Below are 57,109 nucleotides of genomic sequence, written 5' to 3' on the forward strand. Positions count from 1 at the left end.
GCTTACCGTCGTCTCGCTCGCACCGCGAGTGCCACCGTCCGCAGCGCCTAATCCTGCCGGCGGCCGGTGGGCAGTCGTCGCGTCAGCGCCGAGGGCAGGAGCGGGGGAACCAGGTAGGCGCCGCCCCGGACCGCACGGTCCGGAGCGGCTTGGGGTGAAGTCGCCCGGGGCCCCGTGCCCCGGACGGCCGGGCTTGCTCACTGCCCGAACCCGACAGCTCACCTCGCAGGCGTCGGTGAGATAAGGGACGTCCATGCTGTTCACCGGCAAGGGGTACGACAGTCGCACCGCCAGGGCCGTCCGCGCGGCCGCGCTGACGGGCGCCGCGGGCGCCGCCATCGCCGTTCCGGTGGCGGGCGCGCCGGGCGCCTCGGCCGCGTCCGTCGACACCTGGGAGCGGGTCGCCCGGTGCGAGTCCGGCGGCGACTGGTCCATCAACACCGGCAACGGCTACTACGGCGGTCTGCAGTTCTCCCAGTCGAGCTGGGAGGCAGCCGGCGGCACCCGGTACGCGCCGCGCGCCGACCTTGCCACCAGGGAGCAGCAGATCGCCGTGGCCGAGCGGCTGCTGGCCATGCAGGGCCCGCGCGCCTGGGCCTGCGCCGAGAAGGGCGGCCTCACCGCCGGCGGGCCCGCGGCCGAGGTGGACCCGGGCGGCGGCCGCCCCGCCGGCCCCGACGCCGAGTCGCAGTCGCAGTCCCGGAAGCAGTCGCAGTCGCAGTCGCAGAAGCAGTCGCAGTCGCAGCGGCAGTCCCAGGAGCAGTCCCGGTCGCAGAGCGCCTTCGAGCGGGCGGACGGCCACCGGGGCGGTGCCGAGGCCGGCTACACGGTCAAGTCCGGCGACACGCTGCGCGCCATCGCCGCTGCCCACGGCACCACCTGGCAGCAGATCCACCAGGACAACGCCGACGTCATCGGCGACGACCCCAATCTGATCTTCCCCGGCCAGCAGCTCCGGGTCTGATCCCCTGCTGTGCCCGCCCCGGCGCCACTCCCGTCACCCGGCGGCGCCACCCCGGTGCGGTGTGTCACCTCCCTTGGCGGAGGGCGCACCGCACCGGGTTTATTCAATTTGGAAACAAAATGCCCCCACCTCTTCTGAGCTGCGATTTCACCATCCGTTCCGCCGTATGGCACGGGCTGTCGACGAGGTGGCGGGCGCGGGCCGGATAGGCTCGGGGCACTGAGACCCGACACACACGCCCGACACACACGAAGGAGACCCTCGTGCCGTCCATCGACGTCGTAGTGGCCCGCGAGATCCTCGACTCGCGAGGCAACCCCACGGTCGAGGTCGAGGTCGGCCTCGACGACGGCAGCACCGGCCGTGCAGCCGTTCCGTCCGGCGCCTCCACGGGCGCCTTCGAGGCCCTGGAGCTGCGTGACGGCGACAAGGGCCGCTACGGCGGCAAGGGCGTCGAGAAGGCCGTCCTCGCCGTCATCGAGCAGATCGGCCCGGAGCTGGTCGGGTACGACGCCACCGAGCAGCGCCTGATCGACCAGGCGATGTTCGACCTGGACGCCACCCCGGACAAGTCCTCCCTCGGCGCCAACGCCATCCTCGGCGTCTCGCTGGCCGTCGCCCACGCCGCCTCCGAGGCGTCCGACCTGCCGCTGTTCCGCTACCTCGGCGGGCCGAACGCGCACCTGCTGCCGGTGCCGATGATGAACATCCTCAACGGCGGATCGCACGCCGACTCCAACGTGGACATCCAGGAGTTCATGATCGCGCCGATCGGCGCCGAGTCCTTCTCCGAGGCGCTGCGCTGGGGCACCGAGGTCTACCACACCCTCAAGAAGGTGCTGAAGGAGCGCGGCCTGTCCACCGGCCTGGGCGACGAGGGCGGCTTCGCCCCGAACCTCGGCTCCAACCGCGAGGCGCTCGACCTCATCCTGGAGGCGATCGAGCAGGCCGGATACACCCCCGGCCAGGACGTCGCCCTCGCCCTGGACGTGGCCGCCTCCGAGTTCCACAAGGACGGTCGTTACGTCTTCGAGGGCCAGGAGCGCACCGCCGCCCAGATGACCGACTACTACGCCGAGCTGGTCGAGGCGTACCCGCTGGTCTCCATCGAGGACCCGCTGTTCGAGGACGACTGGGACGGCTGGAAGACCATCACCGAGCGCCTGGGCGACAAGGTCCAGCTCGTCGGTGACGACCTGTTCGTCACCAACCCCGAGCGCCTGGCCCGCGGTATCGAGGAGGGTGCCGCCAACGCCCTGCTGGTCAAGGTCAACCAGATCGGCTCCCTGACCGAGACGCTGGACGCCGTCGAGCTGGCCCAGCGCAACGGCTTCAAGTGCATGATGTCCCACCGCTCCGGCGAGACCGAGGACGTCACCATCGCCGACCTGGCCGTCGCCACCAACTGCGGCCAGATCAAGACCGGCGCCCCGGCCCGCTCCGAGCGCGTCGCCAAGTACAACCAGCTCCTGCGCATCGAGGAGATCCTCGACGACGCCGCGGTGTACGCCGGGCGCTCGGCGTTTCCGCGCTTCCGCTCCGCGGACCGGTAAGCGCGGTCGCTCCGCGAAGCGTTGAGCACGGCCGCCGCGGCGGCCGTGCCGTCACCGCGTCCCCGCCGCCGTCCCGTACGGTGGCGGGGACGCGGCGGCATACGGCGACGACACCGCGACGGCACGGCGACGACAGGGCAGCAGGGGAGGCGAGGTGGCCGCGGAACGGGACAGGTTCTCCACCGCGACCAGGCTCAGGGCACTGGGCGCACAGGCGGCGGAGCGCGTCTACCGAGCCCAGAACCGCCGGATGCGCGCTCCCCGGCGCAGCCGGCTGACCGGCCGCGCCGCACTGCTCGTCATGGTCCTGTGCTCGCTCGTCGTCGCCCTGGCCTACCCCATGCGGCAGTACGTCTCGCAGCGTGCGGAGATCGAGGAGCAGCGGCGCCTGGTCGAGGAACTGCGCGGCCGGGTCGAGGAGAAGCGCGATCTGAAGGCCCGCTGGAAGGACCCGGCCTACGTCGAGCGGATGATCCGCGAGCACCTGCTCTACGTGCGCCCCGGCGAGACCGGCTACATCCTCCCGCGCGGCACGGCCGACCGGGCCGGCGAGGGCGCCTCCCGTTCCCGCCGCACCGCCGAGTCCGGCCCCACCGAACAGGCCTGGTACCGGCACCTGTGGGACGGCGTGGACGCGGCGGACGCCTCCGGCGCCGCCGGACAGCGTCCCTGAACGCCCCGGACGCGATCCTTCCGCTCCGCCGGGCCCTCGCGCCCGGCCCCGACACCCCTGAGGCATCCTGGCCCTATGGAAACGCCCCCGCCCCGTACCGAGCACACCGCGCCGGCCGAAGCCGACGTCGAGGCATTCCAGCAGCAGCTCGGCCGCCCGCCGCGCGGTCTGCGCGCCATCGCGCACCGCTGCCCCTGCGGGCAGCCCGACGTGGTGGAGACCGCACCGCGGCTGGAGGACGGCACGCCCTTCCCGACCACGTACTACCTCACCTGCCCGCGCGCGGCCTCCGCGATCGGCACGCTGGAGGCCGAGGGCGTGATGAAGGAGATGACCGAGCGGCTGCGCACCGACCCGGAGCTGGCCGCCGCGTACCGCCGGGCGCACGAGGACTACATCGCGCGCCGCGACGCCATCGAGGTGCTGGAGGGCTTCCCCAGCGCGGGCGGGATGCCCGACCGCGTCAAGTGCCTGCACGTCCTGGTCGCCCACTCGCTGGTCGCGGGCCCGGGCGTCAACCCGCTGGGCGACGAGGCGATCGCCATGCTCCCGGAGTGGTGGCGCAAGGGACCGTGCGTGGGCACGGCCGGGGGCGGCGGAGAGGACGCGCGGTGACAGGGACGACGAACGGCACGACGGTCAGGGTCGCCGCCATCGACTGCGGTACCAACTCCATCCGCCTGCTCGTCGCCGACATCGACCGGGACACCGGCGAGCTGACCGACCTCGACCGCCGGATGACCATCGTCCGCCTCGGTCAGGACGTGGACCGCACCGGGCGGCTGGCCCCCGAGGCGCTGGAGCGCACCTTCGCCGCCTGCCGCGAGTACGCCGAGGTGATCCGCGCTCACGGCGTCACCCCCGGGCGCACCCGCTTCGTCGCCACCTCCGCCTCGCGCGACGCCGAGAACCGGGACGACTTCGTGCGCGGTGTCGTGGACATCCTGGGCGTCGAGCCCGAGGTGATCACCGGCGACCAGGAGGCCGGGTTCTCCTTCACCGGCGCCACCGGGGAGCTGGCGGGCGCGGAGCACCTGGAGGGGCCGTATCTGGTGGTGGACATCGGCGGCGGCTCCACGGAGTTCGTGGTGGGCGACGAGGGGGTGCGGGCCGCCCGCAGCGTGGACGTCGGGTGCGTCCGGCTGACCGAGCGCCATCTGCTGTGCGACGGCACGATCACCGACCCTCCCTCGAAGGCGCAGATCGCCGCCATGAGGGCGGACGCCGAGGCCGCGCTGGACCTGGTGGAGAAGACCGTCCCGCTGGCCGAGGCGCGGACGCTGGTGGGGCTGGCCGGTTCGGTCACCACCGTCGCAGCCGTCGCGCTGGAGCTGTCCGAGTACGACCCGTCCGCCATCCACCACTCCCGGATCGGCGCGGAGAAGGTCGCGGAGGTCACCGCACGCCTGCTGGCCGCCACCCACGACGAGCGCGCCGCCATCCCCGTGATGCACCCGGGACGGGTGGACGTGATCGGTGCGGGTGCCCTGGTCCTTCAGACGATCATGGAGCGCACCGGGGCCCGGGAGGTCGTGGTCAGCGAACACGACATCCTCGACGGCATCGCCCACTCCCGCGCCGCGCGCTGACCCGGCGCCCGGCCCACGGCGTCGCGGCCGGGGCCCTTCGGGCCCACGAAGGTCCCGGGGAGCCCCGGCCCTCGCGGATTCCGGCGGACGTCGCGCCGGCCGCCCACCGTCACGACAGGAACGACGAGTTCACCGTCGTCGGCCTGACAGGCGATCCGGTGGCTGCCGACCCGGAGCCGGTGGAGCCCGGACGGGCCGGTGAGTTCCCCGGCACCGGCGTCCTCGCGGCACGGGTCGTCGCCGAGCGCGGTCAGCGCGGACGGTGGCGCCGCCCCCGGCCGCGTCCGCGGCGAGGCCGGAAGTCCGCCGGGATCCCGGATTCGGCGCCGATGGGGGTGCATGCCCTCCCCGGCGGCGTGCGTGCGGCGCACCCTGCGGCCGGCAGGAGCGGCAGCAGTGCGGGACGGCGCATCAGACCCCCTCCCCGCCGGGGAAACACGATGTCAGGCGTGCGGGGGGCGGCGGTACCGCCGCCCCCCGCACGCCTGGAAGGCGCGATCGGGGCGTCGCGGGAGACCCCGCCGGGAAAGTTCGTGAAGTTCTTCACAAGGAAAAGCGCATCGACCCGCTATGTTACCTGCCGGTAGTGGCGATTCCGGGTCTCCGTGACCCGGAAGGGGTGGTTCCGGGGGCGTCGGAGTGCCGGACCCCTCCGGGGCGGCGGTCGCGCCGCTCGGCTCTTCCGGGGAGCGATTACGCAGCTCACGGCGGGTGTTGAACGTGCTGTGAGCTGCGCCGGTTCCCGTTTGCGGGTGTGGTTCCGGTCACGGGTCGGCGGAGTGTAACAGAAGAGGGTGAGATGCTTGTGAAGACCCTCACGAGGGGTGCCCCGGATGGCAGGGGATACTCGAAGGCATGAGCACCACGGAGCGTCCGCGAATCCTCGTAGTGGGTGGCGGGTACGTCGGTCTGTACGCAGCGCGCCGCATCCTGAAGAAGATGCGGTACGGCGAGGCGACCGTAACCGTCGTCGACCCGCGCTCGTACATGACGTACCAGCCCTTCCTGCCGGAGGCAGCCGCCGGGTCCATCTCCCCGCGCCACGTCGTCGTCCCGCTGCGGCGCGTGCTCCCCAAGGCGGAGGTCCTCACCGGCCGCGTCACCACCATCGACCAGGACCGCAAGGTCGCCGTGGTCTCGCCGCTGGTCGGTGAGTCCTACGAGCTGCCCTTCGACTACCTGGTCGTCGCGCTCGGCGCGGTCTCCCGCACCTTCCCGATCCCCGGCCTGGCCGAGAACGGCATCGGCATGAAGGGCGTCGAGGAGGCCATCGGCCTGCGCAACCACGTCCTGGAGCAGCTCGACAAGGCCGACTCCACGAACGACGAGGCCGTCCGCCGCCGGGCGCTGACCTTCGTCTTCGTCGGCGGCGGCTTCGCAGGGGCCGAGACCATCGGCGAGGTCGAGGACATGGCGCGCGACGCGGCCAAGTACTACAACAACGTCCGCCGCGAGGACATGCGCTTCGTCCTCGTCGACGCCGCGGACAAGATCCTCCCCGAGGTCGGTCCCGAACTCGGCAGGTGGGGTCTGGAACACCTCCAGAAGCGCGGCGTGGAGGTCTACCTGTCCACGTCCATGGAGTCCTGCGTCGACGGCCACGTGGTGCTCAAGAACGGCCTCGAGGTGGACTCCGACACCATCGTGTGGACCGCCGGCGTCAAGCCGAACCCGGCGCTGGCCCGCTACGGCCTGCCGCTGGGCCCGCGCGGCCACGTGGACACCGGGGCGACGCTCCAGGTCAAGGGCTCCGACTACATCTGGGCCGCGGGCGACAACGCCCAGGTCCCGGACCTCGTCGGCCGCGAGGCCGGCAACGAGAACGCCTGGTGCCCGCCGAACGCCCAGCACGCGCTGCGCCAGGCCAAGGTGCTCGGCGACAACGTGATGTCGGCCCTGCGGGGCTTCCCGCAGGCCGAGTACCGCCACGCCAACAAGGGCGCGGTGGCCGGCCTCGGCCTCCACAAGGGCGTCGCGATGATCGCCCTGGGCAAGCGGGTCAAGCTGAAGCTCAAGGGCCGGCTCGCCTGGTACATGCACCGCGGCTACCACGGCCTGGCGGTACCGACCTGGAACCGCAAGATCCGGGTCTTCGCGGACTGGACGCTCGCGATGTTCCTCAAGCGCGAGGTCGTCTCCCTCGGTGCCGTGGAGAACCCGCGCGAGGAGTTCTACGAGGCCGCGGCCCCGGTCTCGGCCGCCGTGCGGGAGTCCCGGCCCAAGGCCAAGGCCTCCTGACCGGGCGCCGGACACCGGCGCCCACAGCGCAGCACACCCCAGGGGCGCCCGCCCCCGGGGTGTGCTGCGCTGTGGGCGGGACGCGGGGCACCCCGGCGCCCGGGCCTGTGGAGCCGCCGCGCCCGCAAGGGCCCGCGCACGCGGCGGGGTCCGGACCGCCGAGTGGTCCGGACCCCGAGGGCACCGTGCCGTGCGCCGCCGCGCGGCGGCGCACCCGTCACTGCGTCTTGACGGCCTCCAGCATGTTCAGCCGTGCGGCCCGCCGCGCCGGCCACAGCGCGGCCAGCACGCCCACCAGCGCGGCCAGCGCCAGGAAGACGCCCATCCGCTCCCAGGGCAGCACCAGTTCGTAGGTGGGCATCGACGAGGAGATCAGCTCCCCGGCCGCCCAGCCGAAGAAGACGCCCAGTCCGACGCCGAGCACCCCGCCGAACAGCGAGATCACCAGCGACTCCAGCCGGACCATCCGCTTGGTGCCGCGCCGGTCCAGGCCGATCGCCCGCAGCATCCCGATCTCCTGCGACCGCTCGAAGACCGACATGGCCAGGGTGTTGACCACCCCGAGCACCGCGACGACCACGGCCATGGCCAGCAGCCCGTAGAGCATGTTCAGCATCAGCGTGATCATCTGGGCGACGGACTCCGAGACGTCCTTCTCGTCCTGGACGAGAACGGCCGGATTGTTGCCGAGGGCGTCCTCCAGGGCGGACTTGGCCGACTCGCTCGCGCCGCCCTCGGTGGCCACCAGCACCTGCATGCTGGTGACCTTCTCCAGGTGCGGGTCCAAGGCGGCGGTGTCGAGCATGATGCCGGTCATCATCTCGTTGTCCCTGTACACGCCTCCGACGGTCAGCTCGCCGCGCTCGCCGTCCTCGTAGGTCACCTCGAAGGTCGAGCCGGTCTTCCAGCCGCGACCCTCCGCGGTGCCGGTGTCCACGATGACGCTCTCGCCGCCCAGGCCCGCGAACGAGCCCTCGACGAAGTCGAGTCCGGCCAGTTCTCCGAAGCCCTCACCGCTGACGCCGGTGAGGAACTCGTACTCGTCGCCGATGCGGGAGAGGGAGTTGCGCATCGGGCTGAGGGCCGTGACCTCGTCCTGCTCGGCCAGCGTCCGCTCGATCTCCGGGGACAGCGGCCTGTAGTTGGCCATCGAGACCACGTAGTCGGCCTTGAGAGCCTCCGTGGCCATCCTGTCGACGCCCTTCTGGACGCTGCTCGCTATCACGGTCAGACCGGTGATCAGTGTGAGGCCGATCATCAGCGCCGCGGCGGTGGTGGCGGTGCGGCGCGGGTTGCGCACGGCGTTGAGACGCGCCAGCTTCCCCGACACGCCGGCGGTGCGCATCGCGGGCGAGGTCAGCGCGATCACCGGGCGCGACAGCAGCGGCGTCAGCACGAACACGCCGATCACCAGCAGCCCGGCGCCCGTGCTCATCGGGATCTTGCCGTCGTCCATGCCGGTGGCGGTCAGCACCAGCGCGGCCCCGGCGCCGGCCAGTACCGCGCCGATGGTGTTGCGCACGACCAGACCGCGGACGGTGGCGGGTGCGTGCACGCTGTTCATCGCGGCGACCGGCGGCACCTTCGCGGCACGGCGGGCGGGCAGCCAGGCCGCGGCCACGGTGACCTTGATGCCGACGACCAGCGAGGCGATGACCGCGTCCGGGGTGACCATCAGCGGGCCGTCCGGCACGGTGAGGCCGAGGGAACCCATCAGCGAGCGCAGCCCGGCGCCGATCCCGATGCCCGCCAGCAGGCCGATCCCCGCGGCGACCGCGCCGACGACCACGGCCTCCACCAGCACCGAGCGGGTCACCTGCCGGCGGCTCGCGCCGACCGCGCGCAGCAGCGCCAGCTCCTTCGTGCGCTGGGCGACCAGCATGGTGAAGGTGTTGGCGATGATGAAGATGCCGACGAAGAGCGAGATCCCGGCGAACACCAGCAGCCCGGTGCGCATGCCCTCCATCTCCGCCTCGATCATCCTCGCCTGGTCGTCGGCGAGCGTCTGCCCGGTGACCGCCTCGGCCTGCCCGGGCAGGACCTTCTCGACGCTCTTCCTCAACTCCCGCTGGCCCACGCCGTCGGAGGCCGTCAGGACGATCTCGCTGTACATGCCGGGCTGTGAGAACAGCTCCTGGGCGGTGGCGGTGTCGAACAGCACCAGGGTGCCGCCGGCGGCGACGTTGCCGTCGTCGGTGTCGAAGACGCCGGTGACCTCCTCCTCGCGGACCGGGCCGCTGACGGACAGCCTTACGGTGTCGCCGACTCCGTAGCCGGTGCGCCCGGCGGTCGCGGAGTCCAGCGCGATCTCGCCGGCGCGCCGCGGGGCGCGGCCCTCGCGCAGGTCGTAGCGCGGGTCCTCACCCGATCCGTCCGGGCCGGTGTCGTAGTTGCCGCCCTGGGTCGACCAGCCCTCGCCGACCAGCCCGCCGTCCTTGCCAGCGAGGGCGGCGAAGCCGGAGACGGCTCCGGTGGCGTGCTCGACACCCGGCAGCTCCCGCGTCCGCTCCAGCAGTTCGCGGGGGAGGTCGGAGGGGCCGCCGGGGTCGGCCTCGTCGCTGGAGAAGTCGGGGCGGACGACCACGTCGACGGCCTCGAAGCCCTTGGCGGAGCTCCTCGCGAAGGCCTCGGAGAGGGTGGCGGTGAAGACCAGGGTGCCGGCGACGAACGCCACGCCGAGCATGACGGCGAGCGTGGTCATCAGCAGTCTGGCCTTGTGCGCGAGCACGTTGCGCAGGGCGGTACGGAACATGGGGTCTCGTGATCCTGGGATAGGTGTGGCGGCGCGGCGCGGCGGGTCGGGGGGGCGGGGGCCGGCCGGTCAGCTGGTGCGGCCCCGGGCGTCGAAGGCCTTCATGCGGTCGAGGACGCTCTCGGCGGTGGGACCGGCCATGTCGTCGACGATCCGGCCGTCGGCGAGGAAGACGACCCGGTCCGCGTACGAGGCGGCCACCGGGTCGTGGGTCACCATGACCACGGTCCGGCCCAGCTCCCGCACCGAGTTGCGCAGGAAGCCCAGCACCTCGGCACCCGCACGCGAGTCGAGGTTGCCGGTCGGCTCGTCACCGAAGATGATCTCGGGCCGGGCGGCCAGGGCGCGGGCGACCGCCACGCGCTGCTGCTGGCCGCCGGAGAGCTGGTTGGGGCGGTGCCTCAGGCGGCCCGACAGGCCGACCGTCTCCACGACCCGGTCCAGCCACTCCCGGTCGGGCTTGCGGCCGGCGATGTCCATCGGCAGCGTGATGTTCTCCAGCGCCGTCAGCGTCGGCAGCAGGTTGAACGCCTGGAAGATGAAACCGATCTTGTCCCGGCGCAGTTGGGTGAGCTTCTTCTCCTTCAGGGAGGACAGCTCGGTCTCCCCGATCCAGGCCGATCCGGAGGAGAACGAGTCCAGGCCGGCCATGCAGTGCATCAGCGTCGACTTGCCCGAACCCGACGGGCCCATGATCGCGGTGAACCGGCCCTGCCGGAAGTCCACGGTGACGGAGTCCAGGGCCACCACCTTCGTCTCGCCCTGGCCGTAGACCTTGGTCAGGTCCACGGCGCGGGCGGCCGCGGCGCCGGCGGCGGCGGAGGGCGCGGAGAGGGCGTCGGACGGGGTACTGGTGGTCACGGGAAGGGGCTCCTGTCACAGCGGCTTGACGGGGACCCCTCCATCGTCCGTGCGAAACCGGTCACCGGCGTCCACCCCCGAACCGGTCTCGGAGGAAGCCTCCGGGGGGACCGGGACGGCCCGTGTCATCCCTGAGGAGGAGAGGACACCCTGGTGCCTTCCTGTGGCTGGGCAGCGACTTTCCGTCATTCCTGAAGACAGCGCGGGGACACGTGATCCTCTTTGAAGAGGGGCGCGCGCCGCTGATGCCGCATCAGTTGCCAATAAAATCAGACAACCTGAGGTCGGAAGCCCGTTGTCCGAACGAGCGCCGCGGATAGGCTCGTTGAGCGTCCAGGGGATGGCCGTAGCCAGTCGTGCGGTCCATGAGCCGGTGCCCGGATGGTGGAATGCAGACACGACGAGCTTAAACCTCGTTGGCCTACAGGCCGTGCCGGTTCGAATCCGGCTCCGGGCACACCGGACCCCCCCTACGGCCCCCTGATGGGGGCATCACCGGCACCGTTCGCAGCCCCGGCCCGAGGGACGATCCGCTGCCGAAGCCGCCGACCGGCGACATCGCCGCCGAAACGGCGGTCGGAGACGGCAGGGCCGTGCCCCGGCACGGTCGGGCAGCCGTACGCCGACACGCGGCGAGCAGAGCGGTCCGACGCGCCACGGGCGGCGACTGGCGGCTCCGGACCTGCTGCGCGGCTACGCGCACGACTGCCTGCACCGTGCCAGCCACCGGCTGTACCGCCTCCGGGACGGCGCGGCCCGTCTCGTGTGCTGGGAGCGTGCCACCTCGGACGCCCCGTGGCTCGGGCGGGCGGGGCGTCGTGGGCGCCCCGTATGCGGGAGGCGGCAGCCGTGTGGGCGGCCTTCCTCCGCGCCGGTCCCGCGCGGCCGGGTGCGGCCGGGCCCGCCTGGGGGAGGTGACCGCGTCGCGACAGCGGAAGGCGATGCCCGACGTGCTGTGTCAGGTACGCGATAGGGCCGCCGTGGACGGCGAAGAGGAGGGGCGGCACCCATTCCTGATGCGGGACGTGGTCCGGCCGGGACCGCGGCAGGTACTCGGGCCGCCCCCACGCCACATCACCTCGTAGCCGCTTTTCAGGGCCCCGGGCGGCCGTGGGCGGCCCGGGGCGGCGGGGTGGCGCGGATCAGCGGCAGCAGGAGTCCGGGCAGCAGGCGTGGACCCTGACGTCGTCGATGACGGGCCCGTAGGAGCCGCCGACGGTGCTGGCGAACGCGAGGGTCGTGGTGCCGTTGTTGGCGACGAAGGTGAACTGCCGTGTCACGTAGCCCATGTCGGCCCGTGTCCTGCCGGTGACGTCGAAGGAGAAGTCCTGGAAGTTCTGCCCGTCGACGAGGGCCCGGCCCGTCCTCGGCAGTGAGGCGCTGCCCTCCGGGTTGCCGGCGAGGGAGTACGTCACCGTGTACGTCCTCCCCGGGGTGGTGGTGAAGGTCTGGGCCACGGTTCCCGCGGTGGTGGCGTTGAGGTCGACGGACTGGTCGCCCTCGGCGGCCTGCCAGAACCCGGCGCCGATCAGGTCCACGGCTCCGGAGGTGACCCTCCACGGGCCGATGGGCTGACCGCTCCCGATGGTCCGGAACGTGTTCGTCCCGACCGTCGGGTACTCGAAGCTGCCGTCGTCGAACCTGCTGACGGCGGTGGTCGGCCCGGACCGCTGCCCCGTCTTGCCGGCGACGTGGGACGGGGCGGCCACCGCGGTACCGGCGCCGGCGAGAAGGCAGGCCGCTACGGCCGCGGCGATGTGGGTGCGTACGGACAGCATGAACTCCTCCGAAGGGGAAGGGGGGTGGGAGCCTGCACTGCCTTGCACGGTCCAATCTCCCCCCGCGGCGGGCGGGTGCCAAGACCCGGGCCCCGGCGCACGGGGGTGTGGGAGCGGACCCGCCGACCTGCGCGCTCCGGCCGCTCGGGGCACGGGCCCCCGAGCGCTGCCGGCCCACCGGCCGGGCGGCTCTCGCGCGGGGAGGCCGGCGGCGGCCGCGCCCGCCGGGTGCGCCGTGCGCCTGTGCTTGTGCCTGTGCCGCGGCGTCCGGCCGAGGCTGCCGGCGGCGGTCGGGATCTCGTTCGGCCGGTCGGGTGCGCGGCGGTCCCTGGCGGGGTATCACCGTCGCGACGCCGGGTACCGGAACAATCACGACTCCTTCCGTCGTTCTTGCCGGTGCACTACCGTGCGGTCTTTGCTAAAGCATTACTCTTGAGGAAGGGCCGCGCGGTGCGGCCATGGAGGAGTGAGATGAGGAGCAGTAACCCGGTCTTCTCGCGACGGGGATTCAGCCGAGACAACGGCTACGCCGGTTTCAACGCCACGCAGCAGCCGCAGGCCGGGAACCCGTACGCCGCCAGCCCGTACGCGACCGGCCCCCAGCCCACCAACCCCTACGCCCAGCAGCCCCGGACGGCCGGACAGCCGGGCTCCCCGCCCGCCGCCCCGCCGCAGGCCGGCCGGATGACGATGGACGACGTCGTCGCCCGTACGTCGATGACGGTGGGCCTGGTCGTCGCCATGGCGGCTGTGGCGTGGATCACGGACCTGTCGCTCGGCCTGGCCCTGGGCGCGATGCTGATCGCGCTGGTACTGGGCCTGGTGCAGTCCTTCAAGCGCAAGGCGTCGCCCCCGCTGATCCTGGCCTACGCCGCCTTCGAGGGCCTGTTCCTCGGAGCCGTCAGCAACTACGTCGACAGCTACATCGCCAACGGCGCGGCGATGCAGGCGGTGCTGGGCACCATGGCGGTCTTCGCCGCGGTGCTGTTCATGTACAAGGCCCGCATCATCCGCGTCACGCGGCGCTTCTACCGCTTCGTGATGGCCGCGGCCATCGGCTTCGTCCTGCTGATGGGCGTCAACCTGCTGTTCGCCGTCTTCGGTGGCGGTGACGGTCTCGGCTTCCGCAGCGGTGGCCTGGGCATCCTGTTCGGCGTCATCGGCATCGTGCTCGGCGCCGCCTTCCTGGCCCTGGACTTCAAGCAGGTCGAGGACGGCATCGCCTACGGTGCCCCCCGCGAGGAGTCCTGGCTGGCCGCCTTCGGCCTGACCCTGACCCTGGTCTGGATCTACCTGGAGTTCCTGCGGCTGATCGCCATCCTGCAGAGCAGCGACTGATCCGGCTGCCCGGACACCGGCCTCCCGGCCGGACCGGACGGGACCTGTGAGGGGCCCCGGGGCATCACGCCCCGGGGCCCCTCAACGCGTTCCGCCCGCGTGTCCTGCCCGTTGGCGGTGGTGTGCGCGGGGCGCATAGGGTTGCGCCGTGCCCGACGTGACCACCCTGCTGACCGCCGTGGACCGCTTCGCCGACCGGCTGCGGGCCATGCCGCAGAGCGCCCTGGCCCGGGGTGCGGCGGCCGAGGGGCTTGGACTGGCCAGGGAGTTGACCGACCGCGCCCAGCGCCTGGAGTTCCCCGGCCGCCCCCCGCGCTCCCTGCCCGACGCGGGCCTCTTCGCCGTCGGGGACCAACTCGCGGTGGCCGGGCACGACCTGGCGGAGGCGCTGCGGGCGGCCGGTGAGCCGGCCGGGGCCGGGCCCCGGGAACTGGCCGGGGCCGTGGCGCTGGTGGAGGCCGCCGAGTCCGCGGCGCTCGAAGCGGCCCTCAGAGCGAGGCGATGACCCGGTCGGCCAGGACGTAGACGCTCTCCTCGCCGCACGCGAAGGTGAGGGCGTACGCGCCGAGGACGCCCGAGCCGCCCAGCAGCACCGGCCCGGCGCCCTCGCGCACCGCGGCGGCGAGCCGCTCGGCGGTCTCGCGGTGGCCGGGCGTCATGCAGACGGTGGTGCCGTCGGCGAAGACGTAGATGTCCAGCGTGCCCAGCGGGCCGGGCCGTACGTCGGTCAGCGGCGTGCGGCGCTCGGCCAGTTCCGCCAGCCGCAGGCGGGTGGACTCGTGGTCGGTGGCGCCGTCGGAGTCGGCGGCGTCGGAGTCCTCGAAGTCGTCGGGCCCGGCCGCGGGGCCGGGGACGACGGGCGCGCCGTTCAGGTCGTAGCCGGGGTGGGAGGGGTGGCGGCGGCGTGCCGCGGCCAGTTCCGCGGAGTCGGCCCCGGCCGTGTTCCCGGATGCCCCGGACCCTCCGGGATCCCCGAGGTCCTCGGAGCCGGGTGCGGCGGGACGCCGGACACCCGGCCCGGAACCGGCCTCCTCCCGGTCCGTCTGGTGCGGTACGAACGCCTCGTCCTCGTGCGTACCGCCGCCCAGGGCGCGCTCCAGCAGTGCGTCGAGCAGCGCCGGGTCGGGGCCGGCGCCCTCGTACTCCGCGCCGCGCCCCTCCGGCAGGAGGCTCTCGGCGCGGTCGTCGCGGGCCTCCTGGGCGGCCCAGAAGGCGCGGGCCTCGGCCAGCTCGCGCTCGCGCTCCTCCGCGAGGGCGTCGGCGACGGCGGACCGGATCTCCCCGGCGTCCGGGGACGTACGCGCCGGAGGGACGGGGGCGTGCGCCAGGGCCCCGCGCGCCTCGGCCGCGGCGAGCCGCGCCCGCAGCTCGGCGAGCCGGCGACGCAGGCCCAGGGCGGTGTGCAGGGCGGCGCCGCCCAGAGCCGCGGCGACGGCGGCGGCCAGCAGCAGGATGAGGGATATGGCGCTCACTGACGTACTCCCGGTTGGAACTCCGATCCCTGAATTCCTATCGCAGCCGGAGGGGAATCTCCTGTCGAGCGGTGTGCCGGGCACCGCCAAAAGGGCGTGCGCGGGCCCCCGTGCGGACCAACGGGAACCCTGTGAGCAGGGAAGACGACGAGCCCCCAGGACATAGGTCACATCCTGGGGGCTCTTCGGTCTCACCGGTGCATCGACGGCGCGCCGACGGTGGGTCAGATCACATCGCGCGCCGGGCCGGTGTGACGCGGGCCATGCCGGCGGCGACGGCGCCGCCGGCATGGCCCGCGTCCGTGGCCGGTTCAGCTCAGGCGCTCGATGACCATGGCCATGCCCTGGCCGCCGCCGACGCACATCGTCTCCAGGCCGAACTGCTTGTCGTGCCACTGGAGGGAGTTGATCAGCGTGGTGGTGATACGGGCGCCGGTCATGCCGAAGGGATGGCCGACGGCGATGGCGCCGCCGTTGACGTTGAGCCTGTCCACGTCGATGCCCAGGTCCCGGTAGGAGGGGATCACCTGGGCGGCGAACGCCTCGTTGATCTCCACAAGGTCGATGTCGCCGATGCTCATGCCGGCCAGCTTCAGCGCCCTCTTCGACGCCTCGACCGGGCCCAGGCCCATGATCTCGGGGGACAGGCCGGAGACGCCGGTGGAGACGATCCGGGCCAGCGGGGTGATACCCAGCTCGCGCGCCTTGGTGTCGGACATGATCACCAGCGCGGCGGCGCCGTCGTTGAGCGGGCAGCAGTTGCCCGCGGTGACCAGGCCGTCGGGGCGGAAGACGGGCTTGAGACCCTGCACGCCCTCCAGTGTCACGCCCGCGCGCGGGCCGTCGTCCTTGGAGACGACCGTGCCGTCGGGCAGGGTGACCGGGGTGATCTCGCGCTCCCAGAAGCCGGAGGCGATGGCCTTCTCGGCGAGGTTCTGCGACCGCACGCCGAACTCGTCCATGTCCTGCCGAGTGACGCCCTTGAGGCGGGCGAGGTTCTCGGCGGTCTGGCCCATGGCGATGTAGACGTCCGGCAGCCCGCCGTCCTCGCGCGGGTCGTGCCAGCCCTCGCCGCCGGACTCGGCGCGGGCGGCGGTGCGCGCCTCGGCGTCGGCGAAGACCGGGTTGTGGGTGCCGGGCATGCCGTCGGAGGTGCCGTTGACCGAGCGGGAGACCGCCTCGACGCCGGCCGAGACGAACACGTCGCCCTCGCCCGCCTTGATGGCGTGCATGGCCATGCGGGTGGTCTGCAGCGAGGACGAGCAGTAGCGGGTGACGGTGCAGCCCGGCAGGTGGTCCATCCCCATCTGGACGGCGACGACCCGGCCGAGGTTGTGGCCCTGCTCGCCGCCGGGCAGACCGCAGCCCAGCATCAGGTCGTCGATCTCGGTCGGGTCCAGCTGCGGCACCTTGTCCAGCGCGGCCTTGACGATGCCGGCGGTCAGGTCGTCCGGGCGGACGTCTTTGAGCGAGCCCTTGAAGGCGCGTCCGATCGGCGAACGGGCTGCTGAGACGATCACGGCTTCGGGCATCACGGCTCCAGGGAACGAGGGCGGAGGGCTGTGGATGCTTGGAAACTACCGTTCCGTAAGGCGGCGGTCACGACTCGCCACGTGTGATCCGGGCCTCTTTTCTAAGCGCTTGCTCAGTTCTACCCGTTCGCCGGACCGTTCCAGACCCTCCCGGACCGCGGCGGGCCGTGGGGAAGCCCGCCGCGGGTCGGCGTCCGGGCGTACGGTCACCCGGCGCCCGCCGGCTCGGGCGCCCCGGCCACGGGCAGCCGCCTGCGGCGGCGCCTCAGCAGCGCCAGGGGGCCGCGCGCCCCCGAGACCTCCGTACCGCCCTCGCCGGCCGCGGCGGCCGCGGCGGCCTCGACGGGGAGGGCTTCCTCGGTGGTAAGGACGCCTTCGGCGGGGAGGGGGCCTTCGGTGGTAAGGACGCCTTCGGCGGGGAGGGGGCCTTCGGCGGGGAGGGTGCCCCCGCGGCGTGCGGCGCCGGGGCCGCCGGGGCTCCCGTCGTCCTCCGGCCACAGGTCCAGCGCGGCGCAGAGTGTGGGCAGGAAGGCCATGGCGGCGGTCGCGTAGCCCTCCGCCGAGGGGTGGTAGTTGTCGGGGCCGAACAGCTCCCGCGGGTTCGCCTCGAACTCCGGGCCCAGCAGGTCGCCCAGTGAGACCGTCCGGCCGCCCTGCTCCACCACGGCGACCGTCTGGGCCGCCGCGAGCCGGCGGCTCATCCGGCGGGCCAGCCAGCGCAGCGGCTGGGCGACCGGCTCGACCGTGCCCAGGTCCGGGCAGGTGCCCACCACGACCTCGCACCCGGCCGCCCGCAGCCGCGCCACCGCGTCCCGCAGCAGCCGCACCGAGGCGGCGGGCGGTACGCGGTGGGTGACGTCGTTCGCGCCGATCATGACGACGCACACGTCGGGAGGGCCGTCGCCGTCGGTGCCGCCGTTCTCCAGCAGCCGTGAGACCTGGCGGTCCAGGTCGTCCGAGCACGCCCCCGACAGCGCCACGTTGCGCAGTCGCACCGGCCGCTCCGCCACCGCGGCCAGTCCCGCCGCCAGCAGTGCGCCCGGGGTCTGCCTCGGCCGGTGCACGCCCTGCCCGGCGGCGGTGGAGTCGCCGAGCACCGCCAGCCGCAGCGGTGTGGCCTGCGCGCCCGGACCGGCGGAGGCGACGGCCGTGCCGTACACCCCGTCCGCCACCGGCGGCACATCGTCCGACCCGCCCACCCGGCGCCGCGCCAGCCGTACCTCGGCCATCAGCAGGCCGACGGCCGCTCCGCCGAGCAGTCCGGCTCCTCCGCCGCCGTACGCCGCGGCGGTCGCGATCCTGCGCGCCACTCCCGCCCCGGACACCGGTCCGGCCACAGCCCTCGCCATCGGGCCCTCCGTTCCGCCGCGCCCCCGCAGCCTTCTCGCACCCCGTACTCGCGCCCTGTGCGCCCGGCGCGCGATCGGTGCGGTACCCACACGTCACCATGAGTGTCATGCCCAGTACAGGTTGCTGCGCAACGCGCGTCAACACCGCTCCGGCGTCCCCCTAGGCTGGCTGTACGGGCAGGCGACGGCGACTGCCCCCGAACGCGGAGAACCAGGTGCAGTATCACGATTCGATGATCGAGCTTGTCGGCAACACCCCGCTGCTCAAGCTGAACAACGTGGCCGCGGGGATCCGGGCCACCGTTCTGGCCAAGGTCGAGTACTTCAACCCGGGCGGTTCGGTGAAGGACCGGATCGCGGTCCGGATGATCGAGGCCGCCGAACGCTCCGGCGAGCTGAAACCGGGCGGCGTCATCGTCGAGCCCACCTCCGGCAACACCGGGGTGGGGCTGGCGATCGTGGCCCAGCAGAAGGGCTACCGCTGCGTCTTCGTCTGCCCGGACAAGGTGTCCACGGACAAGATCAACACACTGCGCGCATACGGCGCCGAGGTCGTGGTCTGCCCCACCGCGGTCGACCCCGGGCACCCCGACTCCTACTACAACGTCTCCGACCGGCTGGTGCGCGAGACGCCGGGTGCCTGGAAGCCGGACCAGTACAGCAACGCGAACAACCCGCGCTCCCACTACGAGACCACCGGTCCCGAGCTGTGGGAGCAGACGGACGGGAGGATCACCCACTTCGTGGCCGGCATCGGCACCGGCGGCACCATCAGCGGCACCGGCCGCTACCTAAAGGAGGTCTCCGGCGGGAAGGTGCGGATCGTCGGCGCCGACCCGGAGGGCTCGGTGTACTCCGGCGGCTCGGGGCGCCCCTACCTGGTGGAGGGCGTCGGCGAGGACTTCTGGCCCAGCGCCTACGACCGCGAGGTGACGGACGAGATCGTCGCCGTCTCCGACAAGGACTCCTTCCGGATGACGCGGCGGCTGGCCCGCGAGGAGGGCCTGCTGGTCGGCGGCTCCTGCGGCATGGCCGTGGTCGCGGCGCTGCGCGTGGCCGAGGGCCTCGGGGAGGACGACACGGTCGTCGTCCTGCTGCCGGACGGCGGGCGCGGCTACCTCTCGAAGATCTTCAACGACGAGTGGATGGCGGACTACGGCTTCCTGGAGGAGGGCGGGCCCGCCCAGGCCCGCGTCGGCGACGTGCTGCGCCGCAAGGACGGCGGGCTGCCCTCACTGGTCCACATGCATCCCGAGGAGACGGTCGGCGAGGCCGTCGAGGTGCTGCGCGAGTACGGCGTCTCGCAGATGCCCGTGGTCAAGCCCGGCGCCGGGCACCCGGATGTGATGGCGGCCGAGGTCGTCGGCTCGATCGTCGAACGCGACCTGCTGGACGCGCTGTTCACCGGGCGCGCCAAGCTGGAGGACCCGCTGGAGGCCCATATGAGCGCACCGCTGCCGCAGGTCGGCTCGGGTGAGCCGGTCGCCGACCTGATGGCGGTGCTGGAGGGGGCCGACGCGGCGATCGTGCTGGTGGAGGGCAAACCGACCGGGGTGGTCAGCCGCCAGGACCTGCTGGCCTTCCTCGCCCGGGGCACCGGGGCCGGAAGCGGCGGGGCGGAGTAGGTACCGGGCCGTCACGGCCTCGAAAAACGCGGTTAACACCCGTCGGGCACTGTGGTGTCCAACGGCGCGGAGGACTTCCGGAGCGGCTCCCGGACCCCTCCCGGCGCCCGGGACGCGGGCCAGGCCCGGCCGCGCGTCTTCGCGGGGACCGCCGCCGTCCCGCCCCGGTGCCCGCACCGGGGTGCGGCGGTTCCCGCGCGCCCGCCCCGTGGGCCGGCCCGCGCCACCCCACGGCCCCGGCACCCCACCGCGGCCCGGGCCCCCGTGCGTATGTGCCCCGGCCGCCCCGGTGCCCGGTGACCGCCGGGCACCGGGGCGGGGACCGGGACGATACTGAATAGGCTTATGCGGAGCAGGAGGGTCCTGAAGAGGGGCGGAGGGGCAGGTGGGCACGGTGAGCGGTGCGGGCGCGCGGCTGCTGAGGATGTTCGAGGGGCACCGCCTGACCCCCACCCAGCGGCGGATCGCCCACTGCATGGTGCGGCGCGCGGACGACGCCCCGTTCCTGTCCAGCGTGGAACTGGCGGAGCTGGCCGGGGTCAGCCAGCCGTCTGTGACCCGCTTCGCCGTGGCCCTGGGCTTCGACGGCTATCCGGCGCTGCGCAGGCATCTGCGCGAGGCTCTCCCCGCGCCCTCGGCGGACGGCGCTCCCGGTGCCGGGGCGGACGGCGGCGCGGCGGGCAACGCGTACCAGCAGGCCGTGCACGCCGAGATCGGGCACCTGCGGCAGCTCGCGGCCCTGCTGGCCGACCCCGCCCCCGTCGCCGAGGCCGGGCGACTGCTGGCCGCCTCCCGGCCGCTGCCCGTCCTGGGGCTGCGGGCCGCCGCCGCACAGGCCCGCGGCTTCGCGTACTTCGCCGCCAAGGTGCACCCGGACGTACGGCTGCTGGACGAGGGCGGCTCGATGCTGGACGACCGCCTCGACGCCGCGGTGCGGGCCGGTGCGAGCACGCTGCTGTGCTTCGCGCTGCCCCGCCACCCGCGCGAGACGGTGGCGGCGCTGGAGCACGCCCGGGAGGCCGGACTGCGGATCGTCACCGTCGCCGACAGCGTCTTCGCGCCCGTCGCCCGCCCCGGCGACCTGCTGCTGCCGGCCGCCGTCGGGACCACGCTGTCCTTCGACACCGCCTGCTCGCCCATGATGCTGGGACGGGTGCTGCTGGAGGCGATGTGCGACGAACTGCCCGACGCGCAGGCCCGGCTGGAGGATTTCGACGCGCGCGCCGCCGAACGGGGCCTGTTCGCCGACTGACCGGATCCCGGCCGGGATCCGCCGTTCTCTCAGGCGAATCTCATCATTCCTCAGTACGCTTTCGCACCGAGCGAGCCGCCACGCGGTGACGCGGTGGCGGCACACAGCCGAACGGAGAACGTCACCGGAAGGAAAGAGGAGGGCTGCCGTGGGACGGGGAGCGTACGCGCTGGCGAGGGTGGCGGTGTACACGCGGACCGCGGGCACCGCGCTGTGGTGGACCGGCCTTGCGGCCGCGGGCGTCGGCCTGGCCGTACCGGGGCTGACCGGACGGCGCACCGGGATCCTGGGCGGGACCGCGCTCCTCCTCGCGGCGGCCGCCGCGGCCTTCCTGGTACGCCGCCGCCGCTGCACCGGGCTGATCAAGGCGTCGACCGCGGCGGGCAAGTGGGTGGTGCTCCACGACCGGGCGGTGACCGTGCGCGGCTGGCTGCGCAGGCGACGCTGGTGGCTGGCCGCCGCCTTCCTGGCCGCCGCGGCCTCGTCCCTGGCCGCCCCGGCCGCCGGCGGCATGCTGCTGGCCGGGGCGGGCGCGGGACTGCGGGCCAAGGCGGTGTGGCTGGGCCGCTGGGAGCGGCGCAACGAGAAGCTGCTGTGGGTGCGCCCGGAGCGGGCTGACGGGCGCAGCCCCTCCCGCGGGGACGTCAGCGGCTGGGTGACCACCGGTCCGCTGGCCGGGGACGCCGCGCCGGGCGGTGCCCGCCGCCGGACCCCGGCGCCGGGCGCGGCCCGGGAGCGCCGCCCCCGGGCGCGGGTCACGGCCGCGGCGCGGTGAGCGCGTCGCGCTGAGCCCCGCCGGACGCGGCGACGAGGTCGTCGAGGGTCTGGGGCGGGCGTACGGTCGCGAAGCGCACGCCGCCGTCCGCCCCGTCCGTCGCGTCGTCCGCCGCGGTGCTCGCGGGGTCCCCGGTGGTGAAGCCGTACACGCCCGGCCTGGGCAGGCTGTTGTAGTCGAACGGGGTGGAGAAGTAGTACGCCCCCGTGTCCAGCAGAGCCACCAGATCGGCGGAGGCCAGCTCCGGCAGTTCCCGGCCTCGCGCCACGAGGTCGCCGGCGAAGCAGCAGGGCCCTGCGATGTCCTGCACCACGGGCGCGCCCCGCTTGGGCCGGCCCAGCCCGTCGTAGGCGGCGACCCGCAGCGGCCACGCCTCGGGTGCGAAGACCGTCCGCACGGCGACCTGGGCGCCCGCGTGGGTGACCGCTATCGGGCGGCCCCCGGAGCTCTTGGCGTACTCCACCCGGGCCAGCACCAGCCCGCACTTGGCCAGCACCGACCGCCCGAACTCGGTGACCAGCCCGTAGCGTCCGTCGAACAGGCCGGGGACGGTGTCGCGCAGCAGCCGGGCGTACTCGGCGAAGGTGGGGGAGACCTCCTCGGAGCCGAAGTTGACCGGGAGGCCGCCGCCGATGTCGAGGGTGTCGATCCGCCGTTCCCCGGCGGCTCGGTTGATCTCCTCGGCCAGCTCGTAGGTGGCGGCCACGCCCGAGGCCATCTTCTCCAGCGGCATGCCCTGGGAGCCGACGTGGCAGTGCAGCCGGGTGATCCAGGGGCGCTCCACGCAGGCGCGTACGACGAACTCGCGCGCCCCCTCGTCCTGGAGGGCGAAACCGAACTTCGAGGTGGCCGTCGCGGTGCTCATCGCACCGATGCTGCCGCCGCCGAGCTGCGGGTTGACGCGCAGGCCGACCGGCGAGGCGGACCGGCCCCCGGAAAGGGAGGGCAGGGCGCCGGGGGCCGTCAGGGCGTCCAGGCGCTCCAGCTCCTGGCGGTTGTCCGCGTTGAGCGCGATGCCCAGCTCCAGGGCCTCGCGCAGCTCGCCGGAGGTCTTGGCGGGCGAGTCCAGGACGATGCGGTCCGGCCCGACCCCGGCGGCCCGGGCCAGGGCCAGCTCGCCGGGGCTGGCGACCTCGCAGCCCAGCCCGCAGTCGGCGAGCAGCCGCAGCACGGGGACCAGGGAGGAGGCCTTCACCGCGAAGGAGTGCAGCACGCGCTGGCCGGGCGCTGTCACCTCCTCGAAGGCGGCGTGCAGGGCGGCGGCCGTCTCCCGTACGGACGCCACGTCCAGCAGGGCCGCGACCGGGTGCTCGTCGGAGAGCAGCCCGCGGGCGACGGCGGCCCGTACGGCGGCGTCGCGGCGGGCGACGGCCGCGGCGGCCCGCGGGCTCCCGCGGGACCCGGAGGCGTCGGAGGCCCCGGGGGTCTCGGGGGAGTCCGAGGCCATGGGGGGCTCCGGCGGAACGGCGGCGTGGTGCGTGTAAGCCATGCGCACAAGACAAACACGGCCGGAGCAGACGGACGACACCACCCGTTGACTAGTTCTATTCAGTGAATAGAGTTGATGTAGTAACCAATTCAAATCCGGAGGCAGGGGACCATGGCAGATCTCTCAGGGCCCTCGGGGCCGCGAACCGTACGGGCCCCGCGCGGCTCCGGGCTGACCGCCCGGGGCTGGCAGCAGGAGGCCGCCCTGCGCATGCTGCGGAACAACCTCGACCCCGAGGTCGCCGAGCACCCCGAGAAGCTCGTCGTCTACGGCGGCACCGGCAAGGCCGCCCGCGACTGGCGCTCCTTCGACGCCATGGTCCGCACCCTCACCACCCTGGGGCCGGACGAGACGATGCTCGTCCAGTCGGGCCGCCCGGTCGGCGTGCTGACCACCCATGAGTGGGCGCCGCGCGTGCTGATCGCCAACTCCAACCTGGTGGGCGACTGGGCCAACTGGGAGGAGTTCCGCCGTCTGGAGGCGCTCGGGCTCACCATGTACGGCCAGATGACGGCCGGCTCGTGGATCTACATCGGCACCCAGGGCATCCTCCAGGGCACCTACGAGACCTTCGCCGCCGTCGCGGCCAAGCGCTTCGGCGGCTCGCTGGCCGGGACGATCACCCTCACCGCCGGACTCGGCGGCATGGGCGGCGCCCAGCCGCTGGCGGTCACCATGAACGGCGGAGTGGTCATCTGCGTCGACTGCGACCCGCGCGCCGTCGAGCGCCGCATCGGGCACCGCTACCTCGACGTGCGCGCCGACTCCCTCGACCACGCCCTGCGGCTGGCCACCGAGGCGCGCGACGCCCGGCGCCCGCTGTCGATCGGAGTCCTGGGCAACGCCGCCGACGCGGTGCCGCGCCTGCTGGCCATGGGCGCGCCGGTCGACATCGTCACCGACCAGACCTCCGCCCACGACCCGCTGGCCTACCTGCCGCTGGGCGTCGACTTCGCGGACATGGCCTCCTACGCCGCCGAGAAGCCCGCCGACTTCACCGTGCGGGCACGGGAGTCGATGGCCCGCCACGTGGAGGCGATGGTCGGCTTCCAGGACGCCGGCGCCGAGGTCTTCGACTACGGCAACTCCATCCGCGGCGAGGCGAAACTGGCCGGCTACGACAGGGCGTTCGCCTTCCCCGGCTTCGTGCCCGCCTACATCCGGCCGCTGTTCTGCGAGGGCAGGGGGCCCTTCCGATGGGCCGCGCTCTCGGGTGACCCGAAGGACATCGCCGCCACCGACCGCGCCGTGCTCGACCTCTTCCCCGGGAACGAGTCCCTGGCCCGCTGGATCCGGATGGCCGGGGAGCGGGTGCACTTCCAGGGCCTGCCCGCCCGCATCTGCTGGCTCGGCTACGGGGAGCGTGACCGGGCCGGGGAGCGCTTCAACGACATGGTGGCCTCCGGCGAGATCTCCGCACCGCTGGCCATCGGCCGCGACCACCTGGACTGCGGCTCGGTGGCCTCGCCGTACCGCGAGACCGAGGCCATGCTCGACGGCTCCGACGCCATCGCCGACTGGCCGCTGCTCAACGCCATGGTCAACGTGGCCTCCGGAGCCTCGTGGGTCTCCGTCCACCACGGCGGCGGCGTCGGCATGGGCCGCTCGATCCACGCCGGGCAGGTCACCGTCGCCGACGGCACACCGCTGGCCGGGGAGAAGATCCGCCGGGTGCTCACCAACGACCCGGGCACGGGCGTCATCCGCCATGTGGACGCCGGGTACGAGCGTGCCGAGGAGGTCGCCGCCGAGCGCGGGGTGCGCGTCCCGATGCGCGAGGACGGCGCGGTCGGCGGATCCGGGAGCGCCTCGTGAGGCCGGGCGCCCCCTTCCAGGAGATGTGGCGGGAACTGCTGCCCGTCGGGCGGTCGGCGGCCACCGGCGGTTACCGGCGCCACGCCTGGACCGGCGCGGACGCCGAGTGCCGGGCGTGGTTCCGAGAGCAGGCCGAGGCGCGCGCACTGGCGTACGAGACGGACCGCAACGGCAACCAGTGGGCCTGGCTGGGCGGCTCCGGCGGGGACGCCGGGGACGCCGTGGTGACCGGCTCGCACCTGGACTCCGTGCCCGACGGCGGTGCCTTCGACGGGCCGCTGGGCGTGGTGTCGGCCTTCGCAGCCCTCGACGAGCTGCACGGCAGGGGCGCACGCCCGGCCCGGCCGCTGGCCGTGGTCAACTTCGCCGACGAGGAGGGTGCCCGCTTCGGCCTCGCCTGCGTCGGCTCCCGGCTGGCCGCCGGGCAGCTCACCGCCGAGCAGGCCCGGGAACTGCGCGACGACGACGGCGTCTCGCTGCCGCGCGCCATGGAGCGCGCCGGGCACGACCCCGACGCCATCGGGCCCGACCCCGAACGGCTCGCCCGTATCGGCGCGTTCGTGGAACTCCACATCGAGCAGGGCCGCAACCTCGCAGCGGACGGGGCACCCGCCGACGGGCGCGCGGTGGGTGTCGCCTCCGCGATCTGGCCGCACGGCCGCTGGCGGTTCGACTTCCACGGCGAGGCCAACCACGCCGGGACCACCCGCCTGGAGGACCGCCGCGACCCGATGCTCACCTATGCCAACACCGTCCTGGCCGCCCGGAAGAAGGCCCGGCTGGCCGGGGCGCTGGCCACCTTCGGCAAGGTCGCCGTCGAGCCGAACGGCGTCAACGCCATCGCATCCCTGGTACGCGGCTGGCTCGACTCCCGCGCCCCCGACGAGGAGACCCTGGCCGCCGTCGTCGCCGAGATCGAACGCTCGGCCGCCGAGCGCGGCGCGCGCGACGGCGTGCGGGTGGCCGTCACCCGGGAGTCCGCCACGCCCGTGGTGGAGTTCACCCACGGGCTGCGCGACCGCATCGCGGCCCGGCTCGGCGGCGCGCCCGTGCTGCCCACCGGCGCGGGGCACGACGCGGGCATCCTCTCCGCCGAGATCCCCACCGCCATGCTCTTCGTGCGCAACCCCACCGGCGTCTCGCACTCGCCCGCCGAATCGGCCGACGAGGACGACTGCGCCGCCGGGGTGCGTGCACTGGCCGACGTGCTGGAGGACCTGGCGTGCCCCTGACCCCCGACTCTCCGGCCCCCGACCCCCCGGCTCCCGGTTCACCGCCCCCCGAGGCCGTGTACTGGGCCGAGTACGCCTGGATCGGCGGCACCGTCGAGCCCGGCACGGTGATCGAGACGGCCGGCGGCCGGATCACCGCCGTACGCACCGGTGCGCCCACCCCGCCGCCCGGCGCCGAGCCACTGCGCGGCCTGACCGTCCCCGGCCTGGCCAACGCGCACTCCCACGCCTTCCACCGTGCCCTGCGCGGCACCGCGCAGATCGGCTCCGGCACGTTCTGGACATGGCGGCGGGTGATGTACTCCGTCGCCGACCGCCTCACCCCCGAGAGCTACTTCGACCTGGCCCGGGCCGTGTACGCCGAGATGGCGCTGGCCGGCATCACGGCCGTCGGCGAGTTCCACTACCTGCACCACGACCCCGGCGGCACCCCCTACGAGGATCCCAACGCGATGGGGCACGCCCTGATGGCGGCGGCCGCCGAGGCCGGCATCCGCATCACCCTCCTCGACACCTGCTACCTGGCCTCCGGTCTCCTCTCCACCCACCGCGGCGGCGCCCTGGACCGCCACCAGCTCCGCTTCGGTGACGGCAGCGCCGCCGCCTGGGCCGAGCGGGCCGCCGCCCTGCGGCCGCCGGGCGCCCACGCCCGCGTGGGCGCCGCGATCCACTCGGTGCGCGCCGTGCCCGCCGCCGAACTGGCCGCAGTGGCCGACTGGGCCCGGGAGCGGGACGCGCCCCTGCACGTCCACCTCTCCGAGCAGCCCGCCGAGAACGACGCCTGCCTGACCGTCCACGGCCGCACCCCCACCCGGCTGCTGGCCGACCACGGCGTGCTCGGCCCCCGCACCACCGCCGTCCACGCCACCCACCTCACCGACGCCGACATCGCCCTCCTGGGAGACTCCGGCACCCGGGTGTGCGTGTGCCCCACCACCGAACGCGACCTCGCCGACGGCATCGGCCCGGCCGCCGCGCTGATGCGGGCGGGCTCGCCGCTGTGCCTGGGCAGCGACAGCCATGCCGTGATCGACCTGCTGGAGGAGGCCCGCGCGATGGAACTGGACGAGCGGCTGCGCACCCGCGCCCGCGGCCACTGGACGGCCTCGCAACTGCTGCGCGCCACCACCGAGTTCGGCCAGGCGGCCATCGGCTGGCCGGAGGCGGGACGGCTGGAGGCGGGCCGGCTCGCCGACTTCGCCACCGTCGCCCTGGACACCGTGCGCACCGCCGGGCCGCCGCCCCGGCTGGGGGCGGAGACGGCCGTGTTCGCCGCCACCGCGGCCGACGTACGCCACACGGTCGTCGGTGGCCGCCATGTGGTGCGCGACGGGGTACACCAGAGCGTGCCGGACGTCCCCGCGGCCCTGGCGGAAGCCATCCAGCAAGGAGCAGCCCGCTGATGAGCACCCCGACCACTCCCCTCGACACCACCGCCAGCACCCTCGTCACCCGCATCGCCACCCTGGTCACCAACGACCACCACTCCTCCGGGGCCGCGGAGGACACCCCCCTCGGCCTGATCCGGGACGCGGCCGTCGTCATCGAGGGCGACCGCATCGCCTGGGTCGGTACGGAAAGTGAAGCACCCGCGACCGACAGTCGCGTCGACGCGGGCGGGCGGGCGATGATCCCCGGCTTCGTCGACTCCCACTCCCACCTGCTCTTCGGCGGTGACCGCACCGAGGAGTTCGGTGCGCGCATGTCCGGCCGCCCCTACTCCGCGGGCGGCATCCGCACCACCGTCGAGGCCACCCGGGGGACCACCGACGAGCAGCTCGCCGCGAACCTGGCCCGCCACGTCCGCGAGGCGCTGCGGCAGGGCACCACCACCCTGGAGACCAAGTCCGGCTACGGCCTCACCACCGAGGACGAGACGCGCGCCCTGCGCATCGCCGACGACCACGTGGACGAGGTCACCTACCTCGGCGCCCATGTGGTGCCCCCGGAGTACGCCGGCGACCCGGACGGCTACGTGGACCTCGTCACCGGCCCCATGCTGGCCGCCTGCGCCCGCTACGCCCGCTGGGTGGACGTCTTCTGCGAGCGGGGCGCCTTCGACGGCGACCAGGCCCGCGCCGTCCTCACCGCCGGAATCGCCCGCGGCCTGGTCCCGCGCGTGCACGCGGGCCAGCTCGGGCCCGGGCCCGGTGTGCGGCTCGCCGTGGAGCTGGACGCGGCCTCCGCCGACCACTGCACCCACCTCACCGACGCCGACGTGGACGCCCTCGCCGGCAGCCGCACCGTCGCCACGCTGCTGCCCGGCTGCGAGTTCTCCACCCGCTCGCCCTACCCCGACGCCCGCCGCCTGCTGGACGCCGGCGTCACCGTCGCGCTGTCCACCGACTGCAATCCGGGCTCCTCGTACACCAGCTCCATGCCCTTCTGCGTCGCGGTCGCCGTCCGCGAGATGGGCATGACGCCCGACGAGGCGGTCTGGTCCGCCACCGCGGGCGGCGCCGCGGCCCTGCGCCGCATCGACATCGGCCGGATCACCCCCGGCGCCCGTGCCGATCTGGTGCTCCTGGACGCGCCCTCGCACGTCCACCTGGCCTACCGGCCCGGCGTACCGCTGGCCGCGGCGGTCTGGCAGCGCGGTACGCGCGTGCTGTGAGCGGGCGGCCCGCGCAGCCGTACGGGCCCGTCACGCCGACGGGCCCGTACGGGGTGCGATTCCCGTACGGGCCCGAAGGTCAAGGGCGGGTCAAAAAATCGAAAGAGTGATTCCCGTAGGCCATAGGGGTGATGGAACGGGGCACCCGTCCGCTCGGACGGGAGTGGGTCACTCCTCGACCAGCAGCCCCTTGCGGAGCCTGCCCAGCGTCCGCGAGAGGAGACGGGAGACGTGCATCTGGGAGATGCCCAGCTCCTCGCCGATCTCGGACTGGGTCATGTTCGCCACGAAGCGGAGGGAGAGGATTCTGCGATCACGCGGCGAGAGTTCGGCGATCAGCGGCTTGAGGGACTCCACGTACTCGATTCCCTCCAGCCCGTGGTCCTCGTAGCCGATGCGGTCGGCGAGCGCGCCCTCGGTCTCGTCCTCGTCGGGCTGGGCGTCGAGGGAGCTGGCGGTGTACGCGTTGCTCGCGGCCATGCCCTCGACCACCTCCTCCCGGCTCAGACCCAGACGGTCGGCCAGTTCGCCGACGGTCGGGGCGCGGTCGAGTCGCTGGGCCAGTTCGTCTCCGGCCTTGGCCAGGTCCAGGCGGAGTTCCTGGAGGCGCCTGGGCACGCGTACGGACCAGGAGGTGTCGCGGAAGAAGCGCTTGATCTCGCCCACGATCGTCGGCATGGCGAAGGTCGGGAACTCGACCCCGCGGCCGATCTCGAACCGGTCGATCGCCTTGATCAGGCCGATGGTGCCGACCTGGACGATGTCCTCCATGGGCTCGCTGCGGGAACGGAACCGGGCGGCGGCGAACTTAACCAGCGCGAGGTTCAGCTCGACCAGGGTGTTGCGGACGTACGCGTGTTCGTGCGTGCCCTCCCGCAACGTCTCCAGACGCTCGAAGAGGGTCTTGGACAGGGCTCGCGCGTCCAGCGGCCCCACCTCGTCGTACGGCGGGACCTCGGGCAGGCCGAGCAGGCCGGACAGGCTTTCCGCCTGCTCCGGGCCGACCTCCGGGAACCCGCTCCCGAACCGTTCGGGCGGGACGACCGACGACGTGACGGGCGATCCGTCGAGCCGGGGTGACATGGTGCCTCCATCGTTCTCGGCATATGGCTGCCGAAGCCGTTCCTGCGCTACGGGGTGCGGCGCCTCCGAGCCGACGTGTTTTAGTGGTCCCTCCTACGCCTACCTGCTCCCGAGGGAGGATGGCAAGTGCTGGTTGCCCGAATATGCCCTGATGTGCTGGTTGTGCGGCTACCGGTTGCGGCTGTGAGGGCGTAGGGTTCGAACGTCCATCTCCGGACGGCAGTGATCGGTTACTGGGAATGTTGAAGGGGTGTACATGGACCGCGGGGTGCCCGGCAGCACCAGCCACCGGGGTCGACTGACGGTCGACGTACAGCGCCACGGCGCGAGCCTGGTGGTGACGCCTGACGGCGAGCTCGACCACCACACCGCCGATCTGCTGCGAGAACCGCTGGAGCGCTCGCTGGAGGACGGCGACAGGCTGCTCGTCGTGGACTGCTCGAAGCTGGAGTTCTGCGACTCCACCGGACTCAACGTCCTCCTGGGCGCCAGGCTGAAGGCCGAGGCGGCCGGAGGCGGCATCCACCTGGCCGGAATGCGGCCGGTCGTCGCGAGGGTGTTCGAGATCACAGGTGCCGACGGCGTGTTCACCCTGCACGAGAGCCTGGCGGACGCGCTGCAGGAGACCGCGCAGTCCTGACGGCACGGTCCCGGCCGCGCGGTCCCGGCGGAGCGGTTCCGGCTCGTACGGGCGCGGGTGTCGCGCGGGCCGCCCGCGTGCCGGCCCGTGATCAGAGTGTTACGTCCGAGCACGATTCCGTCCCGACGGATGGGTGTTCTCCCGCCCGCGCAGGGCAGGAGACTCCCTGGAATCCCTCCGAAACAGTTGTTCGCAGACCAGGCGAAGACCGATGAACTGGTCAACCGGTGAGGTGAAGCACTGATGAGCACCACCCGGCCGCAACCGGCGGGCGACCGCGGCCCGGAGCCGGAGGGCACCGCCGCGACCGCAGCCGCACCGGTCGGTCAGGTGCGCGAGATGCGCCAGGTAAGAAGGCTGCGGCTCATGGGGGCGAGCGGTGCCGTCCCCCGTGCTCGTGACTTCACCCGTCAGGCGCTTCACGACTGGGGTTGGCTGCCCGCGGCCGGCCCCGAGCAGCGTGCCGCCGCCGAAGACGCCCTGCTCGTGGTCTCCGAGCTGGTGACGAACGCCTGCCTGCACGCCGACGGGCCCGAAGAGGTGCGCATAGGCTGCGGCCCCAAACTCCTGAGGATCGAGGTGGCCGACCGCGGCGCCGGCCTCCCCTCGCCCCGTACCCCGCACCGCCCGGGTCGGCCCGGCGGGCACGGCATGTTCATCGTCCAGCGGCTCTGCCTGGACTGGGGCGTGGTACGCCATCCGGACGGTACGGCCGGGAAGACGGTCTGGGCCGAACTGGCCGGGCCGGACGAGGACTGAGAGTCGGGCCCGCCCCTCCAGCCGCCCCCGCCGGAAGTACGATCCCCACCGCCGGGTCCCGCTCGGGACTCGGCGCACTCGTGTCCGGGCACGCGCGGAGGGCGGGCTCCGAGTGCGCAGGCGGTTTCACGGAGGGGCGGGTGCTGGCGGAGGCCGTCTACCGGTCGGTCGAGCCGGCCCGCGCGCAGCCGGCGGGCCGGGCAGAGGTCCCAGGGGTCCCGGGAGGCCCCGGGAGTGCTACTTCACACCGGCCATCAGGGCCCGGATCCGCTTCCCGGCCGTCATGAAGGCGAGGCCCGCGGCCACGGCGACCACGCCCCACATGGTGTAGTACGCCGCGTCGCCCATCGGCTCGTTGAGCCGGGTGGCCCAGCCGTTGAGGGCGTTGCCGGTGGCGGTGGCGAGGAACCACAGACCCATGATCTGGCCGACGAACTGCTTCGGGGCCAGCTTCGTCGACAGCGACAGGCCCACCGGGGACAGGCACAGCTCGCCGAGGGTCTGCAGCAGGTACACGCTCAGCAGCCAGAAGACGGTGACCTTGCCCGTCCCGCTGTTCGCCGCGGCGGCGCCCGCCAGGCCCATCAGGCCGAAGGAACCGCCGATGAGCAGCATCGCCAGGGCGAACTTCACCGGGGCGCCGGGCTCGCGGTCGCGCTTGGCCAGCCACACCCACAGGGTCGCGAAGAGCGGCGCCAGGACGATGATCATGACCGGGTTGACCGACTGGAACCAGGAGGCCGGGAACTCCCAGCCGCCGATCGTGCGGTCGGTGTCGTTGTTCGCGAAGACCGTCAGCAGCGAACCGGACTGGTCGTAGATCATCCAGAACAGCACGGCGGTGACGAAGAACCACACGAACGCCTTGACGCGCGGGCGGTCCTGTTCGGTCAGCCCCGGGTTCCGGTACATCGAGGCGAAGTACAGGACGGGGACGACGACGCCGAGGACGGCCAGGAAGTTGACGATGTGCTCGATGTCGTACGTGCCCAGTGCCAGGTCCGCCAGCAGCGCCGCGGCGGCCAGACCGGTCCACAGCGCGACCTTGCGCAGCACCGCGCGCTTCTCCTCCGGTGTGGCCGGGGTGCCGGGGCGGCGGCCCACGTCGCCCAGGTAGCGGCCGCCCAGGACGTACTGGACCACGGCCAGCGTCATGCCGACGCCGGCGACGGCGAAGCCCAGGTGCCAGTCGACGTTCTCGCCGAGGTAGCCGACCACCAGCGGCGCGAACATGGCGCCGATGTTGATCGACATGTAGAAGATCGTGAAGCCGGCGTCGCGGCGGGCGCTGGACTGGCCCTCGTAGAGGCCGCCGACCATCGCGGAGATGTTCGGCTTGAGCAGGCCGGTACCGACCGCGATCAGGCCGAGCCCGGCGAAGAACGCCACATCGGACGGGATCGCCAGTGTGTAGTGGCCCAGTGCGATGACGATGCCGCCGACCAGGACCGCCTTGCGGGCGCCCCACAGGCGGTCGGCGACCCAGCCGCCGGGCATGGCGGCCATGTAGACGACGGCGTTGTAGACGCCGTAGATCGCCGCGGCGAGGGCCTCACGGCCCGCGAGGGGGCCTTCGAGCACGCCCGCGATCAGGTAGAGGACGAGGATGGCGCGCATTCCGTACCAGGAGAAGCGCTCCCACATCTCCGTCATGAAGAGTGTGGCCAGACCGCGGGGGTGGCCGAGGAAGGTCTTGCCGGTGCCGCCGACGGAGTCCTTCGTCAGGCTGGACGCCATGGTGGTGGTTCCTTGCTCGGTCGGGACGCGCGCGATGTGGTGCGCACGCGCCCGGGACGGGTGGTCGGCCCGGCTCCGCGCCCCCGTCCGCGCGTGCCTGTTCCCGGCCGACAGTTCCTGAGGCGCCGCCGCGCGCCCGGTATCCGATGGATCCCCGGACGGACCGGCTGCCGGGACGGCCCCCGCGTACGGGTGCGTACAGGGGGCTCCTCGGCGGCGGGTTCCGGCGCGTCACCGCGCCGGGGGCCGCCGGTTCCGGACGGCGCCTCGGCCAGAGTACGACACCGTCTCCCGCGCACCCGGGCGGCGGGCGGCGCATGTCACACGTCCCGCCGGGAACCGGGGCGGGCACCGCCCCGGTTCCCGGCGGCCCCGCCGGGGCCGCCGCGGTGAGGTCTACCATCAGGCCATGACCCGAGTACTGCTCGCCGAGGATGACGCCTCCATCTCGGAGCCGCTGGCCCGAGCCCTGCGCCGCGAAGGGTACGAGGTCGAGGTACGCGAGGACGGTCCCAGCGCGCTCGACGCCGGCCAGCACGGCGACATCGACCTGGTCGTGCTCGACCTCGGTCTGCCCGGTATGGACGGACTGGAGGTCTGCCGCCGGCTGCGCAACGAGGGGCACACCTTCCCCGTCCTGGTGCTGACCGCGCGCGCCGACGAGGTGGACACCGTCGTCGGCCTGGACGCGGGCGCCGACGACTACGTCACCAAGCCGTTCCGGCTGGCCGAGCTGCTCGCCCGGGTGCGGGCCCTGCTGCGGCGGGGCGCCGTCGAGCCCGTGCAGCCCGCAGCCACCCACGGTGTGCGCATCGACGTCGAGTCGCACCGGGCGTGGATGGGAGACGAGGAGCTGCAGCTCACGGCGAAGGAGTTCGACCTGCTGCGGGTGCTGTTGCGCGACGCCGGCCGCGTCGTCACCCGCGACCAGCTGATGCGCGAGGTCTGGGACACCACCTGGTGGTCGTCGACGAAGACCCTCGACATGCACATCTCCTGGCTGCGCAAGAAGCTCGGCGACGACGCGGCCAACCCCCGCTACATCGCCACGGTCCGCGGCGTCGGCTTCCGCTTCGAGAAGGACTGACGGCCGCCCGGCCCCCGCGCGGGCCCGGGCGGACCCACCGAAGACACCGCGAAGACCGCCGCGGGACCGCGGCAGGACCGACGAAGACTCCGAAGGGCCGGCCCCGCCATGCGCAGACGTCTGATCAACTCCACGCTGGCCGTGGTCCTCGTGGTGATCGCGGTCTTCGGGGTCTCCCTGGTGATCGTCGAGACCCGCACCATCGAGGAGAGCGCCCGCGAGAGCGTCCGCTCCGACGCCGCACGGCTGGTCTCGGTCGTCGAGAGCCGCCTGGTCGCCGAGGAGAGCGTGACCGCCGCCTCCATGCGTTCCCAGGTCCCCCACGACCGCCACGTCCGCATCGAGCTGCCCGGGCAGCCCCCCATCGAACTGGGCGAGCGCCCCGGCGAGGGCGCCATCGAGGGGCGCGCGACCGAGCCGGGCGGCGTCACCGTCACCGTCCGGCAGGACGACGACCGGGTCCGTGAGGAGGTGGGCCGCACCCTGCTGATCATCCTGGCGGTGGCGCTGCTGGCGGTGATAGCGGCGGTGCTCCTGGCGGTGCAGCAGGCCCGCCGTGTCGCGGCCCCCCTCACCGACCTCGCCGAGACCGCCGAGCGCCTCGGCTCCGGCGACCCCCGCCCGCGTCACCGGCGCTACGGTGTGCCCGAGCTGGACCGGGTGGCGGACGTGCTGGACGCCAGCGCCGAGCGGATCGCCCGGATGCTCACCGCCGAGCGGCGGCTGGCCGCGGACGCCTCCCACCAGCTCCGCACCCCCCTGACCGCGCTGTCCATGCGGCTGGAGGAGATCGTCACGGCGGCCGACGCCATCGAGACCGCCGACACCAAGGGCACCACCGGCACCACCGGCACCACCGACAACACCGGCACCACCTGCGCCGACAGGGCGGCCGCCTCCACCATCCGGGAGGAGGCACTGGTCGGCCTCGCCCAGGTGGAGCGGCTGACCGACGTGGTGCAGCGGCTGCTGACCAACTCGCGCGACCCCCGCTCGGGCTCCGCGGTGGGCTTCGACCTGGACGAGGTGGTCAAGCAGCAGATCGAGGAGTGGCGCCCGGCGTACCGCAAGGCGGGCCGGGCCGTCGTCCGCTCCGGCCGCCAGGGCCTGCGGGCGGTGGGCACGCCGGGGGCGGTGGCCCAGGTGCTGGCCACGCTCATCGAGAACGCCCTGATGCACGGCGGCGGCGCGGTCGCCCTGCGTACCCGGATCGCCGGGAACCAGGTGGTGGTCGAGGTGACGGACGAGGGGCCGGGAGTCGACCCGGAACTGGGGGCACGGGTGTTCGAGCGCACGGTCAGCGGACGCAACTCCACGGGCCTGGGGCTGGCCGTCGCCCGCGACCTGGCGGAGGCCGACGGGGGACGCCTGGAGCTACTTCAGCAGCGCCCGCCGGTCTTCGCGCTCTTCCTCAGCCGTGAGGCCGACGAGCCGCCGGCGGGGGATTGACGCCGTACGCCCCTCGCGGCCGCCGGAGGCCCGCCGCTCACCGCGGAAGACCCAGGTGCGGTACGCCCAGAAGCGGAAGACCGTGGCGACGCCGAGGCCGACGACGTTCTTGGCGATGTTGTCGGCCAGCGGCGAGGTCAGGCCCAGCCCGTAGTGCGAGACGGCCAGCGCGCCGTTCTCGATCACCAGGCCGATGCCGCTGAACAGGGTGAACAGGCCGGCCTCACGGTGCATCCGGCTCTTGTCGGTGTGCCGGTAGGTCCAGTAGCGGTTGCCCAGGTAGTTGGTCCCGATGGCGACCGCGGTCGCCATCACCCCCGAGCGCACCGGCGCCAGGCCCAGGCTGTGGATGCAGAGGTTGAAGACGGCCACGTTGACGAGGAAGCCGAGGGCCCCCACCGTGCCGAACCTGGCCAGCTCGCGCCGTAGCCGCAGCAGCCTGGAGCGCAGTGCGTGCCGTTCACCCATAGTGATCCACTCGCCCCGTTTCCTCGGCTCTCGCGCGGCCCCGCGGGGCCCGCCGTCGCGTCCTGTTCCGCCATGCTAGTCACGGCCCCGTACCGCGCCGGGTACCCGTCGTCCGGCCGATAGGCTACGGACGTGACATTTCCTGTGATCGGCATGGTCGGAGGCGGACAGCTCGCGCGGATGACGCACGAGGCGGGCATCCCCCTCGGCGTCAGGTTCAAGCTGCTCAGCGACACTCCGCAGGACTCCGCGGCCCAGGTGGTCCGCGACGTCGTCGTCGGCGACCACCGCGATCTGGACACCCTGCGCGACTTCGCCCGCGGCTGCGACGTGATCACGTTCGACCACGAGCACGTGCCCACCGAGCATCTGCGCGCCCTGGAGGCGGAGGGCATCCCGGTACGGCCCGGGCCCGACGCTCTGGTGCACGCGCAGGACAAGGGCGTGATGCGGGCACGGCTGAGCGAGATCGGCGTCCCCTGCCCCCGGCACCGGATCGTCGCGGACCCGGCCGACGTCACGCGGTTCGCGAGGGAAGGAGCGGCGCGGGGAGGAGCGGCGGGGGAGGGGGACGGCCGGCCGGTCGTCCTCAAGACCGTCCGCGGCGGCTACGACGGCAAGGGCGTGTGGGTGGTCTCCTCCGAGGCCGAGGCCGCCGAGCCGTTCCGGGCGGGCGTGCCGGTGCTGGCCGAGGAGAAGGTGGACTACGTCCGTGAGCTGGCGGCCAACGTGGTGCGCTCCCCGCACGGCCAGGCCGTGGCCTATCCGGTGGTGGAGTCGATCCAGGTGGACGGCGTGTGCGACACGGTGATCGCCCCGGCGCCCGGCCTGTCGCCGGAGCTGTCCGCCCGCGCCCAGGAGATGGCGCTGACGATCGCGGGCGAGCTGGGCGTGATCGGGCACCTGGCGGTGGAGCTGTTCGAGACCCGCGACGGTTGTGTCCTGGTCAACGAGCTGGCCATGCGCCCCCACAACAGCGGCCACTGGACCCAGGACGGCGCGGTCACCTCCCAGTTCGCCAACCACCTGCGGGCCGTGCTCGACCTGCCGCTGGGCGACCCGCGCCCCCGCGCGGCGTGGACGGTGATGGCCAACGTGCTCGGCGGCGACTACCCCGACATGTACCAGGGCTATCTGCACTGCATGGCCCGCGATCCGCGGCTGAAGATCCACATGTACGGCAAGGACGTGAAGCCCGGCCGCAAGGTCGGCCACGTCAACACCTACGGCGACGACCTGGCGGACGTACGCGAGCGCGCCGCCCACGCCGCCGCCTATCTGCGAGGGACCATCACCGAATGAGCAACGCCCCCAGCCCCGCCCCCGCCGTGGGGATCGTCATGGGATCCGACTCGGACTGGCCCGTCATGGAGGCCGCGGCCGAGGCCCTGGACGAGTTCGAGATCCCCTACGAGGTCGACGTCGTCTCCGCCCACCGCATGCCGCACGAGATGATCGCCTACGGCGACGAGGCGGCCGGGCGCGGACTGAAGGCGGTCATCGCGGGTGCCGGGGGAGCGGCCCACCTGCCGGGCATGCTCGCCTCCGTCACCCCGCTGCCGGTGATCGGCGTCCCCGTGCCGCTGCGGCACCTGGACGGCATGGATTCCCTGCTGTCCATCGTCCAGATGCCCGCCGGGGTCCCGGTGGCCACGGTCTCGGTCGGCGGCGCGCGCAACGCGGGCCTGCTGGCGGTCCGCATCCTGGCGGCCCATGACGAGGAGCTGCGCGAGCGCATGGAGCGGTTCCAGGCTGAGCTGAAGGACCAGGCGCGGGAGAAGGGGAGGCGGCTGCGGAGCAAGGTCGCCGCGGGCGGCGCCGGCTTCGGCTTCGGGGGCAGGTGAGATGGGTCACTCCGCCGAGCTGCTGGCACGGGCCAGGGCGCTGCTGGAGGCCCATCCCGTCGCCGACGGCCACAACGACCTGCCGTGGGCGCTGCGCGAGCAGGTGGCGTACGACCTCGACCGGCGCGACATCGCCGGCGACCAGTCGGCCCATCTGCACACCGACATCCCGCGGCTGCGCGCGGGCGGGGTGGGCGCGCAGTTCTGGTCGGTCTACGTGCGCACCGACCTGACCGGCGACACCGCCGTCAGCGCCTGCCTGGAGCAGATCGACGTGGTGCGGCGGCTGGCCGACCGCCATCCGGCCGACCTCAGGCCCGCCCTCACCGCCGACGACATGGAGGCGGCCCGCGCCGAGGGCCGCATCGCCTCCCTGATGGGCGCCGAGGGCGGCCACTCCATCAACAACTCCCTGGCCACGCTGCGCGCCCTGTACCGGCTGGGCGTGCGCTACATGACGCTCACCCACAACGACACCATCGACTGGGCGGACTCGGCCACCGACGCCCCGCGCCACGACGGCCTGACCCGCTTCGGCGAGGAGGTCGTGCGGGAGATGAACCGGCTGGGGATGCTGGTGGACCTCTCCCATGTGGCGCCCGCCACCATGCGCGACGCCCTGCGCGTGACGACGGCGCCGGTGGTCTTCTCGCACTCCTCGGCCCGCGCGGTGTGCGACCACCCGCGCAACGTCCCCGACGACGTGCTGGAGCGGCTTCCGGTCAACGGCGGTGTGGCGATGGCCACATTCGTGCCGAAGTTCGTGCTGCCCGCCGCCGTCGCCTGGACCGAGGCCGCCGACGAGAACATGCGCGCCCACGGCCTTCACCCCCTGGACGGCACCGAGAGGGGCCTGGCGGTCCAGCGCGCCTACGAGGAGGCCAACCCGCGTCCGGTCGCCACGGCGGCGACGGTCGCCGACCATCTGGACCACATGCGCGAGGTCGCGGGCATCGACCACATCGGCATCGGCGGCGACTTCGACGGCACGGCCTTCACCCCGTCCGATCTGAGTGATGTGTCCGGATACCCGCATCTGGTGGCCGAGTTGCTGGACCGCCGCTGGTCCGAGGCCGACCTCGCCAAGCTCACCTGGGGGAACGCGGTGCGCGTGCTGCGTGACGCGGAGGCGGTCGCCCGCCACGAGCGGACCGGGCGCGGTCCGTCCATCGCCACCATCGGACAGCTCGACGGGTAGCTCCTTGACCTCCTCGTGATTCAACTCACGAGCCGGCCCTCCCCGGCGCGTCGCTCTGCGTGCCGGAGGAGGGCCTTCTGTGTCATCGGCCCTGGCAGGGGAGGAGAGTGACGCAGCGTCAGAGTCGGACTCCGCCACTCTTCGAGAGGTGAACGCAGCGGACGGTGACGATCGGACGATCATCAAAGCCTTCGAAACGGGCGTCCTGTGACCCATCGGCTTGTATCGGCGGAAACGATGTGTCTACCGTTCTGGCCGTGCCGTACGAATGTGCGGCGGCCCGCTGTCGAACGCCGAATCCTGTCAACGGCGGCGGGCTGGACCATCCACACCACCCGATGGCAGGAGCGGGGGACCCAAGGTAAGTCGCCGTCCCGGGTTCATACGGGACGGCTTGGGGTGAAGCCATGCCGCGGCACACGCCGCGGCGCACATGGCCGGGCAACTCCAGCCCGAACCCGACAGCTCACCTCGCAGGCGTAGGAGAAGGAGCACATCTATGTCCGCACGCGGACGTCACCGTCGTATGCGCAACAGCCGTCTCACCCGCCTGTCGCTGGCCATCTCCGTGGGCGGCGCCGGCATGGCCCTTCCCCTGGTGACCGCCGGCGGGGCCAACGCCGCCTCCGTCGAGACCTGGGACAAGGTCGCCCAGTGCGAGAGCACGGGCAACTGGTCCATCAACACCGGCAACGGCTTCTACGGCGGCCTGCAGTTCACGCAGAGCACCTGGGCTGCCTTCGGCGGCACCCAGTACGCGCCGCGTGCCGACCTCGCCACCAAGGACCAGCAGATCGCCGTCGCCGAGAAGGTGCTGGCGGGACAGGGCCCGGGCGCCTGGCCCGTGTGCTCGGTCAAGGCCGGTCTGACCAAGGGCGGTCCCGCCCCGGCCGTCTCCCCCGGCGGCCAGAGCAACCCGACCGAGCAGAAGGAGCAGGCTCCGGCGGCCGCTCCGAAGGCCGAGGCCGAGCCCGAGGCCGAGTCGAAGCAGCAGAAGAGCGAGCCCGAGGCCGCGCCGCAGCGCACGGACCGCGGTGAGCGCGCCCACAGCCACAGCCACAGCCACGACCACGGCGCGGGCAAGGGCACCTCCTACGAGGTCGTCGGCGGCGACACCCTCTTCAAGATCGCCGACGCCCAGGGTGTCCAGGGCGGCTGGGAGCGCATCTACGAGGACAACCGCCAGGCCATCGGCGACAACCCGAACCTGATCTTCCCGGGCCAGGAGCTCACCCTGGGTGGCGCCACCACCCAGCAGAAGGCCGCGGCCAAGCCCGAGGCCAAGGCCAAGCCCGAGGCCGAGGCCAAGCCCGAGGCCAAGGCCAAGCCCGAGGTCAAGCAGGCTCCGAAGGCCGAGAAGGCCGAGGCCGTGCAGCAGTCGGCCGAGCGCGCCGACCGCAGCGACCGCGGCGCGGTCACCGGCTACGCCGCCCCGGTGAACGCCGCCCCGTCCGGCTCCTACAAGGCCTCGGGTGCCCGTTGGTCCAACGGTCACACCGGTGAGGACTTCGCCGCCGCCTCCGGCACCCCGGTGAAGGCCGTCACCAACGGCACCGTGGTCTCCGCCGGCTGGGGCGGGGCCTACGGCAACCAGATCGTCATCCGCCACGAGGACGGCCGGTACAGCCAGTACGGCCACCTGTCCTCGCTGTCGGTCAGCGCCGGCCAGACGGTCAGCGCCGGCCAGCAGATCGGCGCCGTCGGTTCCACCGGCAACAGCACCGGTCCGCACCTGCACTTCGAGATCCGTACCGCCCCCGGCTACGGCTCGGACATCAACCCGCTGGCCTACCTGCGGGCCAACGGCGTCAGCATCTGAGGGGCCTGACCCTCACCGACCCGGTCACCAGGGTCCGGCCTCCGGGCCGGACCCGGGCCCGGAGCCGGCCATGAGGCGGGCGGGGCAGAGGTGTGCGAACACCTCTGCCCCGCCCGCCTCTTCTTCGTGCCCTCGCGGGCGGCCGCGTCCAACTCCCCGCGGGGACGCAGAAGTCGAGGTGGAGCCGCTGTGACCGCTCGGCGCTGGGCCACTGCGGCGGCACGTACCCGCGCGTCTCCCGGAAGGCGAACGTCCGGCCCTCGAGGGCGCCCGAGCCGAACGTCACATCCACCCGCCTGCCCTCGACCCCGGCCTTCCCGCCCGGCAGCCGTGCGAGGCGCACGACTGCCGCCTGGCGTACTGCGACAGGAGCCGGGCCGGCCGCAGACGCCGGTGCACCATGGCCGTCTGCGGCAGCGGGGCGAAGACGCGGACCCGCCGCGCACGGCGGTCCTCCGCGGAGTGAGCCGGCCGCCCGCGAGGGCACGCGGGGCCCACAAGGTGGGGCCCTACGCCGCCGGCCGGCCCAGCGCGCGGAAGGACCAGCCCGCCTTGCGCCACAGGGCCGGATCGAGGGTGTTGCGGCCGTCCAGGATGCGCTTGTGCGCCACGGCCTGGCCCAGCACCTCCGGGTCGAGTTCCCGGAACTCGCGCCACTCCGTCAGGTGCAGCACCACGTCCGCCCCGCGCACCGCGTCCGGCGCGCTTTCCGCGTAGCCGAGGGTGGGGAAGACCCGCCGGGCGTTCTCCATGCCCTTGGGGTCGTAGACCGTCACCTGCCCGCCCTGCAGATGGATCTGGCCGGCGACGTTCAGCGCCGGCGAGTCCCGTACGTCGTCGGAGTCCGGCTTGAAGGTCGCCCCCAGCACCGCCACGCGCTGCCCCAGGAACGCGCCGCCCACCGTCTCGCGGGCCAGCTCCACCATGTGGGAGCGGCGGCGCATGTTGATCGAGTCCACCTCACGCAGGAACGTCAGAGCCTGGTCGGCTCCCAGCTCGCCCGCCCGCGCCATGAACGCGCGGATGTCCTTGGGCAGGCAGCCGCCACCGAAGCCGATCCCGGCGCGCAGGAACTTCCGCCCGATCCGGTCGTCGTACCCGATGGCCTCCGCCAGCTTCACCACGTCGCCGCCGGCCGCCTCGCAGACCTCGGCCATGGCGTTGATGAACGAGATCTTGGTGGCCAGGAAGGAGTTCGCGGCGGTCTTCACCAGCTCCGCCGTCGGGAAGTCGGCGACGACGAACGGCGAGCCCTGGGCCACCGGCTTCGCGTACACCTCGCGCAGCAGCTCCTCCGCACGCGCCGAGCGCACCCCCACCACGATGCGGTCCGGGCGCAGGGTGTCCTCCACGGCGAAGCCCTCGCGCAGGAACTCCGGGTTCCACGCCAGCTCCGCCGCGTCGCCCGCAGGGGCCAGCTCCGCCAGCCGCCTCGCCAGCCGGTCCGCGCTGCCCACCGGCACCGTGGACTTGCCCACCACCAGCGCGGGCCGCGCCAGATGGGGGGCCAGGGAGTCCACCGCGCTGTCCACATAGGACATGTCGCACGCGTACTCGCCCTGCTTCTGGGGGGTGTTCACACAGACGAAGTGGACGTCCCCGAACGCGCCCACCTCCTCCCAGGAGGTGGTGAAGCGCAGCCGCCCGGTCGAGCCCGCCACCCCGGCGACATGGCGGCGCAGCAACCCCTCCAGCCCGGGCTCGTAGAACGGCACCCGCCCGGCGGAGAGTGCCTCGACCTTCTCCGGCACCACGTCCAGGCCCAGCACCTCGAAGCCCAGCTCGGCCATGGCCGCGGCGTGCGTCGCGCCGAGGTAGCCGGTGCCGATCACGGTGATTCTGAGGGCCATGGACTGCTCCTGGGATACGGGAGAGATGCTGCCCGCGAGCATATCCGGCCGCCGCCGGGGCGGGCGGGGGCAGTGCGGGGCAGTGCGGGGCGGTGCGGGACGGTGTGCGAGGCCGGTGTCGGCAAACTCATGTACCCGCGGCGACGGTGGACCACTAGAATTGTGTTACTTAACGGTAGTTAGCAGCAGCGCACCCAGGGAGTGAGACACCGTGGCGGGATCGACCGACTTCGACCTCTACCGTCCGTCGGAGGAGCACGACATGCTCCGTGAATCGGTGCGCTCGCTCGCCGAGGCGAAGATCGCGCCCTTCGCGGCCGACGTGGACGAGCAGGGCCGCTTCCCGCAGGAGGCCCTGGACGCGCTGGTCGCCAACGACCTGCACGCCGTCCACGTGCCCGAGTCCTGCGGCGGCGCGGGCGCCGACGCGCTCGCGACCGTCATCGTGATCGAGGAGGTCGCCCGCGTCTGCGCCTCGTCCTCCCTGATCCCGGCCGTCAACAAGCTCGGCTCCCTCCCGGTGATCCTGTCCGGTTCCGAGGAGCTGAAGAGCAAGTACCTCGCCCCGCTGGCCAAGGGCGACGCCATGTTCTCCTACTGCCTCTCCGAGCCGGAGGCCGGCTCGGACGCCGCGGGCATGAAGACCCGCGCCGTGCGTGACGGGGACACCTACGTCCTCAACGGGGTCAAGCGCTGGATCACCAACGCCGGCGTCAGCGAGTACTACACCGTGATGGCCGTCACCGACCCCGCCAAGCGCTCCAAGGGCATCTCGGCCTTCGTGGTGGAGAAGGGCGACGAGGGCGTCTCATTCGGAGCCCCGGAGAAGAAGCTCGGCATCAAGGGCTCCCCGACCCGCGAGGTCTACTTCGACAACGTCCGCATCCCCGCCGACCGCATGATCGGCGAGGAGGGCACCGGCTTCGCCACCGCGATGAAGACCCTGGACCACACCCGCATCACCATCGCGGCCCAGGCCCTGGGCATCGCCCAGGGCGCGCTGGACTACGCCAAGGGCTACGTCACCGAGCGCAAGCAGTTCGGCAAGCCGATCGGTGACTTCCAGGGCGTGCAGTTCATGCTCGCCGACATGGCGATGAAGCTGGAGGCCGCCCGCCAGCTCACCTACGCCGCCGCCGCCCGCTCCGAGCGCGTCGCCCTCGGCGCCGACGGCAAGGCCGAGGACCTGACCTTCTACGGCGCCGCCGCCAAGTGCTACGCCTCCGACGCCGCCATGGAGATCACCACGGACGCCGTCCAGCTGCTGGGCGGCTACGGCTACACCCGCGACTACCCGGTCGAGCGCATGATGCGCGACGCCAAGATCACGCAGATCTATGAAGGCACGAACCAGGTCCAGCGGATCGTCATGGCCCGCAACCTGCCGTGAGGCGCCGTTCCCGGGCGGGGCGCCCGGGAACGCGTGTGGACCCCCGGACCGGACGGTCCGGGGGTCCACACGTTCACATGGCCATGGCGTCGGTGTTCCCCGAGCCGGCGGGTTCAGTCGGCCCTGACCGTGACCTTCTCGCCGTTCTTCAGCTGCCCGACGAGCTGCTTGACCCTGGTCATGTCCCACTTGAGCGAGCCCTGCGGCGCGGAGCCCGCTATCGGCATGTTCATCGAGGTGCCCTCGCCGCCCGAGACGCCCTTCATGGCCCAGAACATCGAGGCGAGGTCGAACAGGCCCATGTCCTCGTCCACGATCAGGGTGTCCAGGCCGGCGCCCAGCGTCGGGTAGAGCCTGAAGGGGTTGATGATCGTGGAGGGGGTGGCGGCCTGGTTCGCCAGGGCGGAGAGGAACTTCTGCTGGTTCTTGGTGCGCTCCAGGTCGCTGCCGGCCTCGTAGCGGTTGCGGACGAAGGCCAGGGCCTGGGCCCCGTCGAGGGTCTGGCGGCCCTTCTTGAAGTCGGCGCCGGAGTTCTTGTCCTTGATGTCGCGGGGGATGTCCATCTCCACGCCGCCGAGGGCGTCCACGATGGAGGCGAAGCCGCCGAAGCCGATCTCCGCGTAGTGGTCTATGCGCAGACCGGTGTTGTACTCGACGGTGCGGACCAGCAGGGTGGCGCCGTCCATGGAGTAGGCGGCGTTGAGCTTGCGCGCGCCGGGGGAGGGGAAGGTCTTGCCGCTCTCGGAACCCTTGAACTCCGGGATGGTGACCCAGGAGTCACGCGGCAGGGAGACCATCGTGTTCCCCTCGGGGCCCACATGCAGGATGATCATGGAGTCGGTGCGCTTGCCCTCCGCCGAACCGGTGCGGAGTTCCTTCCGCTCCTCGTTCGACAGCCCTTCTCGGCTGTCGGAGCCGACTATGAGGTAGGTGGTGCCCTCGCCCTCCCCGGGCCGGTCCATGACCGTACTGAGGTCGACCTCCCGGCGCAGCTTGGAGTCGGCCCAGAAGTACGTGCCGACCGACCACACCAGCAGCACGGCGAGCAGCGTGACGAGCCCCACCTTGAATCTGCGGCCCCAGTCCGGCGCCGGTCTCGCGGCGCCGTAGCCGGGCCCGGCGGGCTCGCCCGGGCCGCCGCCCGCGTAACCGGAACCGGCGTAGACCTGGCCCGTGTTGTAGCCGGAGTCGTAGCTCGCCTGTCCGCCGTAACCGTAGCCGCCGCCGGGGTCGTTGCCGTGTCCGGTCGTCGGTACGGCGCGGTTGGGAACCGGGCGCGGGCCGACGCCGCCGCTGTTGGGCCAGTCAGTCATGGGAGGCAGTGTGCCCTCCCGGGCCGGGCGCGCCATAGACAGGGGGGCGGAACAGGAGCACGGCTGTTGCAGAGCTGATGCATTGCCGGGGCGTGCGGGGCGCGCGGGATCACACCGGGCCGCCCGGTTCCGCCCGGGACGGGCGGCTTAGGGTGGAAGCATGACCACTCAGGCCCAGGCCACCCCGCACGAACTGCCGGGCAAGCCCACCGCGGCGTCCCGCACCACCCTGTCCCACATCATGACGGGGAACGACACCAACCTCCTCGGCACCGTCCACGGCGGTGTGATCATGAAGCTGGTCGACGACGCGGCGGGTGCGGTCGCCGGGCGGCACTCCGCAGGGCCGGCGGTCACGGCGTCGATGGACGAGATGGTCTTCCTGGAGCCGGTGCGGGTGGGCGATCTGGTGCATGTGAAGGCCCAGGTGAACTGGACCGGCCGGTCCTCCATGGAGGTCGGCGTGCGGGTGCTGGCCGAGAGGTGGAACGAGTCCACGCCCGCCACCCAGGTCGCCTCCGCCTACCTGGTGTTCACCGCGGTCGACGAGAACGGCCGGCCGCGGTCCGTACCGCCGGTGGTCCCCGAGTCCGAGCGCGACAAGCGGCGTTGGCAGGAGGCTCAGATCCGGCGTACGCACCGGCTCGCCCGGCGCCGCGCCATCAAGGAGCTGCGCGACCGGCGGGCGGCCGAGGGCATGACGGAGGACTGACGGTTCGCCGCCCCGGGGCCGGGCGCTCCGGAGTTCGCCGCCGGGCACGTACCGGGGTCACGGGCGCGGGGTCACGGGCAGACGACCTCGTCGCCCGTGACCGCCTTTCCGCCCGTGCCCCCGCCCTCCGGGCGCGCGGACTCCTCCGCCTCCGGCGCCGGACTCGCGGAGGGTCCGGGAGCGTGGCGTACCCGCAGTACCTCGCGGTGGTCGGCGCCCAGCACGACCTCCATCACCCGTCCCCGCCCCTCGACCTCCTCCAGTTCCGCGCCGGGCAGCGCGGTGGCCAGGGCGCGCGCCGAGCGGTCCCACTCGGGGTCGTGGCGGATGACCGTGCGCCGTACGTCCTGCTTCCCGGCGCCGCGCGGGGTGCCGGTGGTGTCGAAGCCGGTGGCGCGCAACTCGCGGTCCACCCGCGCCCCGAGGGCGGCGACCGGCGTGCCGTTCTCGATCTGCACCCGGATCTTGCCCGGGTCCACCCGGACCGGCAGGGCGCCGGACGGACGCGCCGCCGCGCCCGGCTCCTCGTCGAGGTTCTTGCCGTCGTGCCCCGCCTCGTGCCCCGTTCCGTGTCCTGAGCCGCGCTGCTCCGTGCCGTGTCCCGCGCCCGCCGCGGCGCCGGGCGACAGCGGCCGGTCCTGGCGCAGCGCCGCGAACAGCTTGCCGGCATTCTCCTCGTCCCAGGTCACGGTGGAGCCGATGCCGGGCACGCTGTGGTCGGGGTCGTCGAGGGGCACCGAGGCGAACTCCGAGGAGGCCGTGGTGAAGCCGCGCATCGCCCTTCCCAGGACCAGCAGTTCACGGGCGCCGAAGTCCCGGTCGGCGCGCACCGATCCCAGGAGCGCCGAGGCGACCCGGCGCAGCCGGGCGGGGTCGGTCAGCACCCCGCTCCCGGTCGCCTCGTCGATCACGGAGGCCAGGAAACGCTGCTGGCGTCTGATGCGGCCGAGGTCCCCTTCGGTGTCGACGTGCCGGGCACGGACGTACTGCAGGGCCCGGCCGCCGTCGAGCCGGGTGGTGCCGGCCGGCAGGTCCAGGCCGCTGCGGCTGTCGGTCAGCGGCCGGGTGGTGCACACCGGGACGCCGCCCAGGGCGTCGACGGTCCGCATGAAACTGGTGAAGTCGACCTCCAGGTAGTGGTCGACGCGCACCCCCGTCATCTTCTCGACGGTACGGACGGTCAGATGCGGGCCGCCGAGCGAGTAGGCGGCGTTGATCTTCCCGGTGCGGCCGGTGCGGAGCTCGCCGGTGGCGGGGTCGGTGTGCGGGGGGAACTCGGTGTACGAGTCGCGGGGGATGCTCACCACGCTGGCCCGGTCGCGGTCGGCGGACAGGTGCACCAGCATGAGCGTGTCGGTGCAGTTGCAGGGGGTCCCGCCGAGGGAATAGCGCCGCCGCTCCTCCTCGGTGACGGTGTCGCGCCCGTCGGTGCCGACGACCAGGAAGTTGAGGCCGTCGCCGCTCTGGGGCCGGTGGCTGAGCCCGTGGAAGGGGTCCACCCGCTTCAGCCGGCCGTCCAGCCCGGAGACCAGCGCGTGGCCGATGCCGCCGGCCATCAGCACCATCACCGAGACGGCGGTGGCCGCCCGGAAGCCCCAGCGGGACGGACCCCGCCGCTTCGGCCGGGGACGGGCGTGGCGGCCGCGCTGACGGGACCGTGCGGGCATCGGGGAGCACCTCCGTGGCGGTGGGGGCCAGGAAGCGGCCAACATAGGCCCATACGATCTACGGACCGCCGGTCCCACGCCGCCCGCCGCCCGCGGCCACCCGGCTGCCGTGCGAGCGGGTCACCCGGTCGCGGTACCGTGACCCGGTGAGCTCTCCTGTCGAACCCACCTCCCCGGCCGCGGCGCCGCCCGCGGTCTCCGTGATCATGCCGGTGCTCAACGAGGAGCGGTATCTGCGCAGCTCGGTGCGGCACATCCTGGAGCAGGACTACGCCGGCGAGCTGGAGGTCGTGATCGCGCTCGGTCCCTCCGGGGACCGCACCGACTCCATCGCCGCCGAGCTGGTCCGCGAGGACCCGCGGGTGCGCACCGTGCCCAACCCCACCGGCCGCACCCCCGCCGGTCTCAACGCGGCCATCGCAGCCTCCCGCCACCCGGTCGTGGTGCGGGTGGACGGGCACGGGATGCTCTCGCCGGACTACATCGCGACCGCCGTGCGGCTGCTGGAGGAGACCGGTGCGGCCAACGTCGGCGGCATCATGCACGCCGAGGGCGAGAACGACTGGGAGAGGGCCGTGGCCGCCGCCATGACCTCCAGGATCGGGGTGGGGAACGCGGCCTTCCACACCGGCGGCCAGGCGGGCGAGGCCGAGACGGTCTACCTGGGCGTCTTCCGCCGCGAGGTGCTGGAGCGGCAGGGCGGCTACAACGAGGAGTTCATCCGGGCGCAGGACTGGGAGCTGAACTTCCGCATCCGCCAGGAGGGCGGGCTGATCTGGTTCTCGCCGGAGCTGCTGGTCTCCTACCGCCCCCGGCCGAACGTCCGGGCGCTGGCCAAGCAGTACCGCAACTACGGCCGCTGGCGGCACGTGGTGGCCCGCTACCACTCGGGCTCGATCAACCTGCGCTACCTGGCACCGCCGGCGGCCGTACTGGCCATCGGGGCGGGGCTGGTGGCGGGCGCGCTGGTCACACCGTGGGCCCTGATCGTCCCGGGCGGCTACCTGGCGGCCATCACCGCGGGTTCGGTCCCGGCCGGTAAGGGGCTGCCGTTCGGGGCGCGGGTGCGCATCCCGCCGGCGCTGGCCACCATGCACATGTCCTGGGGCTGGGGCTTTCTGACGAGCCCTCGGAAACTGGCGGAGAAGGTGAAGGCCAGCCGCCGGGAGCCGGTGGCGGCCGGCGGCTGACCGGGGCCCGCCGCACGGACCACGGGCCGCGCCCCCGTCCCCCGGGGGCGCGGCCCGTTCCCGTCCTCCCGTTCCCTCCCGCCTCGCCGGGGGCGTCAGGTCAGCGGATCACCAGGTGTGGGCGGGGTTGACGTTCATGCACTTCTCCTCGTCGCCGTTGAGCGCGTTCGCGCTCTCGGGGGCTCCGCGCTCGTCGTCCTCCTCCGGTGCGGGCTGCCCGGGGTAGGAGTTCCCCTCCCGCCAGTCGGCGCCGATCACCACGGTGACCTGTTCGACGCCGGCGGACTGGCGTACGGAACGCTCGGGCAGGCCCAGGGCCTCGGCCACGGCCAGGGCGTCACCGCGCAGGTCCTCGCTCGGGTACGACACGGTGGTGTCGGCCTGGGGGGCCTCCTCCGGGTCGGTCCCGGCCCGGGCGAAGCCGAGCCGCCGCAGCTCCTCGGTGATGACGCCGGCGCGGCCGTTGACGGGGCCGAGGGTGACGGTGCGGGTGCCGTTGCGGACCTGCACCGGGATCTCGCCGGCCGGAGCGGCCGGATCGGAGGTCTTCTTCTCCCTCTTCGGCTTCTCGTCCTTGCCGTCGAGGGCGATGTCGTCCCGGATGAGGGAGAAGACCTTCTCGGCGTCGCCGGGCTTGGGCACCACGTAGCTGCCGCCGTCGGAGTACTCCCACGGCATGGTGACCATGGTGATCCGCTCGGTGGGGACCTGCTTGAGTTCGTTGCCCAGGTCGTAGAGGTCCTTGACGCCCTCGATGCCGTCGTCGACGGTGAGCGCCTCGGTGGCGGCCTCGGCGAGCGACCTGAGCTTGCCCGGGTCGGTGAGCTTGGTGCCCGCCTTGAGCCGGCGCACCATCGAGTTCATGTACATGTGCTGAGCCCGCGCCCGGCCGATGTCCGTGCCGTCCCCGAAACCGTGCCGGGTGCGCAGCCACTGCAGGGCCTGCTCGCCGCGTACGGTGGTCTCGCCCGCCTCCAGGCGCAGACCGGACTTGCTGTCGTGGACGTTGCGGTCCACGCAGACCGGGACGCCGCCCACCGCGTCGGCCATGTCCACCACACCCGCGAAGTCGATCATCATGAAGTGGTCGATGGGGATGCCGGTCAGCTCCATCCAGGTGGCGACCGTGCAGCCCGGCCCGCCGTACTGGAGACTGGAGTTGATCTTGCCGATCGTCTGCGGGTGCGTCGACTCGTCCTCGGGGCCGGTGCACTCGGGGATGGTCACCTTGGTGTCCCGGGGGATGCTGAGCACCGAGATGCTGTCGCGGTCGGCCGACAGGTGCAGCAGCATCTGGACGTCGGCCAGCGGCTTGCGCCCCACGTCGTCCCGGGAACCGCCGAGTTCGAGGTTCCGCTCGGAGTTACGGCTGTCGGAACCCAGCAGCAGGATGTTGAGGGGGGTGCGGCCTTCCGCGTTCTGCCGGTGTTTGAGCTGGTTGTCGCCGAGGGTGAGGGGTTCCTTGGTGAGGTTGTCGTTGAGGTGCTCGTAGTAGAGGTAGGCGGCGCCCGCCGTGCCGAGTATCAGCACGGAGAGGGAGAGCGCCGCCCAGCGCAGCACCCGCATGCCGCGGCCCGGTCGCCGCTTCGGACCGCCGGAGCGGCGGCCCGGACCGCCGGACGCGGGCGTCGCGTCCCCGGGGCCGCCGCCTCCGTCCTCCCGGCTTTCCCCGGGCCTCACGGCCCCCTCCGGTTCCCCGGATGCGTCCGGCTCGTCGTACATGCTGTCGTTCCAGCCGAAGTCCTCCGGCCGAGGGGCGCGTTCGTGTGCGCCTCTCCCCCCTGTGGTGCGCTGCCCCAACGGGCCCTCTCCCTACGACTCGGCCCGTGCGCGGAAGCGGCGCTCGGGAATCACTTGGCGCATATCTTCTCGTCGGCTTCCACGTTCCCGAGGTTCTCCGGGGCCTTCGCCGGGGCGGCGATGGGGACGCCGGCCTCCTTGAAGTCGGCGCCGAGTGTCAGGACCATCGGCTCCATCGGCCCGGCGTCCTCGGCGCCGGGCTTCAGGGCCGAGGCGGGCAGGCCCATGATGTCGGCGAGCCTGCGGGCCTGGTCGGCCTGGCCGGGCCCGTACTCCAGGGTCGTCCTGTCGAGCTGCTCGGGCGCGTTGCCGCCGTTGCTGGACTTCAGCACGCTCTGGGTGTTCTGCAGCCAGGTGAGCGTCGTCTGCGCGGCCCCGGCGATCTTCCCGCCGTTGAGGATCTCCACACGTACGTCGGAGGCCGCGGCCCGCTCGCCCTTGAGCAGCGCCTCCTGCTCCTTCTTGGCCCTGTCCTTGGCGGCCTTCTCCTTCTTCTCCACCTCGGTGAAGGAGATGTCCTCCCGCAGCATCGCGAAGACCTGGGGGGCCTTGGTGGGGTCGGGTATGACCGTGGCCTTGATCTTCTCCGTGGGGTTGTCGACCACCGGAAGCGTCAGGAAGGAGATGTTCTTGGTCTTGATGCCGCTGAGCTCCCCGCCCAGGGCGCTCAGCTTCTTGATGGTGCCGATGCCGGTGTCGACGGTGAGCGCCTTGGTGGCCGCTTCCGCCAGGTCCCACAGCTTGCCCGGGTCGGTGAGGGTGTCGTTCGACTTGAACTGGCGGATCATCGAACTCAGGAACTGCTGCTGGACCTTGATGCGGTCCAGGTCGCCGCTGTTCCCGAAGCTGTTGCGGGTGCGGACGAAGGCCAGGGCCTGCTCGCCCTCGACGACGCTCTCGCCGGCGGGCAGCTTCAGATGGGACTTGGGGTCGTCGACCGGTTTCTCCAGGCAGACCGGGACGCCGCCGACCGCGGTGGTCAGCGTCTTGACGGCGTTGAAGTCCGCCATCATGAAGTGGTGGATGTCCAGCCCCGTCAGTTCGCCGACGGTGCGCATGGTGCAGCCCGGATCCCGGCCCGCCTGGCCGAGGCTGATGTTGAACCGGACGTCCTGCTGGCCCGGGACGACCTCGGTGGTGCCGTCCTCCTGCCTGGTGGGGCAGTCCGGGATGTCGGTGATCAGGTCCCGGGGGATGCTCATCACGGTCGCGTTGGTGCGGTCCGCCGAGACGTGGAAGAGGAACGTGGTGTCGGCGTGGCCGGGGCTGTCGTTGTCGCCGTAGCCCTTGTTGCCCTCGCCGGTTCGCTTGTCGGTGCCGATCAGCAGGATGTTGAGCGGGCCGTCGCTGCCGAAGCCGCCCTCGGCGGCGTCACCGACGTCGACGGTGTCGATGTTGGCGTTGAAGTGCTCGTAGGCGAGGTAGGCGGCGACGGCGGTGCCGGTGACCAGGAAGGCCGTCACACCGCCCGTCCACAGCAGCACCTTCTTCTTCGTGGACTTCTTCGGCCTGGCCTTGCGCCGGGAGGCCGCCCTGCCGCCCGCGGCCTGGCGCGCGGCCGCGCGGCCACCCGCCGCCTGGCGTGCCGCGGCCCGTCCGGCAGGCTTCTCGCCGTCCTCCGCACCGTTCCCCGCGCCTTCCTTCGGCGTACCGTCGCCCTCCGGACGACGCCTGCGCTGCCGGGGCACCTCGCTGTGCGGCGGGGCCGGCCGGCGGCCGGCGCTGGGCGCGGGTCCGCCGGTCGGCGAGGACCGGCGAGGGGAGGGGGACGGTCGCGCAGCGGGGGCCGTCGGTCGCAGTTTGTAGTCGCCCGTCTCCGGGTCGAACACCCACTGGTCTGCGGGATCGATGTCACCCGCCCGCCCACGGCTTTGCGCGTCCACGGTCGCCTGAGTCCTCCGTCGTGCCACGCAGCGCCTTACCTGCCAGGCATCAAGGCGCTCGGTCGGTCTCCAGCGGTGCGCAGCGTTCATGGGCGAGCGCACCGGATTGCTCACACTATCTGCCGCGGCCCGGTGTCAAGCACCCCTGTGGGCAGGTTACTTTCTTCCCCAATCGGACATTCCATTCCAATCCCTTGAGCGGTCCTCTGTGCTGTTTCTCTCGCGTTCCGGTGCGCCCGCGCTCATCCGCACAGGCTCCCGGCCGTACCGTCCGCAGGCTCTCCGGCGGACGGTGAACCGGTGGGCGAACCGCTCGGCTCAGGCGCTCCGGTCCCGGTGTCCGACGCGGGGACTCCCGCCCCGGCGGACGGCGCGGCGGAGGGAGACCCGGAAGGGCGCAGCCCTTCCTCCGGCACCGGCCGGTCCTCGCGCAGCGCCTCGAACAGCAGGTCCGCGTCCGGCTGCACCAGCTCGTCGCGGTTGGGGTCGTAGGTGTACGGCTGCCGTGGCACGGTCATGAACCGCACCCGCTCCTCGGGTATGCCGCGAACGCCGCTGATCAGGTCGTACAGCTCGGAGAGGGAGTCCAGTCCGGGATCGGCCGTGAGCGACGACGTCACCGCGTCCAGCACCCGGTAGAGCTCGGCCGGATCGGTCAGGAGCCCGTCGTCGCGCACCTGGCGCAGCATGGTGGAGAGGAACTCCTGCTGCCGCTCCATCCGCTGGGTGTCGCTGCCGTCGCCGATGCCCTTGCGGGCGCGTACGTAGCCGAGGGCCTGCTCGCCGTCGAGCCGCTGGGGCCCGGCGTCCAGGACGAGATGGGCGTCGGGGTCGTTCACGGGCTCGGCCAGGCACACCTCGACGCCGCCGACCGCGTCCACCAGCTTCTCGAAGCCGGTGAAGTCCACGATCAGGTGGTGGTCCACGCGGATGCCGGTCAGGTTCTCGACGGTGCGGATCGTGCAGGCCGCCCCGCCCATCCCGTAGGCCCAGTTGAACTGCGCGAACAGGGGCCCGGCGGCCGTGCCGTCAGGCGCGGGGCACTCGGGTATGTCCACCATCAAATCCCGCGGTACCGACACCCCGGTGGCGCTGGAGCGGTCGGCGGACAGGTGGAGCAGGATCGTGGTGTCGGAGCGCTGGGTGCCGCTGTCCCGCCCGTACCTGCCGTTGTCGCCGCTGCGGTCGTCGGAACCGATGAGCAGGATGTTCTTCGCCTCGTGCACGACCGCGGCGGGGCGCTCCCGGTCGAAGCGCCGCAGCTGGTCGACGGCCTCCGTGTCGGTGCGGATGTTGCCGTCGAGTCTGCTGTAGAGGGCCCAGGCCGCGCCGCCCGCCGCGAGTACGGCGAGCGACGCGCCCAGCGCGGCCCAGCGCAGCCACCGGCGGCGTGGCCTGGGCGGCGGGTGGGGGAGGCCGGTGTGCTGCGCGTCCTCGGGTTCGGTCACGTATGTGTTCATCCCTCAGCGGTCGGCGGCGATTGCGCGCACAGCCGTGCGGTCGCCGGTCTTCTGTACAGACACCCGGGAGGGGCCGGTGGTTGTGCCGGAGGGGGAGAAAACCTCCGCGCGGCCGGAGACCGGGGGGTGCGTTCGATCGCGGGGCGCATGCCGGGACCGGGGCGGGCGGGCGGGCGCGTCCGACGGTGGGTCAGTCGGCCGTGTGGGTGATGCGCTCGCTCCGCCCGCGCTCCTCCAGCCCCGCCGCGTCCAGACGGTCCGGATGGCGGCAGAGCACGACCGAGCCTCCGGCGGCCAGCGGGGCGAACAGTCCGGCGGAGAGCCCTTCCCAGGTGCCGTACGGCAGTCCCGACAGCAGGCGTGCGCCTGGGCCGAGTCCGCGCGCCCCGGCGTCGGCGCGGGCGCGCTCGACGACCTGCGCCCCGGTCAGCTCCTCCCCGCCGACGACCAGTGCGGGCGCGTCCGGCTCGACGGGGGCGAAGGGGGCGAAGTGGTCGCCCTGGCCCGGCACCTCGACGGCGTAGTCGGTGAAGCCCTCGGGCGGCCGGGGGAAGCGGCCACCCAGGGGGCGCAGGCTGAGCGCGATGCGCTCGCCGGTGCAGGCGCGGGCCGCCTCCAGGGTGTCCGGGCCGCTGACGACGAGGTCGGCGGCCGCGGCGAGGGAGGAGGCCGGGGCCGTGTCCGCTGTGCCGGCCGCGCCGGCGGGCAGTTCGGCGACGACTCCGGTGGAGGAACAGGCCAGCAGCCAGACCGCGGTCTGCCAGTGGGCGGGCAGCAGCAGCGCGAGCCGGTCGCCGGGTTCGGCGGACAGTTCGCCCTGCAGGAGGTTGGCCGTCTTCGCCACCCAATTGGCGAGGGTGGCGACGGAGAGTTCGACGCGCTCGCCGGTGGCGTCGTCGTAGAAGGTCACCAGCGGGCGGGCGGCGTCCGCGGCGAGCGCGGATCGCAGCAGGTCGGCAGGGGTGCGATCGGTGGTGTTCATCGGCGCCAGGGTACGCGGGCCGCCGCCCGGAGGCGCCGGAACGGGGGTGCTTCCGGTGCCCGGTGAGCACGACTCAGGGCGACCGGGTGTCAGCTCCCCGTTAGACAGCCATATCCCCTGTGTCCAATATCAGATTTATGCGTGCATTCATTGCGTCATCGATCGGCGTCGCGTGCGCAGCGGCCGCGGTGCTGCCGCTGACCGCGCCCGGCGGCCTGGCGAACAGCGCCTCCGCGGCCCCCGCACCCGCCACCGAGTCCGTGTCGGCTCCCCGGCTGCCCGGCAGCACCCAGTCGCTGCCGCTCGTGCCCCTCACCCCGCCGCCCACGACCACCCCGCCCGGCTCGTCCGACTCGGTGTCCCTCGGCCTCCCGGCCCGCGAGGTCGAACCCTTCGCGCTGCTCGGCGTGGTCTGGGACGACCCGGAGGAGGAACTGCACGGCCGGATCCAGGTGCGCACCAAGTCCGCGGCCACCGGCGAGTGGTCGTCCTGGCAGGACCTGGAGACCCACGCCGACCGGCCCGACCCCGACTCGGCCGAGTCCCGCGGTGACAAGGTGCGCGGGGCGACGGCACCGCTGTGGGTGGGCGACTGCGACGGCGTACAGGCCCGTGTCCTGCCGGATGAGGGCGCCTCAGGAGCGCACCGGCTGCCCGGGGGGCTGCGCCTGGACCTGGTCCACCCGGGCGACGACCCCGCCGCCGACTCCGGGAAGGAGAACCCCGCGGGCGAGGCGAACTCCGCGCTCGCCCCGGCCGGAGCCCTGGAGATCCCGGCTCTGGACCGGCAGGAGGCCGGCCAGGACCTGCTCGCGGTACGAGCCACCGGCCAGGCAGAGCAGACCGGCCGGACCGGGCAGTCGAGGGCCGGGGCCGGCGCCCCCATCGGCCCCCGGCCCGGCATCGTCACCCGCAGGGGATGGGGGGCCGACGAGCGGCTGCGCGGACCGTTCCTCTACACCAAGACGGTCAAGATGGCCTTCGTCCACCACACGGCGATGAGCAACAACTACTCGTGCGGCCAGTCCGCCGCCATCATCCGGGGCATCTACCGCTACCACGTCCAGAGCAACGGCTGGCGGGACGTCGGCTACAACTTCTTCGTCGACAAGTGCGGAAAGATCTACGAGGGACGCGCCGGCGGCGTGGCCAACCCGGTGATGGGAGCCCACACCTACGGCTTCAACCACGACAGCACCGGCATCGCCGTCCTCGGCTCGTACAACAGCGCCAACCCCTCAGGGGCCGCGGTGAACGCCGTCTCCAAGCTCGTCGCCTGGAAGCTCGGCCTGCACGGCGTCGACCCGCGCGGCACCGCCGCCATGACGTCCGGCGGCGGCAAGTACCCCAAGGGCACCACGGTCGGGCTCCGTACCGTCTCCGGACACCGGGACGGCTACGTCACCGGCTGCCCGGGAGACCGGCTCTACGCCAGGCTGGGCACCATCCGGGCCACCGCGGCCCGGCTGCAGGGCAGGTAGCGCCGCCCAGGGCCGTACGCGCAACCGGCGCGGCCCCGGGCCGGCGGCCTGCCGCGCCGGGGACCGTGCCGGCCGGGCCGCCTACACTGGCCCGGCCACCAGGCACGGTCCCCAGCAGGAAGCAGAGAAGAACCGGTGACAGAAGCGATCCTCCTCGTCGGGGGCAGGGGAACCCGGCTGCGGCCGCTGACGGTCCACACCCCCAAGCCCATGGTCCCGGCGGCGGGAGTCCCCTTCCTCACCCACCAGTTGGCCCGTGCCCGCGCGGCCGGGGTCGAGCACGTCGTACTCGCCACCTCCTACCTCGCCGAGGTCTTCGAGCCGTACTTCGGCGACGGCTCGGACCTGGGGCTCCACCTGGAGTACGTCACCGAGAAGGAGCCGCTGGGCACCGGC

The 57,109-nt window shown here is 73.1% G+C and carries 46 protein-coding genes, 1 tRNA gene, 1 pseudogene and 2 riboswitches (1 of these 50 running past the window's edge); of the genes and pseudogenes, 30 read left to right on the plus strand and 18 right to left on the minus strand.

Going from position 1 to position 57,109, the window contains the following annotated elements; all coding sequences use genetic code 11:
- Positions 1-76: 76 nt before the first annotated feature.
- Positions 77-247: riboswitch (cyclic di-AMP (ydaO/yuaA leader) on the plus strand.
- A 6-nt stretch (positions 248-253) separates the two neighbouring features.
- From ACGRHY_RS16815 to ACGRHY_RS16835, 5 genes are all read left to right on the plus strand, one after another.
- Positions 254-964: a LysM peptidoglycan-binding domain-containing protein gene (locus ACGRHY_RS16815; RefSeq protein ID WP_394636150.1), complete on the plus strand. Its 711-nt coding sequence runs from the start codon at positions 254-256 to the stop codon at positions 962-964.
- Between the two features lie 263 nt (positions 965-1,227).
- Positions 1,228-2,517 carry a phosphopyruvate hydratase gene (gene eno / locus ACGRHY_RS16820; RefSeq protein WP_394636151.1) on the plus strand — a complete coding sequence of 430 codons (1,290 nt, stop codon included), beginning with the start codon at positions 1,228-1,230 and terminating at the stop codon, positions 2,515-2,517.
- A gap of 154 nt (positions 2,518-2,671) precedes the next feature.
- On the plus strand, positions 2,672-3,190 hold the full coding sequence (locus ACGRHY_RS16825; RefSeq protein WP_394636152.1) for an FtsB family cell division protein: 519 nt from the start codon (positions 2,672-2,674) through the stop codon (positions 3,188-3,190).
- A 75-nt stretch (positions 3,191-3,265) separates the two neighbouring features.
- Complete coding sequence (locus tag ACGRHY_RS16830; protein WP_394636153.1) at positions 3,266-3,805, plus strand: DUF501 domain-containing protein; 540 nt, start codon at positions 3,266-3,268, stop codon at positions 3,803-3,805.
- Entirely contained in the window at positions 3,802-4,779 is a 978-nt protein-coding gene (locus ACGRHY_RS16835; RefSeq protein WP_394636154.1) for a Ppx/GppA phosphatase family protein, read from the plus strand. Before ACGRHY_RS16830 ends, ACGRHY_RS16835 begins: the two co-directional genes overlap by 4 nt.
- A 77-nt stretch (positions 4,780-4,856) precedes the next feature.
- On the opposite strand, the pseudogene ACGRHY_RS16840 reads toward ACGRHY_RS16835, so the two are convergent.
- A pseudogene (locus ACGRHY_RS16840) lies at positions 4,857-5,039 on the minus strand (type II toxin-antitoxin system RelE family toxin); the annotation flags it as partial.
- 595 nt (positions 5,040-5,634) lie between these two features.
- Between ACGRHY_RS16840 and ACGRHY_RS16845 the strand changes: the two are divergent.
- Entirely contained in the window at positions 5,635-7,017 is a 1,383-nt protein-coding gene (locus ACGRHY_RS16845; RefSeq protein WP_394636155.1) for an NAD(P)/FAD-dependent oxidoreductase, read from the plus strand.
- Positions 7,018-7,234: 217 nt separating this feature from the next.
- On the opposite strand, the gene ACGRHY_RS16850 is transcribed toward ACGRHY_RS16845, so the two are convergent.
- Positions 7,235-9,769 (minus strand): ABC transporter permease, encoded by a 2,535-nt coding sequence (locus ACGRHY_RS16850; RefSeq protein ID WP_394636156.1) that lies wholly within the window; start codon positions 9,767-9,769, stop codon positions 7,235-7,237.
- A 69-nt stretch (positions 9,770-9,838) separates the two neighbouring features.
- The gene (locus tag ACGRHY_RS16855; RefSeq protein ID WP_394636157.1) at positions 9,839-10,630 is read right to left on the minus strand and encodes an ABC transporter ATP-binding protein; all 792 of its coding nucleotides are present in this window, start codon (positions 10,628-10,630) and stop codon (positions 9,839-9,841) included.
- 375 nt (positions 10,631-11,005) lie between these two features.
- Between ACGRHY_RS16855 and ACGRHY_RS16860 the strand changes: the two genes are divergently transcribed.
- Positions 11,006-11,087: transfer RNA gene (locus ACGRHY_RS16860), tRNA-Leu, on the plus strand.
- A 685-nt stretch (positions 11,088-11,772) separates the two neighbouring features.
- On the opposite strand, the gene ACGRHY_RS16865 is transcribed toward ACGRHY_RS16860, so the two are convergent.
- Complete coding sequence (locus ACGRHY_RS16865; RefSeq protein WP_394636158.1) at positions 11,773-12,408, minus strand: choice-of-anchor C family protein; 636 nt, start codon at positions 12,406-12,408, stop codon at positions 11,773-11,775.
- A gap of 471 nt (positions 12,409-12,879) precedes the next feature.
- On the opposite strand from ACGRHY_RS16865, the gene ACGRHY_RS16870 reads away from it, so the two are divergent.
- Positions 12,880-13,746: a Bax inhibitor-1/YccA family protein gene (locus tag ACGRHY_RS16870; protein ID WP_394636159.1), complete on the plus strand. Its 867-nt coding sequence runs from the start codon at positions 12,880-12,882 to the stop codon at positions 13,744-13,746.
- A 148-nt stretch (positions 13,747-13,894) separates the two neighbouring features.
- On the plus strand, positions 13,895-14,251 hold the full coding sequence (locus tag ACGRHY_RS16875; protein ID WP_394636160.1) for a hypothetical protein: 357 nt from the start codon (positions 13,895-13,897) through the stop codon (positions 14,249-14,251).
- On the opposite strand, the gene ACGRHY_RS16880 is transcribed toward ACGRHY_RS16875, so the two are convergent.
- From ACGRHY_RS16880 to ACGRHY_RS16890, 3 genes are all read right to left on the minus strand, one after another.
- Complete coding sequence (locus ACGRHY_RS16880; protein ID WP_394636161.1) at positions 14,235-15,218, minus strand: hypothetical protein; 984 nt, start codon at positions 15,216-15,218, stop codon at positions 14,235-14,237. The two genes, ACGRHY_RS16875 and ACGRHY_RS16880, sit on opposite strands and share 17 nt — an antisense overlap.
- Before the next feature lie 311 nt (positions 15,219-15,529).
- Positions 15,530-16,750, minus strand: coding sequence for an acetyl-CoA C-acetyltransferase (locus ACGRHY_RS16885; RefSeq protein WP_394636162.1), 1,221 nt, complete (start codon positions 16,748-16,750; stop codon positions 15,530-15,532).
- A 206-nt stretch (positions 16,751-16,956) separates the two neighbouring features.
- Positions 16,957-18,099, minus strand: a complete 1,143-nt coding sequence (locus tag ACGRHY_RS16890; RefSeq protein ID WP_394636163.1) for an SGNH/GDSL hydrolase family protein — start codon at positions 18,097-18,099, stop codon at positions 16,957-16,959.
- Between the two features lie 215 nt (positions 18,100-18,314).
- Between ACGRHY_RS16890 and ACGRHY_RS16895 the strand changes: the two genes are divergently transcribed.
- The 3 genes from ACGRHY_RS16895 to ACGRHY_RS16905 all read left to right on the plus strand — a co-directional run bounded on the left by ACGRHY_RS16895 (position 18,315) and on the right by ACGRHY_RS16905 (position 21,751).
- A complete protein-coding gene (locus tag ACGRHY_RS16895; RefSeq protein WP_394636164.1) occupies positions 18,315-19,724 on the plus strand; it encodes a cystathionine beta-synthase in 1,410 nt (469 codons plus the stop codon).
- A 394-nt stretch (positions 19,725-20,118) separates the two neighbouring features.
- On the plus strand, positions 20,119-20,976 hold the full coding sequence (locus ACGRHY_RS16900) for a MurR/RpiR family transcriptional regulator (RefSeq protein WP_394636165.1): 858 nt from the start codon (positions 20,119-20,121) through the stop codon (positions 20,974-20,976).
- A gap of 148 nt (positions 20,977-21,124) precedes the next feature.
- Positions 21,125-21,751 carry a hypothetical protein gene (locus ACGRHY_RS16905; protein ID WP_394636166.1) on the plus strand — a complete coding sequence of 209 codons (627 nt, stop codon included), beginning with the start codon at positions 21,125-21,127 and terminating at the stop codon, positions 21,749-21,751.
- Here ACGRHY_RS16905 and ACGRHY_RS16910 read toward each other — a convergent pair.
- Positions 21,732-23,198: a type III PLP-dependent enzyme domain-containing protein gene (locus tag ACGRHY_RS16910; RefSeq protein WP_394638087.1), complete on the minus strand. Its 1,467-nt coding sequence runs from the start codon at positions 23,196-23,198 to the stop codon at positions 21,732-21,734. The genes ACGRHY_RS16905 and ACGRHY_RS16910 overlap by 20 nt on opposite strands.
- Positions 23,199-23,351: 153 nt before the next feature.
- On the opposite strand from ACGRHY_RS16910, the gene hutU reads away from it, so the two are divergent.
- The 4 genes from hutU to hutI are packed head-to-tail and all read left to right on the plus strand — an operon-like array spanning position 23,352 to position 28,901.
- Positions 23,352-25,055, plus strand: a complete 1,704-nt coding sequence (gene hutU / locus ACGRHY_RS16915) for a urocanate hydratase (RefSeq protein WP_394636167.1) — start codon at positions 23,352-23,354, stop codon at positions 25,053-25,055.
- 23 nt (positions 25,056-25,078) lie between these two features.
- Positions 25,079-26,287 (plus strand): allantoate amidohydrolase, encoded by a 1,209-nt coding sequence (locus tag ACGRHY_RS16920; protein ID WP_394638088.1) that lies wholly within the window; start codon positions 25,079-25,081, stop codon positions 26,285-26,287.
- Between the two features lie 56 nt (positions 26,288-26,343).
- Positions 26,344-27,690 carry a formimidoylglutamate deiminase gene (locus tag ACGRHY_RS16925; RefSeq protein ID WP_394638089.1) on the plus strand — a complete coding sequence of 449 codons (1,347 nt, stop codon included), beginning with the start codon at positions 26,344-26,346 and terminating at the stop codon, positions 27,688-27,690.
- Positions 27,690-28,901: an imidazolonepropionase gene (gene hutI / locus ACGRHY_RS16930; RefSeq protein ID WP_394636168.1), complete on the plus strand. Its 1,212-nt coding sequence runs from the start codon at positions 27,690-27,692 to the stop codon at positions 28,899-28,901. The genes ACGRHY_RS16925 and hutI overlap by 1 nt, the downstream gene beginning before the upstream one ends.
- A gap of 168 nt (positions 28,902-29,069) precedes the next feature.
- Here hutI and ACGRHY_RS16935 read toward each other — a convergent pair whose 3' ends face one another.
- Positions 29,070-29,984, minus strand: coding sequence for an RNA polymerase sigma factor SigF (locus ACGRHY_RS16935; RefSeq protein WP_394636169.1), 915 nt, complete (start codon positions 29,982-29,984; stop codon positions 29,070-29,072).
- A gap of 256 nt (positions 29,985-30,240) precedes the next feature.
- On the opposite strand from ACGRHY_RS16935, the gene ACGRHY_RS16940 reads away from it, so the two are divergent.
- Both ACGRHY_RS16940 and ACGRHY_RS16945 read left to right on the plus strand, forming a co-directional pair.
- Positions 30,241-30,624 (plus strand): STAS domain-containing protein, encoded by a 384-nt coding sequence (locus tag ACGRHY_RS16940; RefSeq protein ID WP_394636170.1) that lies wholly within the window; start codon positions 30,241-30,243, stop codon positions 30,622-30,624.
- 243 nt (positions 30,625-30,867) lie between these two features.
- Entirely contained in the window at positions 30,868-31,383 is a 516-nt protein-coding gene (locus ACGRHY_RS16945) for an ATP-binding protein (protein ID WP_394636171.1), read from the plus strand.
- Positions 31,384-31,620: 237 nt separating this feature from the next.
- On the opposite strand, the gene ACGRHY_RS16950 is transcribed toward ACGRHY_RS16945, so the two are convergent.
- Positions 31,621-33,120 carry a peptide MFS transporter gene (locus tag ACGRHY_RS16950; RefSeq protein WP_394636172.1) on the minus strand — a complete coding sequence of 500 codons (1,500 nt, stop codon included), beginning with the start codon at positions 33,118-33,120 and terminating at the stop codon, positions 31,621-31,623.
- Between the two features lie 409 nt (positions 33,121-33,529).
- On the opposite strand from ACGRHY_RS16950, the gene ACGRHY_RS16955 reads away from it, so the two are divergent.
- Entirely contained in the window at positions 33,530-34,207 is a 678-nt protein-coding gene (locus tag ACGRHY_RS16955) for a response regulator transcription factor (protein ID WP_394636173.1), read from the plus strand.
- Positions 34,208-34,315: 108 nt separating this feature from the next.
- Positions 34,316-35,656: an ATP-binding protein gene (locus ACGRHY_RS16960; RefSeq protein WP_394636174.1), complete on the plus strand. Its 1,341-nt coding sequence runs from the start codon at positions 34,316-34,318 to the stop codon at positions 35,654-35,656.
- Here the strand turns inward: ACGRHY_RS16960 and ACGRHY_RS16965 are convergent.
- Positions 35,582-36,124 (minus strand): GtrA family protein, encoded by a 543-nt coding sequence (locus ACGRHY_RS16965; protein ID WP_394636175.1) that lies wholly within the window; start codon positions 36,122-36,124, stop codon positions 35,582-35,584. The genes ACGRHY_RS16960 and ACGRHY_RS16965 overlap by 75 nt on opposite strands.
- Positions 36,125-36,256: 132 nt before the next feature.
- Between ACGRHY_RS16965 and ACGRHY_RS16970 the strand changes: the two genes are divergently transcribed.
- The 5 genes from ACGRHY_RS16970 (at position 36,257) to ACGRHY_RS16990 (ending at position 41,451) form a co-directional block, all read left to right on the plus strand.
- Positions 36,257-37,426, plus strand: a complete 1,170-nt coding sequence (locus tag ACGRHY_RS16970; RefSeq protein ID WP_394636176.1) for a 5-(carboxyamino)imidazole ribonucleotide synthase — start codon at positions 36,257-36,259, stop codon at positions 37,424-37,426.
- On the plus strand, positions 37,423-37,968 hold the full coding sequence (gene purE, locus ACGRHY_RS16975; RefSeq protein WP_394636177.1) for a 5-(carboxyamino)imidazole ribonucleotide mutase: 546 nt from the start codon (positions 37,423-37,425) through the stop codon (positions 37,966-37,968). Before ACGRHY_RS16970 ends, purE begins: the two co-directional genes overlap by 4 nt.
- Before the next feature lies 1 nt (position 37,969).
- Positions 37,970-39,166, plus strand: a complete 1,197-nt coding sequence (locus ACGRHY_RS16980) for a dipeptidase (protein WP_394636178.1) — start codon at positions 37,970-37,972, stop codon at positions 39,164-39,166.
- A 284-nt stretch (positions 39,167-39,450) separates the two neighbouring features.
- A riboswitch (cyclic di-AMP (ydaO/yuaA leader) is annotated at positions 39,451-39,661 on the plus strand.
- A gap of 4 nt (positions 39,662-39,665) precedes the next feature.
- On the plus strand, positions 39,666-40,985 hold the full coding sequence (locus tag ACGRHY_RS16985) for a transglycosylase family protein (RefSeq protein ID WP_394636179.1): 1,320 nt from the start codon (positions 39,666-39,668) through the stop codon (positions 40,983-40,985).
- A gap of 286 nt (positions 40,986-41,271) precedes the next feature.
- The gene (locus ACGRHY_RS16990; RefSeq protein WP_394638090.1) at positions 41,272-41,451 is read left to right on the plus strand and encodes a CGNR zinc finger domain-containing protein; all 180 of its coding nucleotides are present in this window, start codon (positions 41,272-41,274) and stop codon (positions 41,449-41,451) included.
- A 43-nt stretch (positions 41,452-41,494) separates the two neighbouring features.
- Here ACGRHY_RS16990 and ACGRHY_RS16995 read toward each other — a convergent pair whose 3' ends face one another.
- Positions 41,495-42,835 carry a UDP-glucose dehydrogenase family protein gene (locus ACGRHY_RS16995; protein ID WP_394636180.1) on the minus strand — a complete coding sequence of 447 codons (1,341 nt, stop codon included), beginning with the start codon at positions 42,833-42,835 and terminating at the stop codon, positions 41,495-41,497.
- Positions 42,836-43,046: 211 nt separating this feature from the next.
- On the opposite strand from ACGRHY_RS16995, the gene ACGRHY_RS17000 reads away from it, so the two are divergent.
- Positions 43,047-44,225 carry an acyl-CoA dehydrogenase gene (locus tag ACGRHY_RS17000; protein WP_394636181.1) on the plus strand — a complete coding sequence of 393 codons (1,179 nt, stop codon included), beginning with the start codon at positions 43,047-43,049 and terminating at the stop codon, positions 44,223-44,225.
- 113 nt (positions 44,226-44,338) lie between these two features.
- Here the strand turns inward: ACGRHY_RS17000 and ACGRHY_RS17005 are convergent, their stop codons facing one another.
- Positions 44,339-45,538, minus strand: coding sequence for an LCP family protein (locus tag ACGRHY_RS17005; RefSeq protein WP_394636182.1), 1,200 nt, complete (start codon positions 45,536-45,538; stop codon positions 44,339-44,341).
- A 160-nt stretch (positions 45,539-45,698) separates the two neighbouring features.
- On the opposite strand from ACGRHY_RS17005, the gene ACGRHY_RS17010 reads away from it, so the two are divergent.
- Positions 45,699-46,250, plus strand: a complete 552-nt coding sequence (locus ACGRHY_RS17010; RefSeq protein WP_394636183.1) for an acyl-CoA thioesterase — start codon at positions 45,699-45,701, stop codon at positions 46,248-46,250.
- A gap of 71 nt (positions 46,251-46,321) precedes the next feature.
- Here ACGRHY_RS17010 and ACGRHY_RS17015 read toward each other — a convergent pair whose 3' ends face one another.
- Positions 46,322-47,917 (minus strand): LCP family protein, encoded by a 1,596-nt coding sequence (locus tag ACGRHY_RS17015; RefSeq protein WP_394636184.1) that lies wholly within the window; start codon positions 47,915-47,917, stop codon positions 46,322-46,324.
- Positions 47,918-48,063: 146 nt separating this feature from the next.
- Between ACGRHY_RS17015 and ACGRHY_RS17020 the strand changes: the two genes are divergently transcribed.
- Positions 48,064-49,107 carry a glycosyltransferase family 2 protein gene (locus ACGRHY_RS17020; protein ID WP_394636185.1) on the plus strand — a complete coding sequence of 348 codons (1,044 nt, stop codon included), beginning with the start codon at positions 48,064-48,066 and terminating at the stop codon, positions 49,105-49,107.
- Between the two features lie 108 nt (positions 49,108-49,215).
- Here ACGRHY_RS17020 and ACGRHY_RS17025 read toward each other — a convergent pair whose 3' ends face one another.
- From ACGRHY_RS17025 to ACGRHY_RS17040, 4 genes are all read right to left on the minus strand, one after another.
- Positions 49,216-50,829 (minus strand): LCP family protein, encoded by a 1,614-nt coding sequence (locus ACGRHY_RS17025; protein WP_394636186.1) that lies wholly within the window; start codon positions 50,827-50,829, stop codon positions 49,216-49,218.
- A 128-nt stretch (positions 50,830-50,957) separates the two neighbouring features.
- Positions 50,958-52,790: an LCP family protein gene (locus ACGRHY_RS17030; RefSeq protein WP_394636187.1), complete on the minus strand. Its 1,833-nt coding sequence runs from the start codon at positions 52,788-52,790 to the stop codon at positions 50,958-50,960.
- 242 nt (positions 52,791-53,032) lie between these two features.
- The gene (locus ACGRHY_RS17035) at positions 53,033-54,250 is read right to left on the minus strand and encodes an LCP family protein (protein WP_394636188.1); all 1,218 of its coding nucleotides are present in this window, start codon (positions 54,248-54,250) and stop codon (positions 53,033-53,035) included.
- Between the two features lie 190 nt (positions 54,251-54,440).
- Positions 54,441-55,232: a TIGR03089 family protein gene (locus ACGRHY_RS17040; RefSeq protein ID WP_394636189.1), complete on the minus strand. Its 792-nt coding sequence runs from the start codon at positions 55,230-55,232 to the stop codon at positions 54,441-54,443.
- A 137-nt stretch (positions 55,233-55,369) separates the two neighbouring features.
- Between ACGRHY_RS17040 and ACGRHY_RS17045 the strand changes: the two genes are divergently transcribed.
- On the plus strand, positions 55,370-56,713 hold the full coding sequence (locus ACGRHY_RS17045) for a peptidoglycan recognition protein family protein (protein WP_394636190.1): 1,344 nt from the start codon (positions 55,370-55,372) through the stop codon (positions 56,711-56,713).
- Between the two features lie 135 nt (positions 56,714-56,848).
- Positions 56,849-57,109, plus strand: partial view of a mannose-1-phosphate guanylyltransferase gene (gene manB, locus ACGRHY_RS17050; protein WP_394636191.1) — the beginning only. The gene runs 822 nt beyond the window's last position; only the first 261 of its 1,083 coding nucleotides appear in the window; the start codon lies at positions 56,849-56,851; its stop codon lies beyond the right edge, outside the window.

This window comes from Streptomyces shinuiensis, assembly GCF_043660855.1.
Taxonomy (GTDB): domain Bacteria; phylum Actinomycetota; class Actinomycetes; order Streptomycetales; family Streptomycetaceae; genus Streptomyces.

Bases quoted from the DNA above. Each gene is read 5' to 3' on its own strand.
- ACGRHY_RS16815 (WP_394636150.1), top strand. From the start codon at position 254: ATGCTGTTCACCGGCAAGGGGTACGACAGTCGCACCGCCAGGGCCGTC.
- ACGRHY_RS16830 (WP_394636153.1), top strand. From the start codon at position 3,266: ATGGAAACGCCCCCGCCCCGTACCGAGCACACCGCGCCGGCCGAAGCC.
- ACGRHY_RS16845 (WP_394636155.1), top strand. From the start codon at position 5,635: ATGAGCACCACGGAGCGTCCGCGAATCCTCGTAGTGGGTGGCGGGTAC.
- ACGRHY_RS16850 (WP_394636156.1), bottom strand. From the start codon at position 9,769: ATGTTCCGTACCGCCCTGCGCAACGTGCTCGCGCACAAGGCCAGACTG.
- ACGRHY_RS16865 (WP_394636158.1), bottom strand. From the start codon at position 12,408: ATGCTGTCCGTACGCACCCACATCGCCGCGGCCGTAGCGGCCTGCCTT.
- ACGRHY_RS16870 (WP_394636159.1), top strand. From the start codon at position 12,880: ATGAGGAGCAGTAACCCGGTCTTCTCGCGACGGGGATTCAGCCGAGAC.
- ACGRHY_RS16885 (WP_394636162.1), bottom strand. From the start codon at position 16,750: ATGCCCGAAGCCGTGATCGTCTCAGCAGCCCGTTCGCCGATCGGACGC.
- ACGRHY_RS16890 (WP_394636163.1), bottom strand. From the start codon at position 18,099: ATGGCGAGGGCTGTGGCCGGACCGGTGTCCGGGGCGGGAGTGGCGCGC.
- ACGRHY_RS16910 (WP_394638087.1), bottom strand. From the start codon at position 23,198: ATGGCCTCGGACTCCCCCGAGACCCCCGGGGCCTCCGACGCCTCCGGG.
- hutU (WP_394636167.1), top strand. From the start codon at position 23,352: ATGGCAGATCTCTCAGGGCCCTCGGGGCCGCGAACCGTACGGGCCCCG.
- ACGRHY_RS16920 (WP_394638088.1), top strand. From the start codon at position 25,079: ATGTGGCGGGAACTGCTGCCCGTCGGGCGGTCGGCGGCCACCGGCGGT.
- hutI (WP_394636168.1), top strand. From the start codon at position 27,690: ATGAGCACCCCGACCACTCCCCTCGACACCACCGCCAGCACCCTCGTC.
- ACGRHY_RS16935 (WP_394636169.1), bottom strand. From the start codon at position 29,984: ATGTCACCCCGGCTCGACGGATCGCCCGTCACGTCGTCGGTCGTCCCG.
- ACGRHY_RS16940 (WP_394636170.1), top strand. From the start codon at position 30,241: ATGGACCGCGGGGTGCCCGGCAGCACCAGCCACCGGGGTCGACTGACG.
- ACGRHY_RS16945 (WP_394636171.1), top strand. From the start codon at position 30,868: ATGAGCACCACCCGGCCGCAACCGGCGGGCGACCGCGGCCCGGAGCCG.
- ACGRHY_RS16950 (WP_394636172.1), bottom strand. From the start codon at position 33,120: ATGGCGTCCAGCCTGACGAAGGACTCCGTCGGCGGCACCGGCAAGACC.
- ACGRHY_RS16955 (WP_394636173.1), top strand. From the start codon at position 33,530: ATGACCCGAGTACTGCTCGCCGAGGATGACGCCTCCATCTCGGAGCCG.
- ACGRHY_RS16960 (WP_394636174.1), top strand. From the start codon at position 34,316: ATGCGCAGACGTCTGATCAACTCCACGCTGGCCGTGGTCCTCGTGGTG.
- ACGRHY_RS16965 (WP_394636175.1), bottom strand. From the start codon at position 36,124: ATGGGTGAACGGCACGCACTGCGCTCCAGGCTGCTGCGGCTACGGCGC.
- purE (WP_394636177.1), top strand. From the start codon at position 37,423: ATGAGCAACGCCCCCAGCCCCGCCCCCGCCGTGGGGATCGTCATGGGA.
- ACGRHY_RS16980 (WP_394636178.1), top strand. From the start codon at position 37,970: ATGGGTCACTCCGCCGAGCTGCTGGCACGGGCCAGGGCGCTGCTGGAG.
- ACGRHY_RS16985 (WP_394636179.1), top strand. From the start codon at position 39,666: ATGTCCGCACGCGGACGTCACCGTCGTATGCGCAACAGCCGTCTCACC.
- ACGRHY_RS16995 (WP_394636180.1), bottom strand. From the start codon at position 42,835: ATGGCCCTCAGAATCACCGTGATCGGCACCGGCTACCTCGGCGCGACG.
- ACGRHY_RS17005 (WP_394636182.1), bottom strand. From the start codon at position 45,538: ATGACTGACTGGCCCAACAGCGGCGGCGTCGGCCCGCGCCCGGTTCCC.
- ACGRHY_RS17010 (WP_394636183.1), top strand. From the start codon at position 45,699: ATGACCACTCAGGCCCAGGCCACCCCGCACGAACTGCCGGGCAAGCCC.
- ACGRHY_RS17015 (WP_394636184.1), bottom strand. From the start codon at position 47,917: ATGCCCGCACGGTCCCGTCAGCGCGGCCGCCACGCCCGTCCCCGGCCG.
- ACGRHY_RS17025 (WP_394636186.1), bottom strand. From the start codon at position 50,829: ATGTACGACGAGCCGGACGCATCCGGGGAACCGGAGGGGGCCGTGAGG.
- ACGRHY_RS17035 (WP_394636188.1), bottom strand. From the start codon at position 54,250: ATGAACACATACGTGACCGAACCCGAGGACGCGCAGCACACCGGCCTC.
- ACGRHY_RS17040 (WP_394636189.1), bottom strand. From the start codon at position 55,232: ATGAACACCACCGATCGCACCCCTGCCGACCTGCTGCGATCCGCGCTC.
- ACGRHY_RS17045 (WP_394636190.1), top strand. From the start codon at position 55,370: ATGCGTGCATTCATTGCGTCATCGATCGGCGTCGCGTGCGCAGCGGCC.